The organism is Zoogloea sp., from assembly GCF_044344315.1.
GTDB lineage: Bacteria > Pseudomonadota > Gammaproteobacteria > Burkholderiales > Rhodocyclaceae > Zoogloea.
In genome coordinates this window covers 1-45,021 of record NZ_JBIJDC010000028.1, presented here as the reverse complement: position 1 = coordinate 45,021, position 45,021 = coordinate 1, and the positions used below count along the sequence as shown (strand labels likewise).

Below are 45,021 nucleotides of genomic sequence, written 5' to 3'. Positions count from 1 at the left end.
GCTTAATTGAACTCGCCAACTTTTGATTACGAGGAGAACCCCTATCATGCGCAAGACCGTCATTGCCTCCGCCCTGATTGCTGCCAGTGCTGTTCTGCCGACCATGGCTTCTGCCGCCGATGCTGCTCCTGAGCACACTTTCACCAGCAACGTGACGCTGGCATCCGAGTACACCTACCGCGGTATCGGCCAGACCAACCGCAAGCCGGCTGTGCAGGGTGGCTTCGACTACGCGCACTCCAGCGGCCTGTACCTCGGCACCTGGGCTTCCAACGTGTCCTGGCTGACGGATGGCAATTCCACTGTCAGCAACAGCATCGAGATGGACTTCTACGGTGGCTTCAAGGGCACCGCCGGTGACTTCAGCTACGACGTGGGTCTGCTGCAGTACTTCTACCCGGGTACCGGCTACGGCAACAACCCGAACACCCTGGAAGGCTACGTGTCCGCCGGCTATTCCTTCCTGACCCTGAAGTATTCCCATTCCTTCAGCGACCTGTTCGGTTGGGTCGGCAGCAAGAACTCCGGCTACCTGGAACTCAATGCCGCCTATGAGCTGGTTCCGACCCTGAATCTGGTGGGTCACGTGGGTCGCCAGCGTGTTGCCGGCTCGACCTCCGAGGGCGCTTCCTACACCGACTGGAAACTGGGCGTGACCAAGGACTTCAGCGGCACCGTGGTGGGCCTCAGCTACATCACCACCAATGCCAGCAGCGCCTGGTACACCAACCTTCTTGGCAAGGATCTGGGCAAGGACCGTGTGGTTCTGTCCGTGACCCGCAGCTTCTAATTCCCGCAACCGCAGGGCGGTCGAATTCCGGCCGCCTGCCTGAGGAACCCAGCCATGAAACTCGTAACTGCCATCATCAAGCCCTTCAAGCTCGACGAAGTGCGCGAAGCACTGTCCGCCATTGGCGTGCAGGGAATCACCGTGACCGAAGTCAAGGGGTTTGGTCGCCAGAAGGGGCACACCGAGCTGTACCGTGGTGCCGAATACGTGGTCGATTTTCTGCCCAAGGTGAAGATCGAAGCCGCGGTCAAGACCGAGATCCTGGATCAGGTCATTGAGGCCATCGAGAAGTCTGCCAGCACCGGCAAGATCGGTGATGGCAAGATCTTCGTGTTCGATCTGGAGCAAGCCATCCGTATCCGTACCGGCGAGTCCGGTGCCGAAGCGTTGTAAGGGAGCCTTCAATCATGAGAAAAATATTCGCAGCCCTGCTGACCACTGTAGCGGTCAGTTTTGCGGGCGGCGCTCTGGCCGACGACAAGGCAGCAGCCCCTGTCGAGCCGGTCGCCGCGCCCGCCGTTACTGCGCCGGCTGAAGTCAAGCCGGTTGAAGCGCCTGCTGCCCCGACGGCCGCTCCGGTTGTCGAGGCCAAGGTCGCTGAAGCCGCTGCACCGGCCGAAGCCGCGCCGGCACCCGCTCCGGTGCCCAACAAGGGCGACAACGCCTGGATCATCGTTTCCGCCGTGCTGGTGATCATGATGGCCATCCCCGGCCTGGCGCTGTTCTATGGTGGCCTGGTGCGCGCCAAGAACATGTTGTCGGTGCTCCTGCAAGTGTTCGCGGTGTTCTCCCTGATCAGCGTGCTGTGGGTGGTCTATGGCTACTCCATCGCCTTCACCGAGGGAAGCGCTTTCTTCGGCAGCCTCGACAAGGTGCTGCTGAAGGGGATCACGCCTGATTCCGTCGTGGCGACCTGGACCAAGGGCGTGGTGATCACCGAGTTCATCTACGTCGTCTTCCAGGGTGCCTTTGCGGCCATCACCGTGGCCCTGATCGTCGGTGCCTTCGCCGAGCGCATCAAGTTCTCCGCGGTGCTGCTGTTCTCCGTCCTGTGGTTCACCTTCAGCTACCTGCCGATGGCCCACATGGTCTGGTACTGGGCGGGTCCGGATGCCTACACCTCCGCTGACGCGGCGGCTGCAGCTACCGCTACCGCGGGTTACCTGTTCCAGCATGGCGCCCTCGACTTCGCCGGCGGCACCGTGGTGCACATCAACGCCGCCGTTGCCGGCCTGGTGGGTGCCTTCATGGTGGGCAAGCGGATCGGTTACGGCCGTGAGTCCTTTGCTCCGCACAGCCTGACCCTGACCATCGTCGGCGCCTCCCTGCTGTGGGTGGGCTGGTTCGGTTTCAACGCCGGTTCCGCCCTCGAAGCCAATGGCGTTGCTGCCCTGGCCATGGTGAACACCTGGGTTGCTACCGCTGCCGCGGCGATGTCCTGGCTGTTCGCCGAATGGATCATCAAGGGTAAGCCCTCCGGCCTGGGCGCCGCATCCGGTGCCGTCTCCGGTCTGGTGGCCATCACCCCGGCTGCCGGTGTGGTCGGCGTGGTCGGTGCCATCGTGATGGGCCTGCTGGCGGGTGTCGTGTGCCTGTGGGGCGTCAATGGTCTGAAGCGCCTGATCGGTGCCGATGACTCCCTCGACGTGTTCGGCGTGCATGGCGTGGGCGGCATCCTCGGTGCCATCCTGACCGGTGTATTCGCTGCACCGTCCCTCGGCGGCGCTGGCATCTGGGACTACGTGGAAAACAAGGTTGCCGATGCTTACTCGATCTCCGATCAGGTCATCATCCAGGCTACCGCCGTCGGCATGACCATCGTCTGGTCGGCAGTCGTCGCCTTCATCGCCTACAAGCTGGTGGATATGTTCATCGGTCTGCGGGTGCCGGAAGACGAAGAGCGGGAAGGTCTCGACATCACCTCCCACGGCGAAACCGCCTACCACAACTGATCGCGGTAGCAGTTTCAGTCAGGAACAACGGGCGCTTCGGCGCCCGTTGTTTTTTGCTTGTTCACCAGAAACAAAAAGGCCGGCGCAAGGCCGGCCTTTCAGGCAAAGCGATCGAGGGTCAGCGGAACACCACCGTCTTGTTGCCATGCACCAGCACCCGGTCTTCCAGGTGGTAGCGCAGGCCTCGGGCGAGCACGGCCTTTTCGATGTCCTTGCCGTAACGCACCATGTCCTCGACCGAGTCGGAGTGGTCGATGCGGATCACGTCCTGTTCGACGATCGGGCCCTGGTCCAGCTCGGCGGTCACGTAGTGGCAGGTTGCGCCGATCAGCTTGACGCCCTTGACGTAGGCCTGGTGGTAGGGCTTGGCGCCAACAAAGCTGGGCAGGAAGCTGTGGTGGATGTTGAGGATCTTGCCCGGATGGGCGTTGCAGAGCTCGGGCGACAGGATCTGCATGTAGCGCGCCAGCACCATGGTGTCGCCCCGGGACTCCTCGAACAGGCGCTGGACCTCGGCATAGGCCTGGGCCTTGTTGTCGGCAGTGACCGGCACATGGTGGAAGGGGATGCCGTGCCATTCCACGAAGCCGCGGAAGGTCTCGTGGTTGGAGATCACGCAGGGGATCTCGATGTCCAGCTCCTTTGACTGCCAGCGCGCCAGCAGGTCGTAGAGGCAGTGTTCCTGTTTGGACACCAGCACCACTACGCGCTTCTTCACTGCCGAGTCGGTGATCTTCCAGTCCATCTCGAGCTCTTCAGCGATCGGGCGGAAGCGCTCGCGGAACTCGGTGAGCATGAAGGGCAGCGAGTCGGCGCGGATCTCGATGCGCATGAAGTAGCGCCCGCGCTTGTCGGCATCCACCGCCGGTTCGGCGTGGAGGGCGGTTTCGAGGATCCAGCCCTTGTGCTCGGCGATGAAGCCGGACACCTTGGCGACGATGCCGGTGCGGTCGGGGCAGGAGGCGGAGAGGGTATAGAAGCGTTCGCGGTGCATGGCGGAGTGGGCGCCGGCCGGCAGGCCGTGGCCGGCGCTGGGGGAAGGGTCAGATGCGGGCGGAGGCGGCGCGGATCTGGGCCATCAGGCCGCTGTATTCGCGCTCCACGGGGAACTGCGGGAATTCGGCAATGACGTTGTCCGGCGCGCGGAACAGGATGCCGGCGTGGGCTTCCTTGAGCATCGCGGTGTCGTTGTAGGAGTCACCGGCGGCGATCACCTTGAAGTTGATTTCCTTGAAGCGCTGCACTGCTTCCTTCTTCTGGTTGGGCATGCGCAGGTGGTAATTCACCAGGTAGCCCTCGGCGTTGGCCTCGAGCTTGTGGCAGAACAGCGTGGGCATGCCCAGCTGCTTCATCAGCGGCATGGCGAACTCGTAGAAGGTGTCGGACAGGATGATGACCTGGAAGTCCTGGCGCAGGGCATCGAGAAAATCCTTGGCACCGGGCTCGGGGCCCATCTCCGAGATCACCTTCTGGATGTCCGGCAGGCCCAGCTTGTGCTGCTTGAGCAGGTCGAGGCGGTACTTCATCAGCTTGTCGTAATCCGGCTCCTCGCGGGTGGTGCGACGCAGTTCGGGGATGCCGGTGCGCTCCGCGAATTCGATCCAGATTTCGGGGACGAGAACACCTTCGAGGTCAAGACAGACGAGTTGCACGGGGAGGCTCCAGATGACAGCGGTTGATTTGGCGAATCCCGGATTCTAGCAAAGACGTCGTGGCGGCTTGTGTCGAATGCGTCGCGGAAGGTGTCGGGGAGGGTGGGTGGGGTGCTCCGTTCCCCGCGAGGGCTCAGTCGGTCGGAATCGCCTCCAGCGCCTCGTGCAGTTCGAGCCAGCGCAGCTCGGCTTCGTCGATCCGCTCGGCCAGCTCGGCCTGGCGCTTGAGGAGTCTGGGTACCTCGCCGGCTTCAGGGCCGGTGTACAGATCCGGGTCGGCCAGGCGTTCGTCGAGTTTTGCCTTCTCGGCGTTCCAGGGGGCGAGCTTCTTGTCCAGTTGTTCCAGCTCCTTCAGCAGCGGCCGACGGGCGGCCAGGCGGGCCTGGCGGTCGGCGGCGGCGGCTTCCCGGTCGGCCTTGCGGCTGGCCTTGTCGGCGGCCCTGTCCGGGCACTGGGCCGCGGCGGCGTCGGCGGCGCGGCGCTGGGTGAGCCAGCTCTTGTAATCGTCCAGATCGCCATCGAAGAGCTGCAGCCGGCCATCGTCCACCAGCAGGAAGCGGTCGCAGGTGGCGCGCAGCAGGGCGCGGTCGTGGGACACGATGACCATGCCGCCCTCGTAATCCTGTAGGGCCAGGGTGAGGGCGTGGCGCATCTCCAGGTCGAGGTGGTTGGTGGGCTCGTCGAGCAGCAGCAGGTTGGGCTTGTTCCAGATCAGCAGGGCCAGGGCCAGGCGGGATTTTTCGCCACCAGAGAACGGTGCGCAGGGGGCGGTGGCCATGTCTCCATGAAAGTCGAAGCCGCCCAGGTAGTTGCGCAGCTCCTGCTCGCGGGTCTGCGGGTCGAGGCGCAGCATGTGCTGCAAGGCGGACTCTTCCAGGCGCAGACTTTCGAGGGCGTGCTGGGCAAAGTAGCCCAGGGCCAGCCCCTTGCCCTCCCGGCGCATACCGGCGGTGGGCTTGAGGCCGCCGGAGAGCAGCTTGATGAGGGTCGATTTGCCGGCGCCGTTGCGGCCTAGCAGGCCGATCCGTTCGCCCGGGCGGAGGGTCAGCTTCATGCCTGACAGGATGGGTTTGTCGGCGTAGCCGACGGCGGCGTCCTCGATCTGCAGTAGCGGGTCGGGGGCCTGGCCGCAGTCCCGGAAACTGAAGCTGAAGGGGGTGTCAATGTGGGCGGCGGAGATCAGTTCCATGCGCTCCAGGGCCTTGATGCGGCTCTGGGCCTGGCGGGCCTTGGTGGCCTTGGCGCGGAAGCGGTCCACGTACTTCTGCAGGTGGGCGCGCTCGCGTTGCTGCTTCTCGAACGTCGACTGTTGCTGGGACAGGCGCTCGGCGCGCTGGCGCTCGAAGTCGGAATAAGCGCCGGCGTAGAGGGTCAGGCGCTGGCCCTCGATGTGGGCGATCTGGTTGACAACTGCGTCCAGAAAGTCCCGGTCGTGGGAGATCAGCACCAGGGTGCCCCGGTAGTCGGTGAGCCACTGCTCCAGCCAGATCACTGCGTCCAGGTCCAGGTGGTTGGTGGGCTCGTCGAGCAGCAGCAGGTCGGAGCGGCACATCAGCGCCTGGGCCAGGTTGAGGCGCATCCGCCAGCCGCCGGAGAAGTCGGCCACCGGGCGTTCCAGGTCGGTGGCGGAGAAGCCCAGCCCGTCGAGCAGGGCCGCCGCGCGGGCGCGGGCGGCATAGCCGCCGATCTCCTGCAGGCGGCCGTGGAGGTGGCCGATCTCTTCGCCGTCGTGGTTGGCTTCGGCACGCGCCAGGGCGGCTTCGATGCGGCGCAGCTCGGTATCGCCGTCGAGCACGTAGTCGATGGCCGGGCTGGCCAGGGCTGGCGTCTCCTGGGCAACGTGGGCGATGGTCCACGAGGCCGGCATTTCCAGGTCGCAAGAGGCCGAACAGGCTGGACTTGCCGCAGCCATTGGCGCCGGTCAGGCCGACTTTCCAGCCGGGGTGGATCTGGAGGCTGGCGCTCTCGATGAGGGTCTTGACGCCCCGGGCGAGGCGGAGGGAACGAAACTGGATCACGGCAGCAGGACGGGGAGGAAACCGGGCGGTAAATCCGGTATTGTAAGCGGTCCAAAAGTCTTCAGCCCTGCCCGTCCCATGCGTCTGCGTCGCCTGCCCCAGCTGTCCGCCTGTCTGTCATCCCTCCTGCTTGCCCTGGTCATGGGCCCCGTGCAGGCCGAGGAGGCGGCCGTGCCATCCGACCCCGCGGCCGAACTGGCCCGCGCCGGGAAGCTCAAGAGCGAGGCGGCCAGCCTGCGCAGTGCCGCTGATGCCCGCTTCAATGCGGAAGAGATCGCCTGTTACGAGCGCTTCCTGGTGAATCGCTGTATCGACGAATCCCGCGCCCGCCACGTGGCGGATGTGCGCAAGGCGCGGGAGATGGACAACGAGGCCGGGCGCATCGAGTTGGCCGAGAAGAACCGGCGCTTCAACGAACGTCAGGCCGAGGAGGCCCGGGATGCGCCGAAGAAGGCGGTGGAGCGGGCCGAACAGGAGGCTCGCAACCGGGCAGACAGCGAGTCGCGCCTGCGCCAGTTCTCGGAAAAGGATGCGGCGCGGGTCAAGCGCGAGCAGGACGGCAAGAGCCAGGCCATGCAGGCCGCCGCCGACCGCAATCGCAAGGATGCTGCTGATGCCCGTCGCCGGGCGGCCGAGGCCCGGGCGGCGGAGGGCCGCGCCGAGCAGGCGAAGAGCGATCGGACCGACTACGACGAGCGGGCCCTCAAGGCTGCCGAGAAGAAGGCCGAGAAAGCCCGCAAGGCTGCCTCCGGCCAATCGTCGGGTGCCGACGCCGCACCGCTTCTCGGCAAATAGGCGCTCAGGGCGCCGCAGCGTGGGCCTGCACCCACTCCAGGGCGTCCTCCAGCCGGTCGTTGCCCCAGAACAGCTCCCCGTCCGGGGTCACGAAGCTGGGCGCGCCAAACAGGCCGATCTCCCCGGCCTTCTCGGTCTGCTGGCGCAGGGCCAGCTTGTTCTCCGGGCTCTCGGCCCGGGCCAGGATGTCCTCCACCGGTAAACCGAGGGATACCAGGATGCTCTGGATCACCTCCACCTCGGCGATGTCCCGGTCTTCCGCGAAGTTGGCGCGCATCACCGCGCGGCAGAAATCCGCCATCCACACCTCCTCAGCGCCCACCAGGGCAACCCGCGCGGCGAGCAGGCCGTTGCGCGGGAAGCGTGACGGCACCTGCAGGGGCAGGCCGTAGCGGCTGGCCAGCCGGGCCAGATCGCGCCACATGTAGCGCCCCTTGGGTGGATAGATGTTGAAGGGCGAATCGTTCCAGCCCAGGGACAGGAACACCGGCCCGAGCAGGAAGGGGCGCCATTTCAGCGTCACTCCCGCCGCCCGGGCCAGGGGCTCGATGCGCATCACGCTCAGGTAAGAGTAGGAACTGGCGAACTCGAACCAGAACTCCAGGGTCTGTGTGCTCATGGGGGAACTCCGGCGCGGGTGTAGCTTCAGTCTAGCACTCGTGCATGGAACCGCCGGCCAGGCGCCGTGCGGCGCTGTGCCAGCGCGGCGCAATCAGCCCGGCCAGCCTGGCGCCGAGGCTGCGCGGCGCAGGGCGGGGCGCTCCGCCCGGAAAGATCTGCAGCACTGCGCCGTGATGGGCGGTCATCACCACCGTGCCGGGGCCGTCGATGCGGAAGCTGTCGCCGGCGTGCATGATGAGGTCGCGTGGATCGCCGTAGCGGGTCAGCCACACGCAGCCCGAGGTGCAGGTCACCAGGGTGCCGACGCCCTCCGGCAGCACCGTCGAAGCGTGGCCTTCCAGGCACACGCGGCGGGAGGTTGAATGCTCGGCCATGATCTTCTCCAGGCCCGCACAGGATGCGTGGTACGCATTGCGATGGCGGGTGTGGCTGCAGTATTGGCCTGTAAGATGGAACCAACAAACGGTTAATCGGCATCGAAAGGATGCGTTTTTCTCATGGATGATCCCCTCCTTCGCCTGCCACCCCTGGACCCGCTGCGCGGCTTTGTCGCGGCGGCCCGCAGCCTCAGCTTCACCCGCGCGGCCACCCAGCTGTGTCTGACCCAGTCGGCGGTGAGCCGCCAGATTCAGACCCTCGAGGAAGCGCTCGGGGTGAGCCTGTTCGTGCGCGGCACCCGCAGCCTGTCCCTGACGCCCGAGGGCGAACGCCTGTACCGCCTGGCCAGCGGCTGGCTGCGCGACTACGGTGAGCTGGCTGCCAGCCTGCGTGCGGAGCAGGTGAGCCCGCCGGTCACGGTGACCGCCAGCCTGGGGATCACCGCCCTGTGGTTGCTGCCCCACCTGCGTGACTTCCAGATCCGTCACCCCGACATCGATGTGCGCCTGGCAAGCTGCAACCGGGTGGTGGACCTGCGCCGGGAGGGCATCGACCTGGCCCTGCGCCATTGCGCCGATGCGGATGCGCCGGCGGGCAGCGTGCGCCTGTTTGGCGAGACGGTCTTCCCCGTGGCCAGCCCGGCCCTCGGCCTCACCGAACTGACCCGGGACAAGCTGCCGACGGTGGCCCTGATGAACTACGACGACCCGAATTTTCCGTGGCTGGGTTGGGCCGACTGGCTGGCGGCCTGCGGGCTGGAGGGCGTGCGCCCACGGGCCGTGCTGCACTTCAATCATTACGATCAACTGATCCAGGCCGCCGTGGCCGGCCAGGGGGTGGCTATCGGGCGGGCCGAGCTGCTCTCCGACCTGATCGCCGAGGGGCGCCTTCAACCGGTCGGTGGTGCCCGGCGCACGGTGGCCGACCGGGGCTACTGGCTGATCGGTGCCAGCGACGCACCTCGCGAAGCGGTGGCCTGTTTCAGGGATTGGGTGTGCGAGGCCGCCGAGCGCACCCGCAGCGCCACCGGGGGGCTGGCCGGCCTCTAGTCCCGCGAGGCCGGCAGCAGCTCCGCCGCCTCCAGCAGGGCGGCGAACAGGGCATCGGTCTCGGCGGTGCTGCCCTTGTCGAAGCGCACGATGACCGGCAGGCGCGGCATCAGCGCCGCCACCTGGGCGACCACGGCCTCGCTGTCCACCGCCAGCACCACCCGGCTGGCGGGCAGGCGTTCATACAGCTGCTTCAGTTCGAACTCGCAGCCGCCGCGCTCAGGGGTCAGGCCGCGCAGGTCCATCAGGACGGCATCGGCCCGGTCCATCAGCTCGACCACGGTGGCCTTCCAGGTGTCGTCGCGGCAGCAGAACTCATTGACCCGGTAGCGCCCGTCAGGGTCCGGCGCCTGGTCAAGGGCCGCCAGGCCGGTGTTCAGGTCCCCCCGGCTGGTCACGAAGCTGCTCGCCAGGCGTCCGCCGGCAAAGCGCAGGAAGTCGCCCGGGTCGATGGTGCGGGCCATCACGTCGGGGGCGGCGATCATGGTCACCGGGCCGAACAGGCGCCAGCGCGCGCCGACGCGGTCGAACAGCCTTTCGGTACGGGCGGTGTAGCCGAAGACGCGGAGCAGGAGCAGGGTGCGGCGGGGCGGGCGCCCGTGCTGAAGGCCGGTGCGTGCCAGGAGAAGCCCGTTGAGCCAGGGGAACAGGGCGTAGGCGGTGCCGGTGCCGGCCACCACAAGGGGCCAACGGGCCGGGGCGGCGCTGATCAGCTCCAGGGCCAGGGTGGCGCAGAACATCAGCCACCAGGTGCGGGCCAGCAGCTGGGCATCGGAGAAACGCTTGGCTTGGTAGGCACCGGCCAGCCCCTTCAGGCGCCACCAGCCCAGCAGGGCTGCCGGGAAGGTGAAGGCCAGAAAGGCACCGTTGAGGCCGATGTCGAACAGCAGGCGGCTGCCACCGGGCGTGCTGGCCAGCCACGCCGAGGCCCGTGAACCCATCACGGGCGCGAGGCCGAACACCAGCAGGCCGGCGAAGGTGATGGGGGCCACCCCGCGGATGCGCGCCTGCCCGGTGAGGAGGATCAGGGTCATGGGCAGGGGCAGCCACACCGCCGCGAACTGGAAGAAGGTGAAGAAGTTGAGCAACTGGTCGAGACTGGGCCGGCTGCCCATGAAGGGCCGCTGCAGCATGGACACCCCGGTGCCGAGCACGGCGCAGCTGACCAGCACGCCGAGGGCCAGCAGCACCGCCCGGCGGAACCCCAGCGCCAGGCTGGCCGCAATCATCGGTACCGCCGCCAGCAGCAGGCTGCCACCCACCAGCATGATATGGGCAGGGGTCAGGGGCAGATCGCTGACATGCAGCTGGAGCACCGCCAGCAGCAGGGCCGGCAGGGCGACGCTGCCCAGATAGGCCAACCCGATGCGCCACCGTGCCTGCCTCTCCCAGGCCTGGGCGTCCACCGGCGGGCTGGGCGTGACGGTGCGGGCCGGCGCAATGGCCGGAATGCCGAGGGCCTGGCCGCTGCTGCTGCCCATGCCGGCCAGCACGTCCACCCGGTAGCGCCACAGCACCACGGAGGCCACCAGGGCGGTGAGCACGACGGTATTGAGAAAGTGGAAGATCAGCTCACCGGGGGGCATGATGGGTACCGGGAAGGACACTGCACCGCTGCTATCATCCCACTGGGGCGACACCCCGAACAGGAGGGCGAATGATTTCCGAGCAGATCCGGGCGGTCGCCCGCTTCACCCTCATCACCCTCGCCCTGGCCGGCACCTACCTGCTCCTGCAGCACGGCTGGATGGCCCTCGCCGGGCTGGGGGCGGACTGGTGGCAGGCCCGCCAGAACGTTTCGCTGGTGGATGACGCCGAGCTGCTCGCTGCCCGCTCCCGCGAGGCCGAGGCGCGTCTGCCACCCCAGCGCCGGGTCGATGCCTTTCGCCTGGGCCAGCAGATGGGCTTCCTGGCCGAGTACCTGGGCAGTCATGCCCTGTCCGATGCGGCCCTGCGCGCCCAGGCCGAGGCCCGCGCCGCGCCCCTCGCCGCCCAGGCCGGGGCCCTGGCTGACGCCCTTGGCGTCGCGCCGGCGGTGTGGCCCGCGGTGAGCACCGCTGATGAGTTCGCCCGCCTCCAGGCGCGTTTCGAGGACGATGAAACCGGCCTCGCCGGGCGCATCGAGCACGCCCTCTCGCCCCGTCATCGGGCGCTCTACCTTCTTGGCGTGCACGTGGGCATCAACCGGGCGGTGGTCCAGACCCGCGGCGGCACCCACTTCAATGGCCTGAGCGCTTCGCGGCTGGTGCGCCACGCAACCCTCGCCGGTCTGCCGCCGGCGTGGTGGGAGGCCCTCTCCCGGGCGCCCGAAGGTGCCACCCCTGAGGCCCGTGAGGCGCGCTTCATTGCCGCCATCGAGGCCCTGGACGCAGCGCTTGCGGCGCCGGCCAGCGCCAGGCCCTGAGCTTTTCCTCCGACGCTAGAGCTTGTCGAGTCCGTCAGCCAGCGCGGCAGCGTGGCTGCGCATGGCGGCCCGCTCTATTTCGCTCATCCGTTCCAGGGGCTTGAGCATCAGGGTGCAGCGGGGGTTGGCGGCCAGCATGCCGGCGTGCCGCTCCAGAAAATCCCAGTAGAAGGTGCTGACCGGGCAGGCCCGGGGGCCGGTCTTCACGTCCGGGCTGTAGCTGCACCCGCTGCAGTAGTTGCTCATGCGCTTGATGTAGGCGCCGCTGGCCACGTAGGGCTTGCTGGTGAAGCGGCCGCCGTTGGCATACAGGGCCATGCCCGCCACGTTGGGCAGCTCCACCCATTCCACCGCATCCACATACACCGCCAGGAACCAGCCGGCTACGGCCTGGGGCGACAGCCCGGCCAGCAGCGCAAAGTTGCCGGTCACCATGAGGCGCTGGATGTGGTGGGCGTAGCCGTGGTCCAGGGTCTGGCGGATCACCTGGCGCTGGCAGTTCATGCGCGTCTCGCCGGTCCAGAACCAGGCGGGCAAGGGGCGGGTGTGGCCGAAGTGGTTGGCTGCGCCCATGGTCGGCTGGTCACGCCAATACACACCGCGGATGAACTCCCGCCAGCCGAGGATCTGGCGGATGAAGCCCTCCACCGCGGGCAAGGGCGCCTGCCCGGCCCGCCAGGCGTCCTCGGCGGCGCGGATCACTTCCCGCGGGTCAAGGAGCTTGAGGTTGAGGGCCGGGGCCAGCAGGCTGTGCCACAGGAAGGGGGCGTCGGTCCACATGGCGTCCTGGTGGGCGCCGAAGCCCGGCAGACGGTCGCGGATGAAGGCTGCCAGGGCCTGCAGGGCGTCGGCCCGGGTGACCGGCCAGGAGAAGCTGTCCAGGCTGCCGGGGTGGTCGGGGAAGTGCTTCCTGACGGTGGCCAGCACGTCCAGGGTGATGGCGTCGGGCATAAAGCGGGGCGCAGCCGGCAGGGCACCCGGGCCGCCGCGGCCGAAGGACTGGCGGTTGTCCTTGTCGAAGTTCCAGGTGCCGCCGGCCGGCTCCTTGCCGTCCATCAGCACCTGGTGGTGCTTGCGCATGGCACGGTAGAAGTGCTCCATCAGCAGCGTTTTCCGGTCGCCAGCCCAGCGCTGGAAGGCCGCCCGGCTGGCCAAAAAGTGGGTGTCGGGGCGCAGTGCCACGGGCAGGCCCAGTTCGCTGCCGAGGGCGTGCAGGGCTTGTTCCAGGCGCCACTCGCCGGGCTCGCAGACGACCAGACCAGCCGGGTCGTGTCGCACTGCGGCGGCGCGCCAGGCCTCTGCCAGGCTGGCGTGGGGGTGCTCGCCCAGGCGCAGGTAATCCACTGGCCAGCCCCGGGCCTCCAGCTCGGCCGCGAAATGGCGCATGGCCGACAGAAAGAGGGCAATGCGTGCCTTGTGGCTCCACACGTGCCCGGCTTCACCCGGCGCTTCCACCATCAGGATGCGGTCGGCGGCCGGGTCGAAGCCGGCGAGGGCCGGATTGTCGTGGCTCAACTGGTCGCCCAGCACGAGGACGAGATGGCGCACGCTCATGGCCTGGCCACCCGGCGACGGCAGGCGTCGGAGCAGTAGCGGACTTCGTCCCAGCAGCGCGCCCACTTGCGCCGCCAGCTCATGGGGCGGCCGGAGACCGCGCAGGGCTTGCTGGGCAGGGCCTGCTTGTTGCCGCGAAAGGCGGAAGTGGTGGTTTTCATGGGGTCAGAGGGTGTGAAGAAATCGTAGCGAGCGGTTCGAGTTCGCGCCGAGAAGCGCAGCCGTACAAGGGTACGGTGAGCATCGCAGGGGCGAAATCGGGCCGCGCAGTAGATTCATTCACACCCTCTCAGCCGAAATCGAAGCCCAGTTGAGGGCTGTCGGTGGGTGGGGATGGGCGGCGCGTGCGGGGTGCGCCTTCCCTGTGGGGGTTGCGGCTGCCGTGCTTCTCATACACGGCCCGGGATTCCCGGCGCACGGCGTCTTCCTTGCGCAGGCGCCACAGGGTGTCGCGGGCATGGCGGGCGGCGGCCTCGTGGTCCACCAGGGGCTCCGGGTAGTCGCGGCCGATCACCAGCCCCTGGCGCCGCTGGAGTTCGGGCGGCATCTTCCACGGTTCGAACAGCCAGGCTTCGGGCAGGCGCTCCAGCGCTGGCAGCCAGCGGCGCACGAAGCGGCCGTCCGGGTCCTGGTCGCGGGCCTGTTTTACGGGGTTGTAGATGCGCAGGGTGTTGATGCCGGTGGTGCCGGATTGCATCTGGATCTGGGGGTAGTGGATGCCCGGTTCGTAGTCGAGGAACTCCCGGGCCAGGTGCAGGGCCGGCTTCTGCCAGGGCTGCCACAGCTGGTAGCTGGAGAAGGCGATCAGCAGGGCGCGCATGCGGAAGTTGATCCAGCCCGTCTCCCGCAGCATGGCCATGCAGGCGTCGATGAGCGGAAAGCCGGTCTCGCCCTGGCGCCAGCGTGCCAGCCGATTGGTGTCGAAACTGGCGTCGCGCAGGCCGGCAACGGCGGGATGCATGTCCCGGCATTCCAGCTCGGGCTCGGACTCCAGCTTCTGGATGAAGTGGCAGTGCCAGTGCAGGCGGCTTTCAAAGGACTTGAGGCCGGGCAGCTCGCCCCGGGGGCGCAGGTCCGGCGGCATGGCCTGCAGCTCGGTGCGGCGCCGCCACACCGCATGCACGATCTCGCGCACCGACACCGCGCCGAAGGTCAGATAGGGTGACAGGCGCGAGCAGGCATCGCCGGCCGACAGGGGGCTGGACATGCCCCGGCGGTAATCCGGCAGGTGCTGATCGAAGAAATGACGCAGTAGCTGGCGGGCGTGGCTGCGTCCGCCCTGCTGGCGTGCCGGATGATCGGGCAGGGTGTCCGGGTGCCAGGCCAGGTGGCGGGGGGCGCGGCCGGGGGGCAGGCGCAGGGGCGACGGGATGGGGCAAGGCGGGGGCTGCAGCGCCGCTGGCGCCGCGAGTGGGGCGGGCGTCATGCGTTCCATCCACAGCCGGGACCAGGCATCCCGGTCGTGGAGCCTGCGCACCACGCCACCCGATGGCCACTGCTGCCATTCGACGCCCTGTTCCCGGCACCAGCGGGCCACGGCCCGGTCGCGGGCGTAGCTGGCCAGGTTGCCGGTCTCTTCATGGCTGCTCAGGCGGAAAGGCCCCAGGCGCTCACGCAGGGCCTGCAGCACCTCCACCGCCGTGCCCTGCCAGCGCTGCAGCGGGCTGCCCAGGGCAGTCAGGCGCGCCTCCAGCTCGGCCAGGCATTCCAGGATGAAGCCCAGGTGACGGGGCGAGCTGTCGGCCTGGGCGATCAGCTCGGGCTCGAAGAGGTATACGGGCAGCACCGGGCCACGGCGGGCGGCGTCGTGCAGGGGGGCGTGGTCGGTGACCCGCAGGTCGCGCTTGAACCAGACGACGGTGATCATGCGTGCCAGTGCCGGCGGGGGGGCGGCTGGCCGGCGCTGGCCCAGAAGCGGCTGAAGGAGGGGCACAGGGTGGCCGGATCGGGCAGCCAGCGGGGCGGTGGCGTGAGCTCGGCACTCACCTGGGCGAGGGCCTCCCGGTAACCCGGGTTGAGCGTGGCTTCGGCGCGGAAGCGACCGTCGAGCTGCCGCAGATCGCCCACGAAGATCCGGTCGGTGACGGCGCGCAGGCGGGGCAGCACAAAGGCCCAGCGGGCCTCCGACCAGGGGAAGCGCCGGTGGAAGGGCAGGTGGATCACGCCGATGCGCAGCCCTTCGCCGGCGCGCAGGGCCCAGGGATGAACGAGGGTGGCGTCGGTGTCGGATGGCGGCAGGGTGAAGTCGTCGGCGCCGAGCAGGTGCGCCGGCGGGGCGTCCAGGCGGGGTGGTTCAGTGTGCCCCTCAGCCACGTGGGTGACCGGGGCAAGCGCCTGCGGACTGCGGGCCAGTGCCTCCAGCGTCGCGTAGCTCGCGTCCAGCGGCGTGCCCGGGCTGTGCCAGTCGGCCGGGGCGAAGCGCGCCACGTTGTCGGCATTGAAGAGATAGGGTTTGCTGCTGAAGGTGGCTGCCACCCATTGCCAGGACAGGTGGTTGGAGGCCAGATCGCCGTCGAGCAGGTGGGCATAGAGCCAGTCGGCGGCGGGGCGCCAATGGACCTTGCGGACATGCACCACGTAGCTGGCAAGCCACAGGCGGGCATGGTTGTGGAGCGTCCCCGTGGCGTACAGGGTGGCCACCGCCCGGTCGACCACCGGAATGCCGGTGCGTCCTTCGCGGATGTCTGCCGGGAGGGTGTCGGCGTAGGGAATGCCGGGCAGGCCGGGGCGGATGTCGGCCAGGATGCAGTCCCCAAGGTGACCCCACACATGCTGGAAGAAGGCCCGCCAGCCAAACTGGAAGGCCAGCATGTCCTGGCCGGTCAGGCCGAAGCGTTCAATCAGTTCCGGGACCGGGATACAGCCGTGGGTGATCCACGGCGACAGCCCGGTGACGGCGCCCGCGACGTGGTTACGGCTCTGCGCATAGGCGGCCGGGTCAACGGCGGAGAGTCGTGCTGCAAGAGGGGCGTCGTCGAAGTGGCGCACGGTGGGGCGTTGTCGGGAATGGCCGATGGACAGCCCCGCTCCGTGTGCAGTTCCCGGCCGGCCAAGCGGCCTGGCCGGTGTTTACTCCTTGCCGGACTGCCACAGCTCCCGGTTGGCTTCGACGATCTTGCCGCTGGTGGCATCCACCTCCACCTTCATCTCCTTGCCGTTCTTGCGGGCGATGTCGAACTCGTAGGAGGCCGAGCCGTCGGCTTCGATCTCGAATTCGGTCTCGACGATGGTGCCGGGGTACTTCTTCAGGGCGATGGCCTTGGCCTCTTCCAGGCTGATGCGGGCCTTCTCCTTGAACACCGGGGAGTCGGCGCTGACCACTTCCTGCTCCACTTCGGTGATCTTGCCGCTGCGGGCATCGCATTCCACATCCCACGTTTTCTCGTTGCCTTCCACGTCGAACTCGAACACCGGGCGCCCGTTCTCGCGCTTGAGCTCAACCTTGACGATCTTGCCGGGATGTTGTTCGAGCACCACCTTCTCACAGCGCGCGTACTCGGACTTGAAGCGGGCCGGGGCCTCGATGGCAAAGGCGGATTGGGACAGGCCGAAGGTCGCCAGCAGGGTGGCGATGAGGGGACGAAGCATCATGGTGGACTCCAAAGAAAAAGGCTGACGGAACGACGCCGCCAGCCCTTGATTGTAATGCCCCGAGGCCTCAGGACTTGCTGGACAGTTTGCTCGCCACCAGCAGCAGGATCACCGCGCCGATCACCGAGCCCAGGAAGCCGGCACCCTGGCCGGCCTGGTACAGGCCGAGGGCCTGGCCGCCGTAGGTGGCGGCGATGGAGCCGCCGATGCCGAACAGGATGGTCTTGATCCAGCCCATGCTGTCGTCGCCGGGCTTCACGAAGCGGGCGACGAGGCCGACCAGCAGGCCGATGAAGATGGTGGAGAGAATGCCCATGGCGAAGCCCCTGGAGAATGAGTGAGCCCTGACTCTAACCTCCGCCTTGGGCCGGCAATGTTACAAGCTGTGAATGTCTGTGCCGTTCAGCGTCGTGCCAGCCACGCCAGCACGCCCTCTCCGGCCCGGCGGCCGGTGGCCAGGCAGGCAGTGAGCAGGTAGCCACCGGTGGGGGCCTCCCAGTCGAGCATTTCGCCGCTGCAGAAGACGCCCGGCGCGGCGCGGATCATCAGGCCCGCGTCCAGCTCCTCGAAGCGCACGCCACCGGCGCTGCTGATGGCCTCGTCCAGGGGGCGTGGGGCGATCAGGGCGAGGGGCAGGGCCTTGATGGCCGTCGCCAGTCGTTGCGGGTCGGCCAGGACGGCCTCTGGCAGGCATTCCCGCAGCAGGGCCATACGCACCCCGGCGATGCCGACGCGGCTTTGCAGATGGCTGGCCAGGGAGCGGGCGCCCCGTGGGTGGGCCACTTCGGCGTGCACCCGTTCCAGGCTGCGGCCCGGCGCCAGATCGATGAGCAGGGTAGCCCGGCCTTCCGCCTTGATGCGCTCGCGGATCGCGGCCGACAGGGCATACACCAGGCTGCCCTCGATGCCGTCGTCGCTGATCATCGCCTCGCCGGGGCGCATCGGGGCCTCATCGCCCTGGAGGGCCATGGCCACGGACTTGAGGGGCTGGCCGGCAAAGCGGCTGCGGAAGTGCTCACTCCACCCCGCCCCCGAGGCCAGCCGGGGCGAGGCGACGATGAAGCCGCAGTTGGCCGCCTCCAGGGGCGCCACATCCACGCCCCGCCCGCCGAGCAGCGGCACCCAGGCGCCATCCGAGCCGAGTCGGGCCCAGCTGCCGCCGCCCAGAGCCAGCAACGTGGCGTCGGCCTGCTGCAGGTGTTCGCCGGCGGGGGTGGTGAAACGCAGCTGCCCGTCCACGCTCCAGCCCGCCCAGCGGTGGCGCACATGGAAGCGCACCCCGGTCTCCCGCAGGCGCGCCAGCCAGGCGCGCAGTAGCGGGGCGGCCTTCATCTCCTGGGGGAAGACCCGCCCGGAGCTGCCCACGAAGGTGCTCACCCCCAGGGCTTCCACCCAGGCCCGCAGTTCCGCCGGGCCGAAGGCGCGGAGCAGGGGCGTGATGATGTCCTCGCGGCTGCCGTAACGCCCGGCGAAGGCGGCGAAGGGCTCGGCGTGGGTGATGTTGAGTCCGCCCCGCCCGGCCAGCAGGAACTTGCGCCCCACCGAGGGCATCGCGTCGAAGAGATCGACCTGCACGCCGCCCCGGGCCAGGGTTTCGGCCGCCATCAGGCCGGCCGGGCCGCCGCCGATCACGGCGACGCGGGGAGTGGGGGAAACGGGCTGCATGGCGGGGTCCGGAGGGTAAAGATGCGCGATTGTAGTGGGCCGGCTTCAGGCAAACTACAATTCCCGGTATTCCGCCGGTGGCGGCCAGTCGGGAGTTGGAATGGAAGGAAGCGGAATGACCCTTGCAGCGCGCAGCGTCCTGAGGTGGTCGGTGGTCGGTGCCCTGAGTGCGGTGGCCATGCTGGGTTCGGCTTTCGCCGATGCCCCCAGGGATGTCCTGGACCGGATCACCAAGGCCCGACCTGCAGATCAGAAGGTCGCCCAGGATGCCGGCCGCAAGGCCGCCTTTTTCTGTGCCAACTGCCATGGCGAGACGGGACTCAGCAAATACGGAGAAGTCCCTAACCTGGCGGGTCAGCACCCCACGTATGTCCTTGGACAGGTTGACGCCTTCCTCAACGGCCGGCGCAAGGACGCCTTCATGCAGGGCCTGATGAAAGTGCTCAGCGCCGAGGAAAAGGCGCAGATCGCCCTGTTCTACTCAGCCCAGCCGGTCACGCCGGCGGGCACTCCGTCTACGGCCAGGGCAGCCGAAGGGCGGGAGCACTTCGAGAAGAACTGCGTGCGTTGCCACGGGGCGGATGCCCGTGGCGGCGAGAACTTTCCTCGCCTCGCCGGCCAGCAGCCCGAATACCTGCGGCGCAGCCTTTTGCGCTATCTGAAAGCCAGCGGCGAGCGCACCTATCCTCCCATGACGGCCGCCGTGTCCGGTCTTGGTGAGCGGAACATCGAGGCCGTGGTGGAGTATCTGTCGAACCTGCGCTGAAAGGGGCAAGGCAGCTCGCTTTCGGTGGGATGAACCCGGCCCCGCAGTTTGACGCGTCATCTGACGGCCGATGCGGCCTCGTCTGCAGGGGCGACTTGCAGGGGCGACTTGTAGGGGCGACTTGTAGGGGCGACTTCAGTCGCCCGCGGAGTTCTATCCTGGGCATGCCCGTGATCGACGCGCGTTGGGCGACTGAAGTCGCCCCTACAGTTCCCAGGCCACCACCCTGCCGCGTCAGCGCAGGATCGGCACCCCGCCTTCGTTGCCGCCGAACACCGTCACGCCTTCCTTTACCGTGCCAATCACCTTGATCTCGCCGAGCTTGTCGGCGGGTGTCTTGAGCGGGTTGGCGGAGAGCACGGTCAGGTCGGCGAGCTTGCCAGCGGCGATACTGCCCTTGAGTTTCTCCTCGCCGAGCTGGCGGGCTGGCAGCAGGGTGAGGGCCTTGAGGGCGTCCAGCGGGCTGAGCTGCTGAGCCTCGCCGACCGGGCGCTTGATGGCTGCGGCCAGGTTGGCCAAGGGGGTCGGCTCGAGCTGCGAGGCGTCGCCGGCCAGCAGTACCGGCAGGCCCTTGCCCACAGCTGCACCGGCGGGGGTGAAGCGGGCCGTGCGCTCCTCACCGAGGGCATAGTCCTTGAGGGTGGCCAGGGACAGCCCGAGGCGGCGCGGCGCCACGGCCAGGCTCACGCCGAGGGTCTTCAGGGTGTCGAGCTGGTCGTCACGCAGGGTCTGGCCGCCGGCCAGCAGGGGGCGGCGGTCCTTGCCCGGATGTTTGCTGGCAGCTGCCTGCAGGCCGTTGATGAACTGGTCGATGGCCGCATCGCCGTTGGCCTGCACGGCCACCTGCCAGCCGCCGGCATAGGCGCGGGAGAACAGCTCGCCCGCGGCTTCGTCGGTGCTGCCCGGATAGCCGGCAAAGGTGGTGCGCTTGCCCGGGGGCGGCAGCTGGTAGGGTTGGGTGAGCCAGGCGCTGCGGTCTTCGGCGTTGCCGTCGAGTGCGAAGGACACGCCGGCCAGCTTGAGGTGGCCCTTGTAGTACTTGGGCCCGATGATCTTGTTGCCCTTCAGGCTGGCGCCGGCGCTGGCCAGGTCGGCGTAGAGCAGCACGTCGAGCTTGAGGGCGCCGGTGTCGGCGGCCTGGGTGTACAGGGACAGATCGTCGGGGGTGGCGCGGGCCTCCACGGCGGTGGTGTAGCCGTTCTGCAGATAGAGGGTCTGGCCCTGCTGGATCATGGCCTGACGGTCGTCGGCGGGCAGTTGCGGCAGGGCGCCAAGCAGGGCGGTGGCGGCGGCGCCTTCGAGCACGCCGTCGGGCTCCTTCGAGCCCGGCCAGCGGCCGATGCTGCCGCCCGGCGGGTCGATGCTGTCGCGGCCGATGCCGGCCAGTTCCAGGGCCTTGCTGTTGGCCACCAGGTGGCTGCCGGAGTAGTGCACCACGATCACCGGGGTGTCGCGGGAGAGGCTGTCCAGGTCGGTCCGGCTGGGGCGGCGCTGTTCGCGCAGGCGGGTGTCGTCGTAGCCGAAACCGATGATCCAGCCGAAACGCTTGGCCAGGTCGCCCCTGCCCCATTCGCGCAGCTCGCGCAGCAGACCGTTGGTGTCGGTCACCTTGCCCTCTGGCGGCGACTGCACCTGGGCCGCCACCGAATACAGGCCCATGCGCGACATCTGCCCCCAGCTGTCGATGAAACCCGGCACCAGGGTCTTGCCGGCCAGGTCCACCACCTCGGTGCCCTCGCTCTTCCAGCGCGCCAGGATGTCCTTGCTCTTGCCCACAGCGATGATCTTGCTGCCCTTGATGGCCACAGCCTGGGCGGTGGGGCGCTTGTCGTCGAGGGTCAGCACCTCGCCATTGGTGAAGATGATGTCGGAGAGCGGCGGCGGTGGCGGGGCCGGAGGGGGCGCGTTGGGATCGACGGGCACGACGCCGGCAACGGGCGGGGTGGCGCCGGGCGCTGCGGCTGGGGAGGCCACGGGGGACGCAGGTGTCACGGCCGGTGCGGTCACGGGCGGCACGGCTGGCTTGACGGTGGCTGCCGGCGGGGTAATCGGGCGGATCGGGGTTTGTGGCTGGGCTTGCGTCTGGGCCAGCAGGGCCGGTGCGGCGAGGGCCAGGCCGATGGCGAGGCTCGTGCGGCGGAGAACGAAGGCGGATTTCATGGGCAGGGCTCCGGATATCACAGAGGCCGCCAGGCCGATGCCGGCGGCGAATCCGTCGAGCATAGCATCGGCTCCGGTCGCCGCCCGTGAAAGGCTACCTGTCCTGAGGTGCGAGAATGGGGTAGCGCTTGGGGTAAAGGCTGAAGGGCTGTGACGCTTCAACGCTTGCGGCGTATCAGCCAAAGCACCCCGATGCCGATGGCCAGCAGCAGCAGGGCAGAGGGTTCCGGTGCGGGCACAGCGGCAGGCTCGTTGGTTAGCGCTGCCGACAAGGGCGTGGCGCGACCCAGCTCGTCCAGGGCCGTCGGGGTCATCAGGGTCTGCAGGTTGTTGTCGGCCGGCGGGGCGCTGATGGGTTCGCTGGCGGCGGACGGTGTGAGGGCCTCGGTGACCGGGTCGCTCAATCCGGCGCCAGTGGCCACTGCAGCCCGGGTGGGGTTCGGCAGGGCGAGCGCGACGACGATCAGCAACGTGCAGCAAAGGAAGAACTTGAACAGGATCGGGGTGCGCATCAGTGAGTCTCCGGGGGCCACATGCAGCCCCTTAAACTGATAAAGCAAGCTTCCTGCCCGTTTTGTTTTTCCGCGCCTAGCGTGACTCTCCGCTTTTTGTCTGTGAATTAAGTCCTCGTGTTGTAAAGAAATCCGACAGGAAGACGCAGCGCTTTCATGCGCTCCAGCACTCGGCCCGCACTGTCACCAGAACCCGGGCGGCGAAGGATAAGACGCCCTGGAGGGCCTTGCTGTGATTTCCTGTGACGCCAATTTGGGGAGCCGCCGGTGGGGGTGGCTTCAGTCGGCTGCGGACTTCGATCAAGGGCATGTCTGTGATCGATGCGGGGATGGGCGACTGAAGTCGCCCCTACGAGTCGCCCCTACACGTCGCCTCCCTCGTCAGGATGAACCCGACCCCACATCGCCTGCTGCGGGTTGGCCGCAGTGGTGGCAGAAACGCGCGTGCCTGTGCATCAGCCCCTGGCAGCTGGGGCAGAGGCGGAACTGGGCGTAGCCGCAGAACGGGCAGGCGGCTGAGTCGGCGGGCAGGTGCTTGCCGCAGCCCTGGCACTCGCCACGGGCAATGCGCCGCTCCAGCAACCTCTCCCGGGAGAAGAGCTTCTTCTGCAGAAAATGGATCACCACCAGCGCGGCGGCGATGACCGCCGCCATCACCAGGTAGTGCCAGATCGCCACCAGCCTGAAGGCCGCGAGAAACTCGAACAGCGCGGCCAGCAGCCGGTGCGGAATGATCCGATACACCGCCTCGACCAGCTTGAAGAGGATGGGGATGAAGCTCACCACCAGCAGGTGCGCCGACACCAGCGTCTGCAGGCCCCGCCCATTGCGCAGGCTGGCGCTGTTCCAGGCGCGGAAGACCAGGAGCAGGGGCAGCAGGAAGATCAACTGCATGCCCAGCTGCTTCACCGGGAACCAGAAGTTCAGGCGCTGCAGATCATCCCGCAACTGTTGCCGGTCGGCCTCCGACGGCCTGTCCAGCACTGCCCACAGGGCCTGGATGTCGTCGCGGGCGTTGATCGTCTGCGCCAGCGCGGCGGCCTGGGCCTTCAGGCCATCAAGGGCGGCCGTGCGGGTGTGGAACTCGGCGCGGCTGGCGTCTACCGGCGTCTGGCCGGGCGTGTTGCCGGCCATGCGCTCCAGCAGTGAGGTATCGTAGGCGCCCTTCAGGCGGTCGATGGCAAGCTGCTGCTCGCGCACCTCCCGCTCGACTTTCTGGTGGGTCTCGAAGAGGCGCACCAGGGCCTTGTCGGCCTGGATGCGGGCGATCCGGTCCAGATAGGGCGCGCACAGCGGGTGGTGCTCGGCCTTGTTGTCACGGGGCGGGTAAGGGCTGGCGCTGCCGGCCGTCGCCAGCGCGGCCAGCCGGCCGAGCCGATTGTCCGTGGTCCAGGTCTCGTCGATCACCATCGCGCGGCAGGTGTGGGGGATGGTCTCGTCCGGCGCGGTGAGCTGCCGCGTATGCGCCGCCAGCCCGTCGAAGATCGACATCAGGATGAACAGATCGAGCAACAGCACAACCACCAGCACCGCCCGGCCCAGGGGCTGGCTGTCCAGGTGGGTGAGCTGCTGCCGGGTACGCGCCGCGGCGCGTGAGAGGGCTTGCTTGAGGCGCATGGGGGCTCCGCGCAGAGGGGAGGGATTCAGTCGAAAGGCATCACTGATTTACGCCGGGCGGAGAGGCGGGTCAAGCAGGCGATATCCGCGCCGAACAGCCCTGATGCATCTGTGGGAGCGATTCATCCTGGCAACATCCGTTTGACGGGAAGTACCGCCGCTTTTGCAGGGGCGACTCGTAGGGGCGACTTCAGTCGCCCATCCGCGCGATGACCCATCGGTATGTTGTTGATCCAAGTCCGCGGGCGACTGAAGTCGCCCCTACAGGGGGGCTCTGCTTTCTGCCTACAAGCCGCGGGCCCAGTCGGGGCGGAGGTGGGCACTGTCGGGCTGGGCGATGGCCTGGCGGACCTGTTCGAGGAGTCTGGCTTTATCTGCCCCAAGGGTGCCCTTGAGTATCAGGAAGTTGCTGGCGTGATCCGATCTGAACACGGTGCGGCGCAGCTCCAGTTGCGACAGGAAGCGCTCCATCTCGCGGAACAGGCCGGCCTGGTCGAGAGGTTCCCATTCGGGAAAGTCGGCGCGAAAGCGCGCTTCGCCCTGGGGGAAGCTCACCACCAGGGTGGACAGGAACTCGGGCTGGGTGGCGTTGGCGAGGCGGGCGGAGTGGTCGGCGTGCTGGTCGCTGTAGATCTGCCCGCCCAGCCCGTTGAGGATCATCACCGAGCGGGTGATGCCGGCTTCGCCCAGCTTGTCGAGGGCGGCGCGGGTGCTGTCGTGGGTCTCGCCCTTCTTCACCTTTTCCAGCACCAGGTCGTCGCCGGATTCGGCGCCCAGGTAGGCCATGCGCAGGCCGGCCTCGCGCAAGCTTGTCAGCTCGGCCACCGTCTTCTTCTTGAGATTGCGGGCCAGGCAGTAGCTGGACACCCGGTGCACGGCGGGCAGGTGGGTTCGGATTGCTTCCAGGATGGCTAGCAGGCGGCGGGTGGGCAGCACCAGGGCGTCGCCGTCGGCCAGAAAGACGCGGCGCACCCGGTTGCCGTAGCGCTCGCCCACCTGGTGGATGCTGGTCAGCACCTCGTCCTCGCTGCGGGCGCGGAAGGCCTTCTGGGGGGCGGTGTACATCTCGCAGAAAGTGCAGGCATTCCACGAGCAGCCGTCGGTGACGGGCAGGATCAGGGATTCGGCTTCGGAGGGCGGGCGGAAGACGGGTTCGACGTAGCGGATCAGCGGGGCGTTCATGGCGGGCGGGCTGGGTGAGGCGAGGATGAAAGGCTACCATCCGGGCGACAGCCCCTGCGCATGGGCAGGGCGCGATGGTGTGTGATGGAGAACCCGGGATGAGTGAATCGACAAGCGGCACCTGCAAGGGCGCCTGCGGCTGCGCGGCGGCCAGCCAGCCGGTGGCCGCGGTTGCCTTGGGCGCGGGGTTGGGGGAGGCCCGCTTCCGCTCCACCTTTCGGGTGGATGACATGGACTGCCCGGGCGAAGAGCACCTGGTGCGCATGGCCCTGGACGGCCACGCCCAGGCCCTGGCCTTTGATCTGATGGCCCGCAGCGTGACCGTCTGGCACAGCTTGCCGGCGGACGACATCGAGGCCCGCATCGCCCGCCTGGGCATGGGGGCGGAGCGCCTGGACAGCGGGCCGGCCGATGGCCTGCCCGCGGCCCCGGCCACCGATGCGGCCGCCGAGCGCCGGGCCTTGAGCTGGCTGCTGGCCATCAACGCGGTGATGTTCGTGATTGAAGGCCTAGCCGGTTGGTGGGCCGAATCCACCGGCCTGCTCGCCGACGGCCTCGACATGTTTGCCGACGCCGCCGTGTATGGGGTGGCCCTCTATGCCGTGGGGCGCGGCGCGGCCATGCAACTGCGCGCCGCCCATCTGGCCGGCTGGCTGCAGCTCGCCCTGGGCATCGGCCTGTTCGGCCGGGTGATCCACCATGTGCTGTACGGCTCCGCCACCCTCGCCACCGCCATGATGGGCATCTCCGCCCTGGCCCTGGCCGCCAACCTCAGCTGTATGGCCCTCATCGCCCGCCACCGCCATGGCGGCGCCCACATGAAGGCCAGCTACATCTTCACCGCCAACGACGCCCTGGCCAACGTGGGCGTCATCGTCGCCGGCCTGCTGGTGGCCTGGCTGGGGCACCCCTGGCCCGACTGGGTGATCGGCAGCCTGATCGGCGTGGTGGTGGTAGGTGGGGCGGTGAGGATATTGCGGATGGGGCGGGGGGAGTGAGGTAGTTCATTGGGCGGACGGGAAGGACATGTGAGTATTTGGCATTGGTATCCTGTTCCGCACCTAGAGACTGCGCCCCCAATGCTTGAACTCATCGCCGGATTTCTCCTCGACGTCGTTCTGATCGGCGTTTTCTACTGGCAGGGCTGGCTTTTCTGCGGGTGCTCACGCTTGGGCGCTATCCACCGCGGGGAGGGGGCAAACACGATCCGGAGTTCGTCGCTGTGTTCGGGGTCGTGTTGCTTGTGGTGATCCTGCTGCTGGGGTACGCATGATGCCGATGCCCCTTTTTCTGAAGAACCTGCTGTTGGCCCTTCTGCTGCTTGCGGGCGTTCTGCTGGGGCTTCTCGTTGCAGGTTCGGCGCTGGCGCTGTGGGCATTTGGCGAGGCCATGTGTGGCAACGAGGTGATGGCCGAGTACCCGTCGCCGGGCAATCAGCACCGGGTCGTCGTCTTTCAGCGCGACTGCGGGGCGACGACAGGGTTCAGCACCCAGGCTTCGCTCCTCGATGCCGACGAGGCGCTTGGAAATGAGGGCGGGAACCTGTTCGTGTCCGATACCAACCATGGGGCCGCGCCGGCCGTGTCGGTGGTTTGGATGGGTGAGAGGGCGCTCGTACTGCGGCACCACGCCGCGGCGCGTGTGTTCAAGAGCGTGCCGAAGAGGGACGGGGTGCGGATTTCGTATGAGGCAGACGCGGGGTTTTCGGGTCCGGGGGAGGCGCCGTAGCGTCGTCCCCGAATAGGGCCATCCGCCGGGATTTTTCAGCAGATCAGCGGCAGGCTTCTGCCGTAGCGTGCTTACACGCCCTCCCGATTGTCATCGCACACGACAAGGCTGCCCTTGCTGCGGGCGGCTCCCTGTCAGTGTGGGAAGCGTCGTTTGGTGTGGACCACGTTGAGGACGATGATGGTGTCACCGCTCACCCGGACGAAGACCACGTAGGGGAGCTTGCTCACAACCAACTCACGGGCGCCCGGGATCCGGTCGCTTTCCCGGATCCGTTCAGGGTGGGGAGGTAAGGATTCGATCTCTCCGATGATCCTGCGTTCGACTGCCGCTGCAGTGCGTGGACTGGCTTCAAGGTGGTAGTAGGCGAGGATTTCCTCAAGGTCGTCGAGGGCCTCCTCGCTCCACAGGATCCGCATGGTGTCCTACGGGGTTTGGCGGAGGCGGGCCGCGATCCGTTCTTTCAGTTGCGCCATGGCGTCGTTGTGGTCCACGAGTGCACTTTCGCCGGATGCCACGCGTTCCATGGTGCGGCTTACTTTGCCGGACAGCCATTCGTCGTATCCGGGATCCTTCTCGATGAAGAAGTCCGCAAGGAGGGTGTCCTTTGCGTCTTCGAGGGAGATCATGATGCCCACCGGGCGATCATTCTTGGTGACAAGCACGGGTTCCCGGCGGGCGGCATCGAGAAATTCGCCGAAGTGGTTCTTCGCGTCGCGAGCGGTCATGACCTTCATTGCGGGCCCCTTGGATCTGATATGTCCATTGTAGCCACTTTGGCCGTTTTGGTGCGGGAACGCCCTCAGCCCGGCTTCTTCAGCACATCCACCCGCTGGGGCGGGTAGAAGGTGGCGCCCTCCGGGCTGAGGTGGGCTTCGAAGGCCTGCCGCACTTGCGCGTACAGATCCGGGGACAGGCGGTGGTTCGTGTGGGTCACCTGGATCATGCGTGCGTCGAACTCGGCGAAGTCAGCATAGTGGCTGCGGGTCTGGAAGAAGAGCTGGCGGTCGAGGGCCAGGATGCCGCCCTCCACGGCCCGGCATTCGGCGGCAAAGGCCGCTTCGCGCACGGTCTTTTCGTCGTGGAAGAGGCGGATGACTTCGTTGAAGTCACCGGCGTAGACCGGTTCGGAGATCCACGCCAGGCCGCCGGGGCGCAGCACCCGGGCGATCTCGGCCAGGGCCTGGTCCATGTGGGCCATGGGCACGTGGTGCAGGGACTTGAACAGGATCACCAGGTCCACGCTGGCGTCGTCGGCGGGGATGGCCTCGGCACCGCCGTGAAGAAAGCGGACCTGGGGCAGGTCGGTGATCTGGAGGTTGCAGGCGTGCTGGATGCTGTCCACCTCAAGGGCCAGGATCTCGCGCACTCGGCCGCTTTCGGCGAGGCTGCGGGTCTTCTCGGCGCGGCCACAGCCCAGCTCCAGCACCCGGGCGCCGTCGAGGGGCAGTTCGGCCAGCATGAGCTGGACTTCGTTGCAGCGCTGGGTCTGGCTGGGGTCGGCGATCTTCATGGTCATGGTGGTGTGGGGGCTGGGCTTGGGATGTTGCAATATTAGCAGGCCGTGATATTTCGTCTGTTCAGCGTGGCCGCCACAGGGGCGCCAGCGCCACCAGGCCCAGCAGCGGCCCGGGCAGCAGCAGCCAGGCCACCTGCTCCTGTAGTTCCGGCCACAGGCGGGTGCTGAGGGTGATGGACACCATGGTGATGGCGAAGCCGATGGCGTTCTGGAAGGCGAGGGCGCTGCCGACGATCTCCGGCGGGCAGGCCCGCGCCGACAGGGCCGAGAAGTGGGGGGAGTCGGCCACCACGCTGGCGCCCCAGATCAGCATCACCAGGGCCAGCAACCATTCGGGGCTGCCCTTGAGGAAGGGATAGGCGGCGCAGCACGCGGCAGACACGGCCAGGGCGATGGCGGCGACCCGGGCGCTGCCGATCTTGCGGCTGGCAAAGCCGCCCAGCACGCAGCCGGCGGCGCCGATGCCGATGACGGCGAAGGCCGGCCCGGAGGCCTTGCCCTGGGCGATGGTGCCGACCAGCAGGGGCACCAGGGTCCAGAAGGCGTAGAGCTCCCACATGTGGCCGAAGTAGCCCAGGGCCGAGGCGCGGAAGCGGGGTTCGGCAAAGGTGTGCAGTACGCGCCCCAGGCGCAGGGGTGGGGTGCCGGGCTTGCGTACCAGGTGCGGGCCGTCACCCAGGCGGCTGATCAGGCCGGCAGCGAGCACGGCCAGGCCGGACGACACCAGCACCGTAGCCTGCCAGCCCCAGCCGGTTTCCAGAAAGCGCACGCCATGGGGCAGGGCGGTACCCAGGGTGAGCATGCCCACCAACCATGCCAGGGCCGGTCCGGCCTGCTCCGGCACCCAGCTCACCACCAATTTCATGCCCAGGGGGTAGACCCCGGCCAGGGCCAGGCCGACGGCAAAGCGGAATAGCAGGGCCGAATCCATGCCGTTGGCGAAGAGCGCGAAGCCGGCGTTGGCGGCGGCGCCGAGCAGGGCGCACAGGGCGAAGATGCGGCTGGCCGGGAAGCGGTCGGCCAGGCCGGTGAGCGAGAAGCCGAGGGTGCCGAGGATGAAGCCCAGCTGCACGGCGTTGGTGAGCCGGCCCAGGTCGGCGGGTACCAGCTGCCAGGCCCGCATCAGGTCGTCGCCGGCGGCGTTGGCCGAGAACCACAGGGACGTGCCGAAGAGCTGGGCAATGACGATGATCGGCAGAACGGGCATGGGGCTCCTCGGGTGGCAGGGCGGTCAAGGCCCCACGCGGATAGGCTATGCGGCCCGGCTGCCCATGGCTTCGCCCATGCGGATGGCGCGGGCGGGCGCCCAGTCGGGGGTGAAGCCGATGCGCTTCTTGGGGAAGAGCATGACCACCGTGGAGCCGAGCAGGAAACGCCCCATCTCCTCGCCCTTTTTGAGCGTGACCTTGCCCGGGGCGTAGTCCCATTCGCGGATCTTGCCGGGGCGCGGCGGGTTGATCTGGCCCTGCCACACGGTGGCCATGCTGCCGACGATGGTGGCGCCCACCAGCACCAGCACGAAGGGGCCGATCTCGTCGTTCTCGAACACGCACACCACCCGCTCGTTGCGGGCGAACAGGCCGGGCACGCCCCGGGCGGTGGTGGGGTTGACCGAGAACAGGGCGCCGGGCACGTAGATCATGCGGCTCAGGCGGCCGTCGCAGGGCATGTGGATGCGGTGGTAGTCCCGCGGGCTGAGGTAGAGGGTGGCGAACTCGCCGTCCTGGAACTGGATGGCCAGGTCCCGGTCGCCGCCCACCAGGGCATGGGTGGAGTAGTCGTGGCCCTTGGCCTGGAAGATGCGGTCCCGGTCGATGTGCCCGAACTGGCTGATGGCCCCATCCACCGGGCAGATGAAGTCGGCAGCGGCCAGGGGCCGGGCGCCGGCCTTGAGGGGGCGGGTGAAGAAGTCGTTGAAACTGGCGTAGCTCGCGATGTCCGGATTGGCCGCTTCGGCCATGTTGACCCCGTAGCGCCCCACGAACCAGCGGATCACCGAGGTAGTGAGCCCCCCGGCCTGCGCACTGGCCAGCGTGCCGGCCAGCATGGTGATGGCCTGCTTGGGGAACAGGTACTGGGGAAGAACGGCAAGGCGATCGGACACGGCGGATTCCTGGGGAGCGAAGGCCCGGATTATAGCGGGTGGGGGCAGGACGCCCGCGTTCTCACAGGGTCGATGTGTAGGGGCGATGTGTAGGGGCGACTTCAGTCGCCCATCGAGCGTCAATCACAGGCAGGCCCTTGATCCAAGCCCGCGGGCGACTGAAGTCGCCCCTACGAGAGCTGTGGGGTCGAATTCATTCGACCATCCCGGGGCTCAGCGTGTCGGAAACCCGGCTTCTTCAATGGCCGAGCGGATGTCGCCTTCGGAGACCATGCTGGTGTGCTCGATCTCGGCGTGGCCCGTTTCGAGGGAGACATCCACGTAGCCGATGCAGGGCAGGTCCTGGATGGCGTTCATGACGGTGCGCAGGCAATCGTCGGACTGCATGCCGGTGATGGTGAGGGTGGTGGTGGGCATGGTAAGGGGGCTCTTGGGTCAGGGGTTCGAGGGCTGTGCTGCGGCGATGGGGAACATGCGGTCGTAGGCCAGGTTGAAGCCGAAGGCGTAGACCATGTAGGCGAGGGCCAGACCGATGTCGGCGATGAGGGCGGAGAGCCAGTCCATCCTGGTCCACAGCACGATGATCGGCAGGGTCATCAGGAGCAGACCGCCTTCGAAGCCGACCGCATGGGCGGCGCGCAGGGACCACGGGCGCCGGTCGGCGGTGCGGCCGGTGAGGCGCCCCTCAATCCAGTCGAAGGCGGTGTTGTAGCCACCGTTCCAGAGGGCGGCGACGAGGGCCAGGATGAGCAGCAGGCCAATGGAGTCCACGGCCGGCACACCCGACAGCCACACGAAGGGCGGGCTGATCAGGAGCAGGCCGCCGATCTCGAACAGGGCAACCTGACGCAGGCGGTCCCAGAGGCTGCGCTGGATGGGATGGTTGGAACTGGACATGGGGTGACAGCGAAAGACAGAAGCGAATTGACCGCAGAAAGGAGTGGGAGTTTAACGTGTTGTCCGGACCGGCTAAACTGGAGGGTCCGACGCCCTATTGAGCACTTATGAATCTGCCACCTTTCCACGCCCTCGTGTGCCATCCGGATGCGCCGGATGCCTGCGTGCGCGGGATACGGGTGGCGGCAGCCCGCGATGCCGATGGTGGCCTCAGTGTGCATTACCGGCTGGAAGGGGCGCTGGACGCGCTGCGCATTCCGGCGGGCGAGCTGCCCGTCGAGCGCCTGTGGGCGCATACCTGCTTCGAGCTGTTCGTGTTGGCCGAAGGGGGCGAGGCCTACCGGGAGTTCAACTTTTCTCCGGGGGGGCAGTGGATGCGCTTTGATTTTTCCGGCTACAGGGCGCGCATCGACAGCCCGGCCATGCCCACGCCCGGGCTTGACTGGCAGCGTTCGGGGGATGCCCTGACGCTGGTGGCGACCCTGCCGGCGCCAGCCCTGCCTGCCGGCGCGCTGCGCCTGGGGCTCACCGCCGTTGTCGAACACGCTGACGGCAGCCACCGCTACTGGGCCCTGGGCCATCCGCCCGGCAAGCCCGATTTTCATCACCGCGACGGCTTTGCCCTCGCCTTACCGGCCCCGACACCATGATCCAGTTCGGTCTCGACCGTCTCCTCGCCGACCCCGCCCTGCGCCGCCCCCTGGCGGGCAAACGGGTCGCGCTGCTGGCCCATCCGGCCTCCCTGACTCGTGATCTGACCCACTCCATCGACGCCCTGGCGGCCCTGCCCGACATCCAGCTGTCGGCGGCCTTCGGCCCCCAGCATGGCCTGCGCGGTGACAAGCAGGACAACATGGTCGAGTCCTCCGACTACTTCGACCCGCAGTATGGCATTCCGGTGTTCAGCCTCTACGGTGAGGTGCGTCGCCCCACGGCGACGATGATGGACCGCTTCGATGTGCTGCTGGTGGATCTGCAGGACCTGGGCTGCCGCATCTACACTTTCATTACCACCCTGCGCTACGTGCTGGAGGCCGCCGCCAGGCACAAGAAGGCGGTGTGGGTGCTCGACCGCCCCAACCCCGCCGGCCGGCCGGTGGAAGGCACCCTGCTGCAGCCGGGCTGGGAGAGCTTTGTCGGCGCGGGGCCCATGCCCATGCGCCACGGCATGACCATGGGCGAGCTGGCCCGCTGGTTCATCGCCACCCTCAAACTCGACGTGGAGTGCGAGGTGATCACCATGACCGGCTGGGCACCGGACGCCGCCCCCGGCTACGGCTGGCCGGTGACTGAGCGCAGCTGGGTGAACCCCAGCCCGAATGCGCCCAACCTGTCCATGGCCCGGGCCTATGCCGGCACCGTAATGCTGGAGGGCACGACCCTGTCGGAAGGGCGTGGCACCACGCGGCCACTCGAGCTGTTCGGGGCGCCGGACATCGACGCCCGTCAGGTCATCGCCCACATGCAGGCGATTGCGCCCAAGTGGCTGGCGGGCTGCCGGCTGCGCGAGTGCTGGTTCGAGCCCACCTTCCACAAGCATGCGGGCAAGCTGTGTAGCGGGGTGCAGATCCATGTGGAGGATCCGTCCCACTACAACCATGCCGCCTTCCGCCCTTGGCGCCTGCAGGCCCTGGCCTTCAAGGCCATCCGCCATCTGCAGCGTGACTACCCCCTGTGGCGGGATTTTCCCTACGAGTACGAAAACGACCGCCTTGCCATCGACCTCATCAACGGCTCGGAGATCCTGCGCAAGTGGGTGGATGACGCGACTGCCCGCCCCGGTGACCTGGATGCCCAGGCCTTTGCCGACGAGCGGGAGTGGGCAGACGTGCGCGAGGCCTTTCTGCTCTATTGATGGTGGCTGCGGCCGGTGGAAAAAAATGGGGCGCCCGCGGGCGCCCCATTTTCATCGTGCGGGAATGTGGATCAGGCCACAGCCTTCAGTGTCACGCTGGTGTCCACCTTGCCGATGATCTTCTGCAGGCCACGGCGGGTGGCTGTGTTGACGACCAGCGGGGCCATCACGTTGGCGCGCACGGGAGAGGCGCCCGGTTCGCCGCGGCTGACGATCAGCAGCACGCTGGCGTCGTCGGCACTGCCCAGTTGCAGGCTGGCCACTTCATCGTCGGTGAGGGTGAATTCGTAGTTTAGGCCGACGATGTCGGGGGTGGTGACGGTGAAGGCCACTTCCGGGTCGTCGAGGCACTGGAGCATGAACAGCTTGGGGGCGTCGTTGTCTTCGCTGTGCAGCAGGGTGAACTGGCGGCAGGCTTCAAAGCCGGGGAGGCCGGACGGGAAGTCGATGATGCGATCGGCGGATACGTCGACTTCGCCAACGATGGGACTGGTGATCTTCATGGTTTTCCCCTTTGGAATGGAAGTGGAGGGCGAACGGAGCTCCGCTCGCGCGTTTGTTTTCTTCCATCATAGACACGGGGCTGCAATTCGACCCCGCGAAGTGAAGGGGCTTTTGCCCCTAATCCCGGCGACAGCCCGGCGGGCCGGAAATGAAAAAGGGCGCCCGTAGGCGCCCTTCCGAAACACTGACCGGAGCGTAACCCCGGCCGGGCTTCGTCTTAGCGGTCGCGATTGAAGGTGCGACCGGCGCGGGGCTTGCCGCCGGTGCCTTCGCTGCGGGCACCGCCAAAGCCGCCGCCGGCGTTGTGGTGGGTGGAGCTGCGCTTGGCCACGTGGGGGAACTCAGTGCGGTGTTCCGGGTGACGCGGGGCGGCGCTGGTGCCGTCAGCGCGGCGGGGAGCGTCACGGAAATCGCGACGGCCTTCGCTGTTGCCGGCCCAGGGGCTGGCGGGGCGGCCGTCGGCTTCACGACGCGGCTCACGGTCGCCACGGGGGCCGCCGAAACCAGACGACGGACGCTTGTCGCCAAAGCGGCCACCGCCGTTGCCGAAGCTGCGGCCGCCATCGCGACGCGGGCCGCCACCGCCCGGACGACGCTCGTCGGCGGGCATGGTGCTGCGCGGCTCAAGGCCGGGCAGGGTATGCACGGCGAGGGGCTGATGGGTGTAACGCTCAATGGCGCGCAGCAGGCGTACGTCGCGACGCTCGGCCAGGCTGATCGCCACGCCGTTGGCGCCGCCGCGGCCAGTACGGCCGATGCGGTGCACGTAGTCGGCGGCAACCTTGGGCAGGTCGTAGTTGATCACGTGGCTGATGGTGCGCACGTCGATGCCGCGGGCGGCAACGTCGGTGGCAATGAGCACGCGCAGGTGGCCGCGACGCAACTGGTCGAGGGTGCGGGTACGCATGCGCTGGTTCATGTCGCCATGGAGGGCGGCCACCGAGTGACCCTGGGATTCCAGGTTCAGGGTCAGGGCGTCGGCGTCACGCTTGGTGGCGGTGAACACGATGGCTTGTTCCATGCTCACATCACGCAACAGGCCGTCGAGGAGACGGTTCTTGTGACCGATGTCGTCAGCCACCAGCAGGCGCTGTTCGATGTTCTCGTGACGGGCCTGGGCCGAGTTGATCTCGATGCGCTCCGGGTCCTTCAGCAGGCGCTGCATCATGCGGGCGACCTGGCCGTCGAGGGTGGCGGAGAAGAACAGGGTCTGGCGGTTGGCCGGCAGCTTGGAGACGATGGCCTCGATGTCTTCCACGAAGCCCATGTCGAGCATGCGGTCGGCTTCATCGAGGATCAGGATTTCCAGGCGGGCGAAATCGATGCGGCCGCTGTTCATCTGGTCCATCAGGCGGCCGGGGGTGGCCACCAGGATTTCGTAGGGGCTGGACAGCAGCTTGTTCTGAACCGGGTAGGGCATGCCGCCCACCACGCTGACGGCCTTGGCGTAGCGCAGGTTCTTGCCGTAGCCCTTGCAGGCATCGGTAACCTGGACAGCCAGTTCGCGGGTCGGGGTGAGGACCAGCACGCGGGGGCCACGGGCCTTGATGGTCGGTTCTGCGGTCAGGCGCTGCAGGGACGGCAGCATGAAGGCGGCGGTCTTGCCGGAGCCGGTCTGGCTCGACACTACGAGATCCTTGCCGGCAAGCGCGGCGGGGATGGCGGCCTGCTGAACGGCGGTGGGTTCGGTGTAGCCGGCGTCTGCAACGGCTTTGACAATGTTCTCGGACAGGCCGAGGCTGGCGAAATCCATGTTCGCTTCCTTATCTTGGTATTGCGGATGCGGTGCCCGCGAAGAAAAAACGGCAACGCGTCGCCGCGCAGGGAGTGCGCGCAACAGTTGGGCTGCCTGACTGGCATATCGGCACTAACCGATCAGGACAACCTCTCGTCGAATACGGGAGATATAAGAAGGTCAGGGACGATGTGACTCGGTGCGAACCGCTTTGCACCGGACCGCGGACTATAACGGTAAAGCGCTGACTACACAAGAAAAATGTTGCAGCGCAAAAGACCGAGGGGTTGGGGGAGGGGGCAGTTTTGGGCGCGAGCTCTGCGCGATGGCATGCCTGGACACACTATTTGACGCTGTTTGCTGGCATATTGACTTGAACAAGGGGGCGTCACGCCTCACCCTTGCGACCTGATCCAGAAAAGGAAACTCCATGCGTTTCGACAACAGCCGGGAAAGCGAGAACGTCGAGGATCGCCGCGGCGGCGGTGGCGGCCGAGGGCTGCCCGTGGGGGGCAAGGGCATTGGCTTGGGCACCATCGTGCTGGCGCTGGTGGCCATGTACTTCGGCGTCGATCCGAGCATCGTGCTCAACCAGGCCGCCCAGGCACCGGCCCCGTCAGCGACCTCGCGCCCGGCAGGGCCGCCGGCCAATGATGCGGAATCCAAGTTCATCCGCCACGTGCTGGCCGAGACCGAAGATACCTGGCAGCAGATCTTCCGCCAGAACGGTAAGCAGTACACCGAGCCGACCCTGGTGCTCTTCTCCGGGGCCACGCGCACGGCCTGCGGTGTGGGGCAGGCGGCCATGGGGCCGTTCTACTGCCCGGCCGACCAGAAGGTGTATATCGACCTGTCCTTCTACCAGGAGCTGAAGACCCGCTACCGGGCGCCGGGCGATTTTGCCCAGGCCTACGTGATCGCCCACGAGGTGGGTCACCATGTGCAGAATCTGCTGGGTATCTCCGGCAAGGTCCAGGCCGCGCGGGAGCGGGCCTCCGAGCGGGAAGCCAATGCCTTGTCGGTGCGGCTCGAACTGCAGGCGGACTGCCTGGCCGGGGTGTGGGCCAAGAACGCCGATGCGGCGCGGGGCATCCTCGAAGCAGGCGATCTGGAAGAGGCCCTGCAGGCGGCTACGGCCATTGGCGACGACACCCTGCAGAAGCAGGCCCAGGGCTATGCGGTGCCGGACAGCTTCACCCACGGCTCGGCCGAGCAGCGCATGCGCTGGTTCAAGCGCGGCATGGAGTCGGGGCAGTTGGCCGTGTGCAACACCTTCCAGGCTCGCAACCTGTAATTCCACGTTTCTGAACGTACAAAGGGCCGACCTCCGTAAGGAGGCCGGCCCTTTGTACGTGTGCGGCCGAGATCAGCCTGCCAGCTTGGCGAAAGCGTCGATCACTTCCGGCGGCGCCTGAACCAGCTCGATCAGCACGCCCTCACCGCCGATGGGGAATTCTTCGTTGCCCTTGGGGTGGAGGAAGGTGATGTCGAAACCGGCCGCGCCCTTGCGGATGCCACCCGGCGCAAAGCGCACGCCGTTGGCCGATAGCCACTCGACGGCCTTGGGCAGGTCGTCGATCCACAGGCCCACGTGGTTCAGCGGGGTGGTGTGCACGGCGGGTTTCTTCTCTGGGTCGAGGGGCTGCATCAGGTCTACCTCGACCTTGAACGGGCCCTTGCCCATGGCGGTGATGTCCTCGTCCACGTTTTCGCGTTCGGACACGAAGTTGCCGGTGACCTCGAGGCCGAACATGTCGACCCACAGGGTGCGCAGGCGGTCCTTGGACGGCCCGCCGATGGCGATCTGCTGGACGCCGAGGACTTTGAATGGTCTTGTCATGATTTGGTTTTCCCTCCTTACAGGAAGGGGGATTTTACGGGAGGGCGCTGCTGTGGGGTCGAATTCATCCTGATTTCCTCCGTTTGACGCGTCGTCTGACGGTCGATGCGGTCTCTTCGCAGGGGCGATTCGTTGGGAAATTCTGTAGGGGCGACTTGTAGGGGCGACTTCAGTCGCCCATCCACGCGTCGATCACAGACAGGCCCTTGATCGAAGTCCCGCCCTTGATCGAAGTCCCGCCCTTGATCGAAGTCCCGCCCTTGATCGAAGTCCGCGGGCGACTGAAGTCGCCCCCACAGTCCCTCCAGCCGCCCTCGGCGCCTCCAATAAATCCCGTCAGCTTCACTCCCACTCCACGCTGGCACACAGCAGATAGCCGGCGCCGTAGACGGTCTTGATGATCTTCGGGTCCTGGGGGTCGTCCTCGAGTTTGCGGCGCAGGCGGGAGATGCGCACGTCGATGCTGCGGTCGAAGGGATCGAGGTCACGTTCGCCGATGAGCTGTTCGCGGGTGAGGATCTTGTTGGGGCGCTTGAGCAGGGTTTGCAGCAGGGCGGCTTCGGCGGCGGAGAGGGACACCTCGCGGCCGTCCTCGGTGCTGAGGTTGAGGCGGCCGATGTCGAAATGCCAGCCGGCAAAGCGGGCGCCGGTGTGGCCAGTGGCTTCGCTGGTGGCGGCCTTCTGGTAGCGGCGCAGGATGGAGCGTACCCGGGCGACCAGCTCGCGAGGTTCGAAGGGTTTGACCAGATAGTCGTCGGCGCCCAGTTCGAGGCCCAGCACCCGGTCGGTGAGGCCGTCGCGGCCGGTCAGGATGAGGGCGGCGCAGGGGTGCTGCTCCTGCAGCTCGCGCAGTACCTGCAGGCCGTCCATGTCGGGCAGGCCGAGGTCGAGGATGGCCAGTTCGGGCTGGGCCCGACGGGCCCGGGAGAGCAGGGCGCGGCCGGTGCCGAAGGTCTCGGTGCGGAAGCCGTATTCACCCAGGGTGCTGGCGATCAGGCGGGCGATGTCGGCCTCGTCCTCGACGACGAAGATGAGGGGAGTGTCCTTGTCGGGGGTGGTCATGATGCCGGGGTCTCCGGGTAATCGAGGGCGGCGAGGGCTGCGGCGAGGGCGGCCCGGTCGAAGGGTTTGCGCAGGGTCGGAATGTTGGGGCTGCCTGCCGGCACATCGCCGGTGGCGTAGCCGGTGATGAGCAGGATGGGCAGTTGCGGGCGCAGGGCCCGGGCGGTGGCGGCCAGTTCGCGCCCGCCGAGGCCGGGCATGACGGTGTCGGAAACGAGTAGTGCGATGTCCTCGACGGCTTCGAGCATGGCCCGGGCTTCGAAGCCGTTGCTGGCCTCTATGACGGGGAAGCCCAGCTCGGTGAGCTGTTGGCGGATGACCTTGCGTACTTCGGGCTCGTCCTCCACCAGCAGGGTCAGGCGGCTTTCGTTGGTGACGCTGGCGGCCGGGTGACGGGGGGCGATCGGAGGCGGGGGCGGGCTGTCGCTCATGGGTACGATGAAGCGCACATTGGTGCCCTTGCCCGGTGTGCTGAGGATGCGGATGTTGCCCCCCGACTGGCGGATGAAGCCGTACACCATGGCCAGGCCGAGGCCGCTGCCGGCACCGAAGGCCTTGGTGGTGAAGAAGGGCTCGAAGAGGCGCGGCAGGAGTTCGGGAGCGATGCCGGTGCCGGTGTCGGAGACGTCGAACTGCACGTAGTCGCCGGCCGGGACTTCCACCAGCAAGGCCAGGCTGGGCGAAACGTGGCGGGTGGCCAGGGAAATGGTCAGGGTGCCGCCGTCGGGCATCGCGTCGCGGGCGTTGATGGCCAGGTTGAGCAGTGCGTTCTCCAGCTGGTGGGGGTCCACCAGGGCGTGGAGCTTCTCGGTGGGCAGCTCAAGCTTGATGTCGATGCGCTCGGTGAGGGAGCGGGACAGCAACTGGCTCATGCCATGCACGAGGGCGCCGACCTCCACGGGGGTCGGCTCCAGGGGCTGCTGGCGGGAGAAGGTGAGCAGGCGGCGGATCAGCTCGGTGCCGCGGCGGGCGGCGGAGAGGGCCGGCTCTAGGTGTTCCTCGTAGCCCTGGTGGGCGGGCAGCTTGTCGCGCAGGGTGTGCAGGTTGCCGGTGATGATGGTGAGCAGGTTGTTGAAGTCGTGGGCCAGGCCGCCGGTGAGCTGGCCGACGGCCTCCATCTTCTGGGCCTGGATGAGGGCGGCCTGGCTGGCTTTCTGCTCGGTGATGTCGATGGAAAGCACGAAAAAGCCCTGCACGCCGCCGGACAGCGAGGCTTCCGGCACCACCGCGCTGCGGGCGTAAACGGGTTTGCCGGCGGTGCTGGTTCGTGAGTATTCGTAGCTGACCTGCTCTCCGGCGGCGGCCTGTTCCAGATAAGGCTTGATCTGGGTATAGGCCTCGGGGCCGAAGACTTCCTCGATGCTGCGTCCGACGATGGCGTTCTTGTCGAGGCCGAACCAGTCGGCGTAGCCCTTGTTGGCAAAGCGGTAGCGCTCGCCCGAGTCCACGTAGGCAATCAGGGCCGGGATGGCGTCCATGATCAGGCGCAGGCGCTCTTCGGAGCGGGCCAGCTGGGCGGCCACGTTGTCGAGGCGGGTGGTGGCGGCTTCCAGCTCGGCGGTGCGGGCGCGCACGCGGTTCTCGAGTTCGGCGTTCTGGCTTTCGATGAGCTGCTCATAGCGGCGCTGCTCGGTGACGTCGGTCCACAGGGTGACGAAGCCCAGGTTGGGAATCGGTACGCCGCGGATGGACAGCACCTGGCCGTTGGGGCGGGTGCGTTCGGCATGGTGGGGCTGGAAGGCACGCACGGAGGCCATGCGCTCGGCCACCAGGCGCTCCACCTCGGCGGGGCTGCGGTGGCTGCCGCCGTATTCGCCCCGCTCCACGTTGAAGCGCACGAAGTCCTCGAAGGGGGTGCCGACCCGCACCATGGATTCGGGAAAGTCGAGCAGGCGCAGCATGGCCTTGTTCCAGGTGACCAGTTTGGGGCTGGCGTCGAATACGGCGATGGCCTGGTCGAGCAGGTCGAAGCCGGCCAGCAGCAGGTCGTAGCGGCGCAGCTCCTCGGGGGTGCCGGAGCGGCCGGGGCTGGCAGGAACGGGGGTGATGCGGGCGATCATGGGGCGGGGCTGGCGATCAGGTCGAAGAAGGCGGCTTCGGGGAGGGGGCGGGAGAACAGGAAGCCCTGACTGTAGTCGCAGCCGGCAGCACTCAGACGCTCCTGCTGGGCAAGGGTTTCAACGCCCTCTGCGACAACCTTGATGTCGAGCTTGTGGGCCATGGCGATGATGGCCTCGGTGATGGCCAGGTCGCCCGGGTCGGTGGTCAGGTCGCGTACGAAGGAGCGGTCGATCTTGAGGGTGTCGATGTCGAGCCGCTTGAGGTAGGCCATGGCCGAATAGCCGGTGCCGAAATCGTCGATGGATACCTGGATGCCGGCGGCACTGAGGCGGGCCAGCTGGGCGATGACCACTGGCTGTTCGTCGAGGAGCAGGCCCTCGGTGATCTCGATGGAAATGCACGAGCCGGGCAGGCCGACGCTCTCCAGGCGCAGCATCAGCACCTCAAGGGACTGGCCGCGGAGAAACTGCTGCGGTGATGCGTTGACGGCAATCTGCATGCCCGCGGAGGTCGGGCACAGGGCGCGCCAGTGCAGGATGAAGTCGATGGCGCGCTCGAACACCCAGGTGCCGATGGCGTCGATGAGGCCCAGTTCCTCGGCAACGGGGATGAACTCGTCCGGGGGGATCTGCCCGCGGGTGGGGTGGTTCCAGCGCAGCAGGGCTTCGGCCTTGCGCACCGCACCGCTGGCCAGGTGCAGGATGGGCTGGAAGTGCAGCGCCAGCTGGCCTTCGGCGAGGGCGCTGCGCAGGTCCTTGCCGAGTTGCAGGCGCTGCAGGGCGTGCTCCTGCATGGACGGGGAGAAGTAACTGAAGCGGTTCCGGCCGGCGTCTTTGGCGTGATACATGGCCTGGTCGGCGTTCTTCAGGATGTCGGTGGGGGAGTCGGCGTCCTGGGGGAAAAAGGTGATGCCGATGCTCGCCGAGACGTAGGCCAGGTCGTTGCCCAGGCGGAAGGGGTGGTCGATGGCGGCAATGATGGCCTCGGTGATGCGCTCCACGGGGTTGCGGTCGGAGAGCCCCGGCAGCAGCACGGTGAACTCGTCACCGCCCTGGCGGGCCACGGTGTCGGATTCGCGCACGCAGCCGACGATGCGCCGCGCAGCCTCCATCAGCAGTTGGTCGCCAGCCTCGTGTCCGAGGGTGTCATTGACCTCCTTGAAGCGGTCCAGGTCGATGTACAGCACGGCCACGCTGTCGTGGTCCCGGTGGGCCTTCTTCATCAGTTCGCCGAGCCGGTCGTAAAGCAGACGGCGGTTGGGCAGGCCGGTGAGGGTGTCGTAGTTGGCCTGCACCCACACCAGGGCTTCGGTCTGCTTGCGTTCGGTGATGTCGGTGATGACCCCCACCAGCCCCCCTACGCTGCCGTCCGCGCGGAACCAGGTGGCCTTGTTGAAGATGACGTCCCGGCGCATGCCGTCGGTGGCTTCCACTGAGGCTTCGTAGGTTTGTACTCCAGGGTTGTCAAAGAGGGCCTGGTCGGCTTCGTAGTAGCGGGCGGCCAGTTCGGGCGGCGAAATGTCGAACACCGAGCGGCCAATCAGTTCGGCCCGCGGACGCATGGTGAAGGCCTCGAAGGCCTTGTTGCAGCCCAGATAGCGGGCTGTGTCGTCCTTGAAGAACAGGGGGCTGGGGATGGCCTCGATGAGCTGGCCGATGAAGCTCAGGCGTTCCGTGGCGGTGCGTTCGGCGGCGCAGCGGGCGGTGATGTCCACCAGCATGCCGATGATGGCTGGACGTCCGTCGAACTCGGTGCGATTGCCGAAGACTTCCAGGTCGATGCGGCTGCCGTCCTTGCGCAGGCCCTCGAAGCTGTAGTGCGCGGTGTCCGCCAGACCGTCCAGCCGCTGGCGGATGGCGTCGCGCACCTTGGCCTCTTCACCTGGGGCGATCAGGTCTTTGGGGCCGATTGCGCCGCAGATCTCTTCCTGGGTGTAGCCGAACATCTCGGCGAAGCGGGGGTTGGCGTAGCGGAAGAGCTCGTCCTGGATGATGTAGATGCCGATCATCGCATTGCGCAGCAGGCCGGCAAACAGGCCGTCGGCGTCGCGGATCAGGTCTTCGGTCAGGGCGGTGAGGTCGGTGGGCATGAGGCGCGGGGCATCCCGGTCAAGGCTGGGTGCTGCCGGTATTCGGTGTGGTGATGGAGAGGTGCTTGCGGTAGCGCTCCGGCGACATGCCGGTCCAGCCGGTGAAGGCCCGGTAGAAGGCCGAGGTGTCGGCATAGCCGAGGTCGGCGGCCACCCGGGAGATGGGCTGGCGGGTCTTGGTGAGGCGGGCCAGGGCCATGTCCCGGCGCAGGGCCTCCTTGATGCCGCGAAAGCTCGCGCCTTCTTCCTCCAGGCGGCGGTGCAGGGTGCGTGGCGACATGTGCAGGCGGTCGGCCGCCTCGTCCTGGGTCAGGCTGGCGGGCAGGGCATCGCGGATCAGGTCGCGGACGCGGATCACGGTGTTGCGGTCGCGCCGGTAGAGCATGCTGATGCGGCCAGGGGCGCCTTCCAGAAAGCTGGACAGGGCGGCTTCGTCGCGGCGGATCGGCAGGTCGAGCAGGGTGGCATTGAAGCGGGCGGTCAGCTGCGGGCCTTCGATGAAACTGGAGCGGGCAGTGTAGACCAGCGCGTAGTCGTCCGCATGGGCCGGCGGGGCGAAGGGGAAGTCCACCGAGTCGAGGGCCAGGCCCCGCCCGACCAGCCAGCACGACAGGCTGTGCAGCAGGCGCAGCAGCCATTCAAAGGCAAACACCCGGGCAGGGTCGTTCGGGCTTGCGGTGAGGGGAGCGGCTTCGCGGATGTGCAGCTCGGCCCGGTCATCGCCCCGGTTCACGCTCACGCTCAGGTCGGGCAGCACGATGGCCAGGAAGCGCCGCGCCCGGTCGAGACCGTCGGCCAGGGTGGGGGCGCCCAGCATGCCGCGGCACAGGAACTCGAAACTGCCACGCCCCATGGGTGTCGAGAACAGACCGAAGCCCTCGTCGCCCAGCTCGCGGATCACCAGATTGTAGAGGGTGGCGTAGCGGTCGAGGGGAACCCGGCTGGCCGCGTCTGCAAGATCAATGTCGAGTTCGGCCAGCAGCAGGGTGGGGTCGATGTTGCGACGCAGCATGCCTGCCAGCATGCCTGTCACGAAACCCATTGATACTGTTGAGCCCTGGCGGGCTGGCTTGCTCGACAAGGGGCTCTCTCCGGTGCGTTGGGCAATGGTGCCGGCGGGCCGGCTGCAGCTTGGCGGATTTTGCACGAAAGCCGTCGACAACGGCAATGGCTAAGGCGCCGCCACCCTTCTAACATGCATGGATCGATAAACATGATGTGGGGGAGACAACCATGACCGACCTGAGCGTTGCCAAGAAACTCGTCGCTTACAAGCCCAAGAACAAGGTGCGCTTCGTCACCGCTGCGGCGCTTTTCGACGGCCACGATGCGTCGATCAACATCATGCGGCGGATTCTTCAATCCACCGGCTCCGAGGTCATCCACCTCGGTCACAACCGCTCGGTGGGCGAGATCGTCAATGCCGCACTGCAGGAAGACGTGCAGGGCATCGCGATCACCTCCTACCAGGGGGGGCATGTGGAGTTCTTCAAATACATGATCGACCTGCTGCGTCAGAACGGCGGCGAGAACATCAAGGTCTTCGGCGGCGGTGGCGGTGTGATCGTGCCGGCCGAGATCAAGGAACTCCACGACTACGGCGTCACCCGCATCTACTCGCCGGAAGACGGCGCCGTGCTGGGCCTGCAAGGCATGATCAACGACCTGGTCGAGCGCTGCGACGAGGACCTGTCGGTGGCCGTACCCAAGGGCGCCGACACCATCATCGCCGCCCTCAAGTCCGGCGACCGCCGGGCCCTGGCCCGGGTCATCACCGGCCTCGAGAACGGTGCCTACGGCGACGACGTCAAGCAGGCCCTGATCGAGGCCGCCAAGTCGGTGAAGGTGCCGGCCCTCGGCATCACCGGCACCGGTGGCGCCGGCAAGTCCAGCCTCACCGACGAACTGGTGCGCCGCTTCCGCCTCGACCAGGACGACAAGCTCAAGCTCGCCATCGTCTCCATCGACCCGTCGCGCAAGCGCACCGGCGGCGCCCTGCTGGGCGACCGCATCCGGATGAACGCCATCGAGCACCCGAACATCTTCATGCGCTCGCTGGCCACCCGCGACACCGGCAAGGAAGTCTCCGCGGCCCTGCCCGAAGTCATCGCCGCCACCCGCCTGGCCGGCTTCGACATGATCATCGTCGAGACCTCCGGCATCGGCCAGGGCGACGCGGCCATTGTGCCCTTCGTCGATGTGTCCCTGTACGTGATGACCCCCGAGTTCGGCGCCGCCAGCCAGCTCGAGAAGATCGACATGCTCGACTTCGCCGATTTCGTGGCCATCAACAAGTTCGACCGCAAGGGCGCCGAGGATGCGCTGCGCGATGTGCGCAAGCAGTACCAGCGCAACCGTGAGTTGTTCACCACCCCCACCGAGCAGATGCCGGTGTTCGGCACCATGGCCGCCCGCTTCAACGACGACGGCGTGACCGCCCTGTTCCAGTCCATTGCCCCGGCGCTGGTGGCCAAGGGCCTCAAGCTTGGCAAGGCCAAGCTGCCCATCGTCAGCGTCAAGGCGTCCAGCCGTGGCCGTGCCATCGTTCCCGCCGAGCGTGCCCGCTACCTGGCCGAGATCGCCGATTCGGTGCGTGGCTACCACAAGCACACCGCGGAGCAGGCCCGCGTCGCCCGCGAACGCCAGGCCCTGCGCATCTCCAAGAAGCTCTTCGAGGGCTGCAGCAAGGATGCCGGCGCCTTCGACGAGCTGATCGACTGGAAGGACGGCGAGCTCACCGGCACCGCCAAAAAGCTCCTCGACATGTGGCCGAAGACCGTTGAGCTGTACGCGGCCGACGAGTACGTGGTGAAGATCCGCGACAAGGAGATCCGCACCGTCCTCACCTCCGAGTCCCTGTCCGGCAGCAAGATCCGCAAGGTTGCCCTGCCGACCTACGAGGACGACGGCGAGACCCTCAA

Annotated in this window: 43 protein-coding genes and 1 pseudogene; 13 read left to right on the top strand and 31 right to left on the bottom strand. The window is 67.5% G+C overall.

The genetic code is table 11. The annotated features are described in order from the left end of the window. Nucleotides 1-46: 46 nt before the first annotated feature. The 3 genes from ACIQ09_RS08480 to amt are packed head-to-tail and all read left to right on the top strand — an operon-like array spanning nucleotide 47 to nucleotide 2,742. A complete protein-coding gene (locus ACIQ09_RS08480; protein WP_398308160.1) occupies nucleotides 47-790 on the top strand; it encodes a TorF family putative porin in 744 nt (247 codons plus the stop codon). Between the two features lie 54 nt (nucleotides 791-844). Then, nucleotides 845-1,183 carry a P-II family nitrogen regulator gene (gene glnK, locus ACIQ09_RS08475; RefSeq protein ID WP_079434291.1) on the top strand — a complete coding sequence of 113 codons (339 nt, stop codon included), beginning with the start codon at nucleotides 845-847 and terminating at the stop codon, nucleotides 1,181-1,183. Between the two features lie 14 nt (nucleotides 1,184-1,197). After that, a complete protein-coding gene (gene amt, locus ACIQ09_RS08470) occupies nucleotides 1,198-2,742 on the top strand; it encodes an ammonium transporter (RefSeq protein WP_398308157.1) in 1,545 nt (514 codons plus the stop codon). A gap of 118 nt (nucleotides 2,743-2,860) precedes the next feature. On the opposite strand, the gene purU is transcribed toward amt, so the two are convergent. The 3 genes and pseudogenes from purU to ACIQ09_RS08455 form a co-directional block, all read right to left on the bottom strand. Continuing rightward, the gene (purU, locus tag ACIQ09_RS08465; protein ID WP_398308155.1) at nucleotides 2,861-3,736 is read right to left on the bottom strand and encodes a formyltetrahydrofolate deformylase; all 876 of its coding nucleotides are present in this window, start codon (nucleotides 3,734-3,736) and stop codon (nucleotides 2,861-2,863) included. A gap of 49 nt (nucleotides 3,737-3,785) precedes the next feature. Next, on the bottom strand, nucleotides 3,786-4,394 hold the full coding sequence (thrH, locus tag ACIQ09_RS08460; RefSeq protein ID WP_299881019.1) for a bifunctional phosphoserine phosphatase/homoserine phosphotransferase ThrH: 609 nt from the start codon (nucleotides 4,392-4,394) through the stop codon (nucleotides 3,786-3,788). Between the two features lie 133 nt (nucleotides 4,395-4,527). Continuing rightward, nucleotides 4,528-6,412: pseudogene (locus tag ACIQ09_RS08455) on the bottom strand (ATP-binding cassette domain-containing protein). Nucleotides 6,413-6,490: 78 nt separating this feature from the next. Here ACIQ09_RS08455 and ACIQ09_RS08450 point away from each other — a divergent pair. After that, complete coding sequence (locus ACIQ09_RS08450; RefSeq protein ID WP_398308153.1) at nucleotides 6,491-7,207, top strand: hypothetical protein; 717 nt, start codon at nucleotides 6,491-6,493, stop codon at nucleotides 7,205-7,207. A 4-nt stretch (nucleotides 7,208-7,211) separates the two neighbouring features. Here ACIQ09_RS08450 and ACIQ09_RS08445 read toward each other — a convergent pair whose 3' ends face one another. After that, nucleotides 7,212-7,826 (bottom strand): 2-hydroxychromene-2-carboxylate isomerase, encoded by a 615-nt coding sequence (locus ACIQ09_RS08445; protein WP_398308151.1) that lies wholly within the window; start codon nucleotides 7,824-7,826, stop codon nucleotides 7,212-7,214. 31 nt (nucleotides 7,827-7,857) lie between these two features. Next, nucleotides 7,858-8,202: a DUF2917 domain-containing protein gene (locus ACIQ09_RS08440; RefSeq protein WP_398308149.1), complete on the bottom strand. Its 345-nt coding sequence runs from the start codon at nucleotides 8,200-8,202 to the stop codon at nucleotides 7,858-7,860. 123 nt (nucleotides 8,203-8,325) lie between these two features. On the opposite strand from ACIQ09_RS08440, the gene ACIQ09_RS08435 reads away from it, so the two are divergent. Beyond that, entirely contained in the window at nucleotides 8,326-9,255 is a 930-nt protein-coding gene (locus tag ACIQ09_RS08435) for a LysR substrate-binding domain-containing protein (protein WP_398308147.1), read from the top strand. Here the strand turns inward: ACIQ09_RS08435 and ACIQ09_RS08430 are convergent. Then, on the bottom strand, nucleotides 9,252-10,862 hold the full coding sequence (locus ACIQ09_RS08430; RefSeq protein WP_398308145.1) for a hypothetical protein: 1,611 nt from the start codon (nucleotides 10,860-10,862) through the stop codon (nucleotides 9,252-9,254). The two genes, ACIQ09_RS08435 and ACIQ09_RS08430, sit on opposite strands and share 4 nt — an antisense overlap. A gap of 50 nt (nucleotides 10,863-10,912) precedes the next feature. Here ACIQ09_RS08430 and ACIQ09_RS08425 point away from each other — a divergent pair, with 50 nt between their 5' ends. After that, nucleotides 10,913-11,659 (top strand): hypothetical protein, encoded by a 747-nt coding sequence (locus ACIQ09_RS08425; protein ID WP_398308143.1) that lies wholly within the window; start codon nucleotides 10,913-10,915, stop codon nucleotides 11,657-11,659. 15 nt (nucleotides 11,660-11,674) lie between these two features. On the opposite strand, the gene ACIQ09_RS08420 is transcribed toward ACIQ09_RS08425, so the two are convergent. The 7 genes from ACIQ09_RS08420 to ACIQ09_RS08390 all read right to left on the bottom strand — a co-directional run bounded on the left by ACIQ09_RS08420 (nucleotide 11,675) and on the right by ACIQ09_RS08390 (nucleotide 18,469). After that, a complete protein-coding gene (locus ACIQ09_RS08420; protein WP_398308141.1) occupies nucleotides 11,675-13,213 on the bottom strand; it encodes a cryptochrome/photolyase family protein in 1,539 nt (512 codons plus the stop codon). Next, complete coding sequence (locus ACIQ09_RS08415; protein ID WP_398308139.1) at nucleotides 13,210-13,374, bottom strand: DUF2256 domain-containing protein; 165 nt, start codon at nucleotides 13,372-13,374, stop codon at nucleotides 13,210-13,212. The genes ACIQ09_RS08420 and ACIQ09_RS08415 overlap by 4 nt, the downstream gene beginning before the upstream one ends. 128 nt (nucleotides 13,375-13,502) lie before the next feature. Continuing rightward, nucleotides 13,503-15,080 (bottom strand): deoxyribodipyrimidine photo-lyase/cryptochrome family protein, encoded by a 1,578-nt coding sequence (locus ACIQ09_RS08410; RefSeq protein WP_398308137.1) that lies wholly within the window; start codon nucleotides 15,078-15,080, stop codon nucleotides 13,503-13,505. After that, on the bottom strand, nucleotides 15,077-16,201 hold the full coding sequence (locus ACIQ09_RS08405) for an FAD-binding domain-containing protein (RefSeq protein WP_398308135.1): 1,125 nt from the start codon (nucleotides 16,199-16,201) through the stop codon (nucleotides 15,077-15,079). The genes ACIQ09_RS08410 and ACIQ09_RS08405 overlap by 4 nt, the downstream gene beginning before the upstream one ends. Before the next feature lie 81 nt (nucleotides 16,202-16,282). Next, a complete protein-coding gene (locus ACIQ09_RS08400) occupies nucleotides 16,283-16,804 on the bottom strand; it encodes a PepSY domain-containing protein (protein ID WP_398308133.1) in 522 nt (173 codons plus the stop codon). Nucleotides 16,805-16,871: 67 nt separating this feature from the next. Continuing rightward, nucleotides 16,872-17,120 carry a GlsB/YeaQ/YmgE family stress response membrane protein gene (locus tag ACIQ09_RS08395; RefSeq protein ID WP_398308131.1) on the bottom strand — a complete coding sequence of 83 codons (249 nt, stop codon included), beginning with the start codon at nucleotides 17,118-17,120 and terminating at the stop codon, nucleotides 16,872-16,874. Between the two features lie 86 nt (nucleotides 17,121-17,206). Beyond that, the gene (locus ACIQ09_RS08390; RefSeq protein WP_398308129.1) at nucleotides 17,207-18,469 is read right to left on the bottom strand and encodes a TIGR03862 family flavoprotein; all 1,263 of its coding nucleotides are present in this window, start codon (nucleotides 18,467-18,469) and stop codon (nucleotides 17,207-17,209) included. 115 nt (nucleotides 18,470-18,584) lie between these two features. On the opposite strand from ACIQ09_RS08390, the gene ACIQ09_RS08385 reads away from it, so the two are divergent. Beyond that, the gene (locus tag ACIQ09_RS08385; RefSeq protein WP_398308127.1) at nucleotides 18,585-19,235 is read left to right on the top strand and encodes a c-type cytochrome; all 651 of its coding nucleotides are present in this window, start codon (nucleotides 18,585-18,587) and stop codon (nucleotides 19,233-19,235) included. Between the two features lie 234 nt (nucleotides 19,236-19,469). Here ACIQ09_RS08385 and ACIQ09_RS08380 read toward each other — a convergent pair whose 3' ends face one another. The 4 genes from ACIQ09_RS08380 to ACIQ09_RS08365 all read right to left on the bottom strand — a co-directional run bounded on the left by ACIQ09_RS08380 (nucleotide 19,470) and on the right by ACIQ09_RS08365 (nucleotide 24,706). Then, on the bottom strand, nucleotides 19,470-21,458 hold the full coding sequence (locus tag ACIQ09_RS08380; RefSeq protein ID WP_398308125.1) for an amidohydrolase: 1,989 nt from the start codon (nucleotides 21,456-21,458) through the stop codon (nucleotides 19,470-19,472). Nucleotides 21,459-21,553: 95 nt separating this feature from the next. Further along, nucleotides 21,554-21,907: a PEP-CTERM sorting domain-containing protein gene (locus tag ACIQ09_RS08375; protein WP_398308123.1), complete on the bottom strand. Its 354-nt coding sequence runs from the start codon at nucleotides 21,905-21,907 to the stop codon at nucleotides 21,554-21,556. A gap of 381 nt (nucleotides 21,908-22,288) precedes the next feature. Next, complete coding sequence (locus tag ACIQ09_RS08370) at nucleotides 22,289-23,524, bottom strand: zinc ribbon domain-containing protein (RefSeq protein ID WP_398308121.1); 1,236 nt, start codon at nucleotides 23,522-23,524, stop codon at nucleotides 22,289-22,291. A 285-nt stretch (nucleotides 23,525-23,809) separates the two neighbouring features. Continuing rightward, nucleotides 23,810-24,706 carry a radical SAM protein gene (locus ACIQ09_RS08365; protein WP_398308119.1) on the bottom strand — a complete coding sequence of 299 codons (897 nt, stop codon included), beginning with the start codon at nucleotides 24,704-24,706 and terminating at the stop codon, nucleotides 23,810-23,812. A 98-nt stretch (nucleotides 24,707-24,804) separates the two neighbouring features. Between ACIQ09_RS08365 and ACIQ09_RS08360 the strand changes: the two genes are divergently transcribed. After that, nucleotides 24,805-25,704 (top strand): cation transporter, encoded by a 900-nt coding sequence (locus tag ACIQ09_RS08360; protein WP_398308117.1) that lies wholly within the window; start codon nucleotides 24,805-24,807, stop codon nucleotides 25,702-25,704. 271 nt (nucleotides 25,705-25,975) lie between these two features. Next, nucleotides 25,976-26,434: a hypothetical protein gene (locus tag ACIQ09_RS08355; protein ID WP_398308115.1), complete on the top strand. Its 459-nt coding sequence runs from the start codon at nucleotides 25,976-25,978 to the stop codon at nucleotides 26,432-26,434. 134 nt (nucleotides 26,435-26,568) lie between these two features. Here the strand turns inward: ACIQ09_RS08355 and ACIQ09_RS08350 are convergent, their stop codons facing one another. The 7 genes from ACIQ09_RS08350 to ACIQ09_RS08320 all read right to left on the bottom strand — a co-directional run bounded on the left by ACIQ09_RS08350 (nucleotide 26,569) and on the right by ACIQ09_RS08320 (nucleotide 30,954). Beyond that, a complete protein-coding gene (locus tag ACIQ09_RS08350) occupies nucleotides 26,569-26,853 on the bottom strand; it encodes a type II toxin-antitoxin system RelE/ParE family toxin (protein WP_398308113.1) in 285 nt (94 codons plus the stop codon). 6 nt (nucleotides 26,854-26,859) lie between these two features. Beyond that, nucleotides 26,860-27,171 carry a type II toxin-antitoxin system Phd/YefM family antitoxin gene (locus ACIQ09_RS08345; protein WP_398308111.1) on the bottom strand — a complete coding sequence of 104 codons (312 nt, stop codon included), beginning with the start codon at nucleotides 27,169-27,171 and terminating at the stop codon, nucleotides 26,860-26,862. A 65-nt stretch (nucleotides 27,172-27,236) separates the two neighbouring features. Next, nucleotides 27,237-27,953, bottom strand: coding sequence for a class I SAM-dependent methyltransferase (locus ACIQ09_RS08340; RefSeq protein ID WP_398308109.1), 717 nt, complete (start codon nucleotides 27,951-27,953; stop codon nucleotides 27,237-27,239). A gap of 61 nt (nucleotides 27,954-28,014) precedes the next feature. Further along, the gene (locus tag ACIQ09_RS08335) at nucleotides 28,015-29,160 is read right to left on the bottom strand and encodes an MFS transporter (protein ID WP_398308107.1); all 1,146 of its coding nucleotides are present in this window, start codon (nucleotides 29,158-29,160) and stop codon (nucleotides 28,015-28,017) included. A gap of 45 nt (nucleotides 29,161-29,205) precedes the next feature. After that, a complete protein-coding gene (asd, locus tag ACIQ09_RS08330) occupies nucleotides 29,206-30,057 on the bottom strand; it encodes an archaetidylserine decarboxylase (RefSeq protein WP_398308105.1) in 852 nt (283 codons plus the stop codon). A 213-nt stretch (nucleotides 30,058-30,270) separates the two neighbouring features. Beyond that, nucleotides 30,271-30,474, bottom strand: a complete 204-nt coding sequence (locus tag ACIQ09_RS08325) for a heavy-metal-associated domain-containing protein (RefSeq protein WP_299880960.1) — start codon at nucleotides 30,472-30,474, stop codon at nucleotides 30,271-30,273. 18 nt (nucleotides 30,475-30,492) lie between these two features. Then, nucleotides 30,493-30,954, bottom strand: a complete 462-nt coding sequence (locus tag ACIQ09_RS08320) for a PACE efflux transporter (RefSeq protein ID WP_398308103.1) — start codon at nucleotides 30,952-30,954, stop codon at nucleotides 30,493-30,495. Nucleotides 30,955-31,061: 107 nt separating this feature from the next. Between ACIQ09_RS08320 and ACIQ09_RS08315 the strand changes: the two genes are divergently transcribed. Beyond that, complete coding sequence (locus ACIQ09_RS08315) at nucleotides 31,062-31,604, top strand: DOMON-like domain-containing protein (RefSeq protein ID WP_398308101.1); 543 nt, start codon at nucleotides 31,062-31,064, stop codon at nucleotides 31,602-31,604. Continuing rightward, nucleotides 31,601-32,809: an exo-beta-N-acetylmuramidase NamZ domain-containing protein gene (locus ACIQ09_RS08310; RefSeq protein ID WP_398308099.1), complete on the top strand. Its 1,209-nt coding sequence runs from the start codon at nucleotides 31,601-31,603 to the stop codon at nucleotides 32,807-32,809. The genes ACIQ09_RS08315 and ACIQ09_RS08310 overlap by 4 nt, the downstream gene beginning before the upstream one ends. A gap of 71 nt (nucleotides 32,810-32,880) precedes the next feature. On the opposite strand, the gene fliW is transcribed toward ACIQ09_RS08310, so the two are convergent. Together fliW and ACIQ09_RS08300 are read right to left on the bottom strand one after the other, a co-directional pair. Then, the gene (gene fliW, locus ACIQ09_RS08305; RefSeq protein WP_398308097.1) at nucleotides 32,881-33,312 is read right to left on the bottom strand and encodes a flagellar assembly protein FliW; all 432 of its coding nucleotides are present in this window, start codon (nucleotides 33,310-33,312) and stop codon (nucleotides 32,881-32,883) included. A gap of 218 nt (nucleotides 33,313-33,530) precedes the next feature. Continuing rightward, a complete protein-coding gene (locus tag ACIQ09_RS08300) occupies nucleotides 33,531-35,066 on the bottom strand; it encodes a DEAD/DEAH box helicase (RefSeq protein ID WP_398308095.1) in 1,536 nt (511 codons plus the stop codon). A 412-nt stretch (nucleotides 35,067-35,478) separates the two neighbouring features. On the opposite strand from ACIQ09_RS08300, the gene ACIQ09_RS08295 reads away from it, so the two are divergent. Then, entirely contained in the window at nucleotides 35,479-36,342 is an 864-nt protein-coding gene (locus ACIQ09_RS08295; RefSeq protein WP_398308093.1) for a neutral zinc metallopeptidase, read from the top strand. 72 nt (nucleotides 36,343-36,414) lie between these two features. Here the strand turns inward: ACIQ09_RS08295 and ACIQ09_RS08290 are convergent, their stop codons facing one another. From ACIQ09_RS08290 to ACIQ09_RS08270, 5 genes are all read right to left on the bottom strand, one after another. Beyond that, nucleotides 36,415-36,891, bottom strand: a complete 477-nt coding sequence (locus ACIQ09_RS08290; RefSeq protein WP_296413334.1) for a VOC family protein — start codon at nucleotides 36,889-36,891, stop codon at nucleotides 36,415-36,417. 339 nt (nucleotides 36,892-37,230) lie between these two features. After that, nucleotides 37,231-37,950, bottom strand: coding sequence for a response regulator transcription factor (locus ACIQ09_RS08285; protein ID WP_398308091.1), 720 nt, complete (start codon nucleotides 37,948-37,950; stop codon nucleotides 37,231-37,233). Continuing rightward, complete coding sequence (locus ACIQ09_RS08280; RefSeq protein ID WP_398308089.1) at nucleotides 37,947-40,010, bottom strand: PAS-domain containing protein; 2,064 nt, start codon at nucleotides 40,008-40,010, stop codon at nucleotides 37,947-37,949. The genes ACIQ09_RS08285 and ACIQ09_RS08280 overlap by 4 nt, the downstream gene beginning before the upstream one ends. Further along, on the bottom strand, nucleotides 40,007-42,100 hold the full coding sequence (locus ACIQ09_RS08275; protein WP_398308087.1) for a putative bifunctional diguanylate cyclase/phosphodiesterase: 2,094 nt from the start codon (nucleotides 42,098-42,100) through the stop codon (nucleotides 40,007-40,009). The genes ACIQ09_RS08280 and ACIQ09_RS08275 overlap by 4 nt, the downstream gene beginning before the upstream one ends. 19 nt (nucleotides 42,101-42,119) lie before the next feature. Then, the gene (locus ACIQ09_RS08270) at nucleotides 42,120-43,142 is read right to left on the bottom strand and encodes an AraC family transcriptional regulator (RefSeq protein WP_398308085.1); all 1,023 of its coding nucleotides are present in this window, start codon (nucleotides 43,140-43,142) and stop codon (nucleotides 42,120-42,122) included. Nucleotides 43,143-43,333: 191 nt separating this feature from the next. On the opposite strand from ACIQ09_RS08270, the gene ACIQ09_RS08265 reads away from it, so the two are divergent. Continuing rightward, nucleotides 43,334-45,021 (top strand): cobalamin-dependent protein (locus tag ACIQ09_RS08265; protein WP_398308083.1); only part of this gene is annotated, 1,688 nt, incomplete at its 3' end.

What these genes read in the sequence shown, in the direction of transcription:
- ACIQ09_RS08480 (WP_398308160.1), top strand. Translation starts at nt 47, where the DNA reads ATGCGCAAGACCGTCATTGCCTCCGCCCTGATTGCTGCCAGTGCTGTT.
- ACIQ09_RS08395 (WP_398308131.1), bottom strand. Translation starts at nt 17,120, where the DNA reads ATGGGCATTCTCTCCACCATCTTCATCGGCCTGCTGGTCGGCCTCGTC.
- ACIQ09_RS08310 (WP_398308099.1), top strand. Translation starts at nt 31,601, where the DNA reads ATGATCCAGTTCGGTCTCGACCGTCTCCTCGCCGACCCCGCCCTGCGC.
- ACIQ09_RS08420 (WP_398308141.1), bottom strand. Translation starts at nt 13,213, where the DNA reads ATGAGCGTGCGCCATCTCGTCCTCGTGCTGGGCGACCAGTTGAGCCAC.
- ACIQ09_RS08300 (WP_398308095.1), bottom strand. Translation starts at nt 35,066, where the DNA reads ATGGATTTCGCCAGCCTCGGCCTGTCCGAGAACATTGTCAAAGCCGTT.
- glnK (WP_079434291.1), top strand. Translation starts at nt 845, where the DNA reads ATGAAACTCGTAACTGCCATCATCAAGCCCTTCAAGCTCGACGAAGTG.
- ACIQ09_RS08370 (WP_398308121.1), bottom strand. Translation starts at nt 23,524, where the DNA reads ATGCGCCTCAAGCAAGCCCTCTCACGCGCCGCGGCGCGTACCCGGCAG.
- purU (WP_398308155.1), bottom strand. Translation starts at nt 3,736, where the DNA reads ATGCACCGCGAACGCTTCTATACCCTCTCCGCCTCCTGCCCCGACCGC.
- ACIQ09_RS08450 (WP_398308153.1), top strand. Translation starts at nt 6,491, where the DNA reads ATGCGTCTGCGTCGCCTGCCCCAGCTGTCCGCCTGTCTGTCATCCCTC.
- ACIQ09_RS08285 (WP_398308091.1), bottom strand. Translation starts at nt 37,950, where the DNA reads ATGACCACCCCCGACAAGGACACTCCCCTCATCTTCGTCGTCGAGGAC.
- ACIQ09_RS08445 (WP_398308151.1), bottom strand. Translation starts at nt 7,826, where the DNA reads ATGAGCACACAGACCCTGGAGTTCTGGTTCGAGTTCGCCAGTTCCTAC.
- ACIQ09_RS08380 (WP_398308125.1), bottom strand. Translation starts at nt 21,458, where the DNA reads ATGCTCGACGGATTCGCCGCCGGCATCGGCCTGGCGGCCTCTGTGATA.
- ACIQ09_RS08410 (WP_398308137.1), bottom strand. Translation starts at nt 15,080, where the DNA reads ATGATCACCGTCGTCTGGTTCAAGCGCGACCTGCGGGTCACCGACCAC.
- amt (WP_398308157.1), top strand. Translation starts at nt 1,198, where the DNA reads ATGAGAAAAATATTCGCAGCCCTGCTGACCACTGTAGCGGTCAGTTTT.
- ACIQ09_RS08365 (WP_398308119.1), bottom strand. Translation starts at nt 24,706, where the DNA reads ATGAACGCCCCGCTGATCCGCTACGTCGAACCCGTCTTCCGCCCGCCC.
- ACIQ09_RS08350 (WP_398308113.1), bottom strand. Translation starts at nt 26,853, where the DNA reads ATGCGGATCCTGTGGAGCGAGGAGGCCCTCGACGACCTTGAGGAAATC.
- ACIQ09_RS08390 (WP_398308129.1), bottom strand. Translation starts at nt 18,469, where the DNA reads ATGCAGCCCGTTTCCCCCACTCCCCGCGTCGCCGTGATCGGCGGCGGC.
- ACIQ09_RS08385 (WP_398308127.1), top strand. Translation starts at nt 18,585, where the DNA reads ATGACCCTTGCAGCGCGCAGCGTCCTGAGGTGGTCGGTGGTCGGTGCC.
- ACIQ09_RS08415 (WP_398308139.1), bottom strand. Translation starts at nt 13,374, where the DNA reads ATGAAAACCACCACTTCCGCCTTTCGCGGCAACAAGCAGGCCCTGCCC.
- ACIQ09_RS08295 (WP_398308093.1), top strand. Translation starts at nt 35,479, where the DNA reads ATGCGTTTCGACAACAGCCGGGAAAGCGAGAACGTCGAGGATCGCCGC.
- ACIQ09_RS08355 (WP_398308115.1), top strand. Translation starts at nt 25,976, where the DNA reads ATGATGCCGATGCCCCTTTTTCTGAAGAACCTGCTGTTGGCCCTTCTG.
- ACIQ09_RS08360 (WP_398308117.1), top strand. Translation starts at nt 24,805, where the DNA reads ATGAGTGAATCGACAAGCGGCACCTGCAAGGGCGCCTGCGGCTGCGCG.
- ACIQ09_RS08435 (WP_398308147.1), top strand. Translation starts at nt 8,326, where the DNA reads ATGGATGATCCCCTCCTTCGCCTGCCACCCCTGGACCCGCTGCGCGGC.
- ACIQ09_RS08280 (WP_398308089.1), bottom strand. Translation starts at nt 40,010, where the DNA reads ATGATCGCCCGCATCACCCCCGTTCCTGCCAGCCCCGGCCGCTCCGGC.
- ACIQ09_RS08345 (WP_398308111.1), bottom strand. Translation starts at nt 27,171, where the DNA reads ATGAAGGTCATGACCGCTCGCGACGCGAAGAACCACTTCGGCGAATTT.
- ACIQ09_RS08315 (WP_398308101.1), top strand. Translation starts at nt 31,062, where the DNA reads ATGAATCTGCCACCTTTCCACGCCCTCGTGTGCCATCCGGATGCGCCG.
- ACIQ09_RS08325 (WP_299880960.1), bottom strand. Translation starts at nt 30,474, where the DNA reads ATGCCCACCACCACCCTCACCATCACCGGCATGCAGTCCGACGATTGC.
- ACIQ09_RS08340 (WP_398308109.1), bottom strand. Translation starts at nt 27,953, where the DNA reads ATGACCATGAAGATCGCCGACCCCAGCCAGACCCAGCGCTGCAACGAA.
- ACIQ09_RS08275 (WP_398308087.1), bottom strand. Translation starts at nt 42,100, where the DNA reads ATGCCCACCGACCTCACCGCCCTGACCGAAGACCTGATCCGCGACGCC.
- ACIQ09_RS08440 (WP_398308149.1), bottom strand. Translation starts at nt 8,202, where the DNA reads ATGGCCGAGCATTCAACCTCCCGCCGCGTGTGCCTGGAAGGCCACGCT.
- ACIQ09_RS08375 (WP_398308123.1), bottom strand. Translation starts at nt 21,907, where the DNA reads ATGCGCACCCCGATCCTGTTCAAGTTCTTCCTTTGCTGCACGTTGCTG.
- ACIQ09_RS08425 (WP_398308143.1), top strand. Translation starts at nt 10,913, where the DNA reads ATGATTTCCGAGCAGATCCGGGCGGTCGCCCGCTTCACCCTCATCACC.
- ACIQ09_RS08270 (WP_398308085.1), bottom strand. Translation starts at nt 43,142, where the DNA reads ATGGGTTTCGTGACAGGCATGCTGGCAGGCATGCTGCGTCGCAACATC.
- ACIQ09_RS08320 (WP_398308103.1), bottom strand. Translation starts at nt 30,954, where the DNA reads ATGTCCAGTTCCAACCATCCCATCCAGCGCAGCCTCTGGGACCGCCTG.
- fliW (WP_398308097.1), bottom strand. Translation starts at nt 33,312, where the DNA reads ATGAAGATCACCAGTCCCATCGTTGGCGAAGTCGACGTATCCGCCGAT.
- ACIQ09_RS08335 (WP_398308107.1), bottom strand. Translation starts at nt 29,160, where the DNA reads ATGCCCGTTCTGCCGATCATCGTCATTGCCCAGCTCTTCGGCACGTCC.
- ACIQ09_RS08400 (WP_398308133.1), bottom strand. Translation starts at nt 16,804, where the DNA reads ATGATGCTTCGTCCCCTCATCGCCACCCTGCTGGCGACCTTCGGCCTG.